53 protein-coding genes, 1 pseudogene and 2 other annotated features (1 of these 56 cut by a window edge) are annotated in these 57,671 nt (G+C 33.5%); of the genes and pseudogenes, 13 read left to right on the plus strand and 41 right to left on the minus strand.

The features are described from left to right. Window positions 1–917 (plus strand): annotated as a pseudogene (locus tag ACFVRR_RS13185) (hypothetical protein); the annotation flags it as partial. 278 nt (window positions 918–1,195) lie between these two features. Here ACFVRR_RS13185 and pheT read toward each other — a convergent pair. The 3 genes from pheT to ACFVRR_RS13200 all read right to left on the minus strand — a co-directional run bounded on the left by pheT (window position 1,196) and on the right by ACFVRR_RS13200 (window position 5,846). Then, window positions 1,196–3,610 (minus strand): phenylalanine--tRNA ligase subunit beta, encoded by a 2,415-nt coding sequence (gene pheT / locus ACFVRR_RS13190; protein ID WP_387329073.1) that lies wholly within the window; start codon window positions 3,608–3,610, stop codon window positions 1,196–1,198. Window positions 3,611–3,629: 19 nt separating this feature from the next. After that, window positions 3,630–4,664 (minus strand): phenylalanine--tRNA ligase subunit alpha, encoded by a 1,035-nt coding sequence (pheS, locus tag ACFVRR_RS13195; RefSeq protein ID WP_097979068.1) that lies wholly within the window; start codon window positions 4,662–4,664, stop codon window positions 3,630–3,632. Window positions 4,665–4,720: 56 nt separating this feature from the next. Continuing rightward, window positions 4,721–4,967 (minus strand) — a binding site (T-box leader). A 129-nt stretch (window positions 4,968–5,096) separates the two neighbouring features. After that, complete coding sequence (locus ACFVRR_RS13200) at window positions 5,097–5,846, minus strand: TrmH family RNA methyltransferase (protein ID WP_097979069.1); 750 nt, start codon at window positions 5,844–5,846, stop codon at window positions 5,097–5,099. A gap of 103 nt (window positions 5,847–5,949) precedes the next feature. Here ACFVRR_RS13200 and sspI point away from each other — a divergent pair, with 103 nt between their 5' ends. Further along, complete coding sequence (gene sspI, locus ACFVRR_RS13205) at window positions 5,950–6,159, plus strand: small acid-soluble spore protein SspI (RefSeq protein ID WP_097979070.1); 210 nt, start codon at window positions 5,950–5,952, stop codon at window positions 6,157–6,159. 57 nt (window positions 6,160–6,216) lie between these two features. Here the strand turns inward: sspI and ACFVRR_RS13210 are convergent, their stop codons facing one another. The 3 genes from ACFVRR_RS13210 to ACFVRR_RS13220 all read right to left on the minus strand — a co-directional run bounded on the left by ACFVRR_RS13210 (window position 6,217) and on the right by ACFVRR_RS13220 (window position 10,883). After that, window positions 6,217–7,956: a glycine betaine ABC transporter substrate-binding protein gene (locus ACFVRR_RS13210; protein WP_387329077.1), complete on the minus strand. Its 1,740-nt coding sequence runs from the start codon at window positions 7,954–7,956 to the stop codon at window positions 6,217–6,219. 4 nt (window positions 7,957–7,960) lie between these two features. Continuing rightward, window positions 7,961–9,163 (minus strand): quaternary amine ABC transporter ATP-binding protein, encoded by a 1,203-nt coding sequence (locus ACFVRR_RS13215; protein WP_387329080.1) that lies wholly within the window; start codon window positions 9,161–9,163, stop codon window positions 7,961–7,963. A 628-nt stretch (window positions 9,164–9,791) separates the two neighbouring features. After that, window positions 9,792–10,883, minus strand: a complete 1,092-nt coding sequence (locus tag ACFVRR_RS13220) for a M42 family metallopeptidase (RefSeq protein WP_387329082.1) — start codon at window positions 10,881–10,883, stop codon at window positions 9,792–9,794. A 202-nt stretch (window positions 10,884–11,085) separates the two neighbouring features. On the opposite strand from ACFVRR_RS13220, the gene ACFVRR_RS13225 reads away from it, so the two are divergent. Further along, window positions 11,086–12,156, plus strand: a complete 1,071-nt coding sequence (locus ACFVRR_RS13225; RefSeq protein ID WP_387329084.1) for a nitric oxide synthase oxygenase — start codon at window positions 11,086–11,088, stop codon at window positions 12,154–12,156. 128 nt (window positions 12,157–12,284) lie between these two features. Further along, a complete protein-coding gene (locus ACFVRR_RS13230; protein ID WP_387329087.1) occupies window positions 12,285–13,106 on the plus strand; it encodes an MBL fold metallo-hydrolase in 822 nt (273 codons plus the stop codon). Between the two features lie 182 nt (window positions 13,107–13,288). On the opposite strand, the gene rplT is transcribed toward ACFVRR_RS13230, so the two are convergent. From rplT to ACFVRR_RS13315, 17 genes are all read right to left on the minus strand, one after another. Further along, window positions 13,289–13,645, minus strand: a complete 357-nt coding sequence (gene rplT, locus ACFVRR_RS13235) for a 50S ribosomal protein L20 (protein WP_025568430.1) — start codon at window positions 13,643–13,645, stop codon at window positions 13,289–13,291. A 42-nt stretch (window positions 13,646–13,687) separates the two neighbouring features. Next, complete coding sequence (gene rpmI / locus ACFVRR_RS13240; protein ID WP_025568429.1) at window positions 13,688–13,888, minus strand: 50S ribosomal protein L35; 201 nt, start codon at window positions 13,886–13,888, stop codon at window positions 13,688–13,690. 23 nt (window positions 13,889–13,911) lie between these two features. Continuing rightward, window positions 13,912–14,415 carry a translation initiation factor IF-3 gene (gene infC / locus ACFVRR_RS13245; protein WP_069034593.1) on the minus strand — a complete coding sequence of 168 codons (504 nt, stop codon included), beginning with the start codon at window positions 14,413–14,415 and terminating at the stop codon, window positions 13,912–13,914. A gap of 74 nt (window positions 14,416–14,489) precedes the next feature. After that, window positions 14,490–14,617 (minus strand) — a sequence feature (ribosomal protein L20 leader region). Between the two features lie 132 nt (window positions 14,618–14,749). Beyond that, window positions 14,750–15,583: a sporulation protein YtxC gene (gene ytxC, locus ACFVRR_RS13250; protein WP_097979076.1), complete on the minus strand. Its 834-nt coding sequence runs from the start codon at window positions 15,581–15,583 to the stop codon at window positions 14,750–14,752. A gap of 111 nt (window positions 15,584–15,694) precedes the next feature. Further along, a complete protein-coding gene (gene dnaI, locus ACFVRR_RS13255; RefSeq protein ID WP_387329093.1) occupies window positions 15,695–16,630 on the minus strand; it encodes a primosomal protein DnaI in 936 nt (311 codons plus the stop codon). A gap of 14 nt (window positions 16,631–16,644) precedes the next feature. Then, window positions 16,645–18,075: a replication initiation and membrane attachment family protein gene (locus tag ACFVRR_RS13260; protein WP_387329096.1), complete on the minus strand. Its 1,431-nt coding sequence runs from the start codon at window positions 18,073–18,075 to the stop codon at window positions 16,645–16,647. Window positions 18,076–18,111: 36 nt separating this feature from the next. Next, window positions 18,112–18,582 (minus strand): transcriptional regulator NrdR, encoded by a 471-nt coding sequence (gene nrdR / locus ACFVRR_RS13265; RefSeq protein ID WP_025568424.1) that lies wholly within the window; start codon window positions 18,580–18,582, stop codon window positions 18,112–18,114. Between the two features lie 326 nt (window positions 18,583–18,908). Further along, window positions 18,909–19,295 (minus strand): adenosylmethionine decarboxylase, encoded by a 387-nt coding sequence (gene speD / locus ACFVRR_RS13270; RefSeq protein WP_088013420.1) that lies wholly within the window; start codon window positions 19,293–19,295, stop codon window positions 18,909–18,911. Window positions 19,296–19,781: 486 nt separating this feature from the next. After that, on the minus strand, window positions 19,782–20,801 hold the full coding sequence (locus tag ACFVRR_RS13275) for a glyceraldehyde-3-phosphate dehydrogenase (protein WP_029715263.1): 1,020 nt from the start codon (window positions 20,799–20,801) through the stop codon (window positions 19,782–19,784). A gap of 92 nt (window positions 20,802–20,893) precedes the next feature. Continuing rightward, window positions 20,894–21,490 (minus strand): dephospho-CoA kinase, encoded by a 597-nt coding sequence (coaE, locus tag ACFVRR_RS13280; protein ID WP_387329101.1) that lies wholly within the window; start codon window positions 21,488–21,490, stop codon window positions 20,894–20,896. A 76-nt stretch (window positions 21,491–21,566) separates the two neighbouring features. After that, window positions 21,567–22,211, minus strand: coding sequence for a sporulation membrane protein YtaF (ytaF, locus tag ACFVRR_RS13285; protein WP_097979080.1), 645 nt, complete (start codon window positions 22,209–22,211; stop codon window positions 21,567–21,569). A 58-nt stretch (window positions 22,212–22,269) separates the two neighbouring features. Continuing rightward, window positions 22,270–23,103 carry a DNA-formamidopyrimidine glycosylase gene (mutM, locus tag ACFVRR_RS13290; RefSeq protein ID WP_387329105.1) on the minus strand — a complete coding sequence of 278 codons (834 nt, stop codon included), beginning with the start codon at window positions 23,101–23,103 and terminating at the stop codon, window positions 22,270–22,272. 19 nt (window positions 23,104–23,122) lie between these two features. Then, on the minus strand, window positions 23,123–25,747 hold the full coding sequence (gene polA, locus ACFVRR_RS13295) for a DNA polymerase I (protein WP_387329108.1): 2,625 nt from the start codon (window positions 25,745–25,747) through the stop codon (window positions 23,123–23,125). 236 nt (window positions 25,748–25,983) lie between these two features. Then, window positions 25,984–26,160 (minus strand): DUF4177 domain-containing protein, encoded by a 177-nt coding sequence (locus ACFVRR_RS13300; protein ID WP_167555369.1) that lies wholly within the window; start codon window positions 26,158–26,160, stop codon window positions 25,984–25,986. A gap of 367 nt (window positions 26,161–26,527) precedes the next feature. Beyond that, a complete protein-coding gene (gene pnpS, locus ACFVRR_RS13305) occupies window positions 26,528–28,294 on the minus strand; it encodes a two-component system histidine kinase PnpS (protein WP_387329112.1) in 1,767 nt (588 codons plus the stop codon). Then, complete coding sequence (locus ACFVRR_RS13310; RefSeq protein WP_387329115.1) at window positions 28,287–29,003, minus strand: winged helix-turn-helix domain-containing protein; 717 nt, start codon at window positions 29,001–29,003, stop codon at window positions 28,287–28,289. Before ACFVRR_RS13310 ends, pnpS begins: the two co-directional genes overlap by 8 nt. 178 nt (window positions 29,004–29,181) lie before the next feature. Next, window positions 29,182–29,652 carry a MaoC/PaaZ C-terminal domain-containing protein gene (locus tag ACFVRR_RS13315; protein ID WP_097979085.1) on the minus strand — a complete coding sequence of 157 codons (471 nt, stop codon included), beginning with the start codon at window positions 29,650–29,652 and terminating at the stop codon, window positions 29,182–29,184. A 336-nt stretch (window positions 29,653–29,988) separates the two neighbouring features. On the opposite strand from ACFVRR_RS13315, the gene ACFVRR_RS13320 reads away from it, so the two are divergent. Then, complete coding sequence (locus ACFVRR_RS13320) at window positions 29,989–30,453, plus strand: phage tail protein (protein ID WP_387329119.1); 465 nt, start codon at window positions 29,989–29,991, stop codon at window positions 30,451–30,453. Window positions 30,454–30,512: 59 nt separating this feature from the next. Here ACFVRR_RS13320 and mdh read toward each other — a convergent pair whose 3' ends face one another. The 4 genes from mdh to ACFVRR_RS13340 form a co-directional block, all read right to left on the minus strand. After that, window positions 30,513–31,451 carry a malate dehydrogenase gene (gene mdh / locus ACFVRR_RS13325; RefSeq protein ID WP_387329122.1) on the minus strand — a complete coding sequence of 313 codons (939 nt, stop codon included), beginning with the start codon at window positions 31,449–31,451 and terminating at the stop codon, window positions 30,513–30,515. Window positions 31,452–31,487: 36 nt separating this feature from the next. Further along, window positions 31,488–32,768 carry an NADP-dependent isocitrate dehydrogenase gene (icd, locus tag ACFVRR_RS13330; RefSeq protein WP_129691823.1) on the minus strand — a complete coding sequence of 427 codons (1,281 nt, stop codon included), beginning with the start codon at window positions 32,766–32,768 and terminating at the stop codon, window positions 31,488–31,490. A 134-nt stretch (window positions 32,769–32,902) separates the two neighbouring features. Then, window positions 32,903–34,021, minus strand: a complete 1,119-nt coding sequence (gene citZ, locus ACFVRR_RS13335; RefSeq protein WP_387329125.1) for a citrate synthase — start codon at window positions 34,019–34,021, stop codon at window positions 32,903–32,905. Between the two features lie 175 nt (window positions 34,022–34,196). Next, a complete protein-coding gene (locus ACFVRR_RS13340) occupies window positions 34,197–34,655 on the minus strand; it encodes a DUF441 domain-containing protein (protein WP_069034597.1) in 459 nt (152 codons plus the stop codon). 123 nt (window positions 34,656–34,778) lie between these two features. Here ACFVRR_RS13340 and ytvI point away from each other — a divergent pair, with 123 nt between their 5' ends. Next, on the plus strand, window positions 34,779–35,891 hold the full coding sequence (gene ytvI, locus ACFVRR_RS13345) for a sporulation integral membrane protein YtvI (RefSeq protein ID WP_387329129.1): 1,113 nt from the start codon (window positions 34,779–34,781) through the stop codon (window positions 35,889–35,891). A gap of 96 nt (window positions 35,892–35,987) precedes the next feature. On the opposite strand, the gene ACFVRR_RS13350 is transcribed toward ytvI, so the two are convergent. The 7 genes from ACFVRR_RS13350 to dnaE form a co-directional block, all read right to left on the minus strand. Then, window positions 35,988–36,383: an FxsA family protein gene (locus ACFVRR_RS13350; RefSeq protein ID WP_387329132.1), complete on the minus strand. Its 396-nt coding sequence runs from the start codon at window positions 36,381–36,383 to the stop codon at window positions 35,988–35,990. Window positions 36,384–36,484: 101 nt separating this feature from the next. Beyond that, the gene (pyk, locus tag ACFVRR_RS13355) at window positions 36,485–38,239 is read right to left on the minus strand and encodes a pyruvate kinase (RefSeq protein WP_387329134.1); all 1,755 of its coding nucleotides are present in this window, start codon (window positions 38,237–38,239) and stop codon (window positions 36,485–36,487) included. 79 nt (window positions 38,240–38,318) lie between these two features. Beyond that, window positions 38,319–39,278, minus strand: a complete 960-nt coding sequence (gene pfkA, locus ACFVRR_RS13360; RefSeq protein WP_098232213.1) for a 6-phosphofructokinase — start codon at window positions 39,276–39,278, stop codon at window positions 38,319–38,321. Between the two features lie 239 nt (window positions 39,279–39,517). Then, complete coding sequence (gene accA, locus ACFVRR_RS13365; protein WP_387329139.1) at window positions 39,518–40,480, minus strand: acetyl-CoA carboxylase carboxyl transferase subunit alpha; 963 nt, start codon at window positions 40,478–40,480, stop codon at window positions 39,518–39,520. Next, the gene (gene accD, locus ACFVRR_RS13370) at window positions 40,480–41,280 is read right to left on the minus strand and encodes an acetyl-CoA carboxylase, carboxyltransferase subunit beta (protein WP_097979232.1); all 801 of its coding nucleotides are present in this window, start codon (window positions 41,278–41,280) and stop codon (window positions 40,480–40,482) included. The genes accA and accD overlap by 1 nt, the downstream gene beginning before the upstream one ends. 370 nt (window positions 41,281–41,650) lie before the next feature. Further along, a complete protein-coding gene (ystJ, locus tag ACFVRR_RS13375) occupies window positions 41,651–42,883 on the minus strand; it encodes an NADP-dependent malic enzyme (protein ID WP_387329141.1) in 1,233 nt (410 codons plus the stop codon). A gap of 138 nt (window positions 42,884–43,021) precedes the next feature. Next, window positions 43,022–46,366: a DNA polymerase III subunit alpha gene (gene dnaE / locus ACFVRR_RS13380; RefSeq protein ID WP_387329144.1), complete on the minus strand. Its 3,345-nt coding sequence runs from the start codon at window positions 46,364–46,366 to the stop codon at window positions 43,022–43,024. 173 nt (window positions 46,367–46,539) lie between these two features. On the opposite strand from dnaE, the gene ytrH reads away from it, so the two are divergent. Both ytrH and ytrI read left to right on the plus strand, forming a co-directional pair. Then, window positions 46,540–46,875 (plus strand): sporulation membrane protein YtrH, encoded by a 336-nt coding sequence (gene ytrH / locus ACFVRR_RS13385; RefSeq protein ID WP_286163724.1) that lies wholly within the window; start codon window positions 46,540–46,542, stop codon window positions 46,873–46,875. After that, window positions 46,875–47,378 (plus strand): sporulation membrane protein YtrI, encoded by a 504-nt coding sequence (ytrI, locus tag ACFVRR_RS13390; protein ID WP_098426567.1) that lies wholly within the window; start codon window positions 46,875–46,877, stop codon window positions 47,376–47,378. The genes ytrH and ytrI overlap by 1 nt, the downstream gene beginning before the upstream one ends. A gap of 47 nt (window positions 47,379–47,425) precedes the next feature. Here the strand turns inward: ytrI and ACFVRR_RS13395 are convergent, their stop codons facing one another. Beyond that, a complete protein-coding gene (locus ACFVRR_RS13395; protein WP_387329149.1) occupies window positions 47,426–48,364 on the minus strand; it encodes a DHH family phosphoesterase in 939 nt (312 codons plus the stop codon). Window positions 48,365–48,457: 93 nt separating this feature from the next. On the opposite strand from ACFVRR_RS13395, the gene ACFVRR_RS13400 reads away from it, so the two are divergent. Together ACFVRR_RS13400 and ACFVRR_RS13405 are read left to right on the plus strand one after the other, a co-directional pair. Further along, the gene (locus ACFVRR_RS13400; protein ID WP_097979098.1) at window positions 48,458–48,748 is read left to right on the plus strand and encodes a YtpI family protein; all 291 of its coding nucleotides are present in this window, start codon (window positions 48,458–48,460) and stop codon (window positions 48,746–48,748) included. Window positions 48,749–48,781: 33 nt separating this feature from the next. Beyond that, on the plus strand, window positions 48,782–49,795 hold the full coding sequence (locus tag ACFVRR_RS13405; RefSeq protein ID WP_097979099.1) for a hypothetical protein: 1,014 nt from the start codon (window positions 48,782–48,784) through the stop codon (window positions 49,793–49,795). Between the two features lie 160 nt (window positions 49,796–49,955). Here the strand turns inward: ACFVRR_RS13405 and ACFVRR_RS13410 are convergent, their stop codons facing one another. Both ACFVRR_RS13410 and ACFVRR_RS13415 read right to left on the minus strand, forming a co-directional pair. Further along, the gene (locus ACFVRR_RS13410) at window positions 49,956–51,272 is read right to left on the minus strand and encodes a DRTGG domain-containing protein (protein ID WP_387329153.1); all 1,317 of its coding nucleotides are present in this window, start codon (window positions 51,270–51,272) and stop codon (window positions 49,956–49,958) included. A gap of 130 nt (window positions 51,273–51,402) precedes the next feature. Beyond that, window positions 51,403–52,089 carry a metal-dependent hydrolase gene (locus ACFVRR_RS13415; protein WP_387329156.1) on the minus strand — a complete coding sequence of 229 codons (687 nt, stop codon included), beginning with the start codon at window positions 52,087–52,089 and terminating at the stop codon, window positions 51,403–51,405. A gap of 190 nt (window positions 52,090–52,279) precedes the next feature. Between ACFVRR_RS13415 and ACFVRR_RS13420 the strand changes: the two genes are divergently transcribed. After that, window positions 52,280–53,374, plus strand: a complete 1,095-nt coding sequence (locus ACFVRR_RS13420) for a M24 family metallopeptidase (protein ID WP_387329159.1) — start codon at window positions 52,280–52,282, stop codon at window positions 53,372–53,374. 1 nt (window position 53,375) lies between these two features. Further along, the gene (locus ACFVRR_RS13425) at window positions 53,376–53,909 is read left to right on the plus strand and encodes a GNAT family N-acetyltransferase (RefSeq protein ID WP_387329162.1); all 534 of its coding nucleotides are present in this window, start codon (window positions 53,376–53,378) and stop codon (window positions 53,907–53,909) included. Between the two features lie 50 nt (window positions 53,910–53,959). Here ACFVRR_RS13425 and ACFVRR_RS13430 read toward each other — a convergent pair whose 3' ends face one another. From ACFVRR_RS13430 to ACFVRR_RS13440, 3 genes are all read right to left on the minus strand, one after another. Next, window positions 53,960–54,244: a hypothetical protein gene (locus tag ACFVRR_RS13430; protein ID WP_387329165.1), complete on the minus strand. Its 285-nt coding sequence runs from the start codon at window positions 54,242–54,244 to the stop codon at window positions 53,960–53,962. Between the two features lie 131 nt (window positions 54,245–54,375). Further along, window positions 54,376–55,509 carry an alanine dehydrogenase gene (gene ald, locus ACFVRR_RS13435; RefSeq protein ID WP_069034611.1) on the minus strand — a complete coding sequence of 378 codons (1,134 nt, stop codon included), beginning with the start codon at window positions 55,507–55,509 and terminating at the stop codon, window positions 54,376–54,378. A gap of 195 nt (window positions 55,510–55,704) precedes the next feature. Then, window positions 55,705–56,478 carry an SDR family oxidoreductase gene (locus tag ACFVRR_RS13440; protein ID WP_097979106.1) on the minus strand — a complete coding sequence of 258 codons (774 nt, stop codon included), beginning with the start codon at window positions 56,476–56,478 and terminating at the stop codon, window positions 55,705–55,707. Between the two features lie 756 nt (window positions 56,479–57,234). On the opposite strand from ACFVRR_RS13440, the gene ACFVRR_RS13445 reads away from it, so the two are divergent. After that, on the plus strand, window positions 57,235–57,558 hold the full coding sequence (locus tag ACFVRR_RS13445) for a hypothetical protein (protein ID WP_387329170.1): 324 nt from the start codon (window positions 57,235–57,237) through the stop codon (window positions 57,556–57,558). Between the two features lie 51 nt (window positions 57,559–57,609). On the opposite strand, the gene ACFVRR_RS13450 is transcribed toward ACFVRR_RS13445, so the two are convergent. Beyond that, a protein-coding gene (locus tag ACFVRR_RS13450) for a hypothetical protein (RefSeq protein WP_097979108.1) crosses the window boundary here: on the minus strand, window positions 57,610–57,671 show its 3' portion. The gene runs 127 nt beyond the window's last position; only the last 62 of its 189 coding nucleotides appear in the window; the start codon falls outside the window, past its right edge; its stop codon occupies window positions 57,610–57,612.

The raw sequence follows: 57,671 nt of genomic DNA on the forward strand, positions 1-57,671 counted from the left end.
ATACTGGTACTACTGGTGAAAGAGGTGCTACTGGTGCTACCGGACCTACTGGACCGACTGGTACTACTGGTACTACTGGTGAAAGAGGTGCTACTGGTGCTACTGGACCTACTGGACCAACTGGTACTACTGGTACTACTGGTGAAAGAGGTGCTACTGGTGCTACTGGACCTACTGGACCGACTGGTAATACTGGTACTACTGGTGAAAGAGGTGCTACCGGACCTACTGGACCGACTGGTACTACTGGTACTACTGGTACTACTGGTACTACTGGTACTACTGGTGAAAGAGGTGCTACTGGTGCTACCGGACCTACTGGACCGACTGGTACTACTGGTACTACTGGTGAAAGAGGTGCTACTGGCGCTACTGGACCTACTGGACCGACTGGTAATACTGGTACTACTGGTGTAACCGGTGCTACTGGCCCAACAGGCCAATGTGGTTGTAATCCTATGTATGCAAGTTTTTACAATACTAATTCTCAAGGTAATATACCAACAAATACACCAGTAGCCTTTAATAATGTGGGACTTAATTCTGGAGATTTCGCCCTGATTGGAGGAACTACAATTACAGTAATGAGCACTGGAGACTATTTAATTAACTACAGTGTTATTTTTAGAAATATGGGTGGTACAGGCTCACAACCAGTTGAAGGGGCTTATGCAATATTCAGTGGTTTAACTCCGATCTTTACAATTGTTCAAGGTAGTGAATTTGGAGCAGGTGTAGATCTCCCTAATAGTCCAATGACAAATTTACAAATTAATGGCGAGGTAATGGTACATTTCACAGCTGGTGAACAATTCCAGCTTAGAAATATTGGTGCTACTCCTGACCATTTAGCAAACAGCGTTGATGGCGCAATGGTAAACAGTGCTGCATTAAACATCGTTAGACTAGATATTTAGTGATTCAATAAGAGTGTGATTAATGATATTAACTTAATTATCTGATTAATAACCCTTCGATAGTAGACAGTAAAAGCTAGACCAGTCTACAATGAAGGGTTTTTTATTTTATATTATAAAAAGGTAATCTTACTGCTTCACCTGCATCTAGGTTTTGGACAGTTGTATAAAAACATAGGCAATTCCAGGTATAGCGCACCAGTAGCTACACAAACAAAAAAAACCAAATTCTTTAAAAAAAGAACTTGGTTTTTTTCAATGCGATTATTTAAATTTATTTACCCACGTAATTGAGCATTATGTGTTTCTTCTACAGCTTTTAATACTTTTGAATGAGCTTTAGTTACTTCTTCATCCGTTAAAGTACGTTCTGGATCGAAATATGTTAATGAGAAGGCTACTGATTTTTTACCAGCTTCCATCTTATCACCTTCGTATAAATCAAAGATTGTAGCATCCTTTAGAAGTCTTCCACCCGTTGAACGAATTGTAGATAGAATATCACCAGCAAATACTTTCGAATCAACTACTAATGCCATATCTCGGTTCATTGATGGGAAACGAGGAATTGCATTGTATAAAATATCATCAAATTCAGTATTTAATAGCTTTTCAAGAGATAATTGGAATACATATGTTTCTTTAAGATCCCACTCTTTTTGAGTAACAGGATGAACTTGACCGATAAAACCAATTTCTTCTCCATTTAATAAAATACTTGCTGTACGTCCTGGGTGTAATTCTTCTTTCTTAGCAGCAAGATAAGTTATTTTATTTGATAAACCTAATTCATTAAATAAACCGTCTAAAATACCTTTTACAACATAGAAATCCACAGCCTTTTTCTCGCCTTGCCATGCATGTTGCAACCATAAACCTGTTAACGCTCCTGCTAAATATTCTTCTTCATGAGGAAGCTCGTTCTTTTCCTTTGTTAAGAATACAGAGCCCGTTTCAAATAGTTGAACATTTTCTTCTTTACGTGCAACATTGTATGCAATAGCATCTAATAAATGTGGTACTAAACTGAAACGTAGCTCACTGCGTTCTTCACTCATAGGTAATGCTAAACGAACAGGTTCTGCATCTACTGTTTCTAATGCAAAGCGTTTAACTTTATTATTGCTTGTTAGAGAGTAAGTTACAGCTTCGTAAAGACCTGCATGCTGTAAATACTGACGAATTTTTCTACGTTTTGCTTGATAAGGTGTTAATTGTCCACGACTAGCAACACCTGTTGGTAATGTAGCAGGAATATGATCATAGCCATATAGTCTTCCTACTTCTTCAACTAAATCTTCTTCTATTGAAAGATCACCACGACGACTTGGAACAGTAATTGTAAATACTTCACCATTCCCGGTAGCTTCTAATCTTAAGCGACGGAAAATATCTTTTACTGTCTCAGCATCAATTGATGTACCAAGTACACCATTAATTTTACTTACAGAAACTGATACTTTTTTAGCATCTTCAACTAAATTGTCAGCAATTACAGAACCTTCTATAATTGTTCCACCAGCTAGTTCAGCCATTAACTGAGCAGCACGTTCAGAAGCAGGGAATGTACGAGAAGCATCAATACCTTTTTCAAAACGAGCACTTGAATCACTACGTAAGCCTAGGTCTTTTGAAGTTTGGCGAACACTTTGGCCTCTGAAAACAGCTGATTCAATTAAAACGTCTACAGTTTCAACATCAACTTCAGTACTTTGACCACCCATTACACCTGCAACTGCTACCGCTTCTTTTTCTGTTGCGATGACTAAATTATGTGGCTGTAATGTGCGTTCTTCACCATCAAGTGTAACAATCTTTTCGTTTTCTTTCGCATGACGAACGATAATTTGATTACTATTTAATTTATTAAAATCAAACGCGTGTAATGGTTGACCATATTCAATTAAAATATAGTTCGTAATATCAACCACATTATTAATCGGACGAATACCAGCGCTCATTAAACGAGCTTGCATCCATAATGGTGAAGGACCAATTTTTACACCTTTCACTAATTTAGCACTATAATATGGTGCATCTTCTTTTGATTCAATTGAAACTGAAACATAATCAGCAGTTGTAGCTGATTGAGCGCTTATCGCTGGAAGTTTCACATCACGATCTAAAATTGCAGCTACCTCATAGGCAACACCAATCATATTTAAGCAATCAGCACGGTTTGGTGTTAATCCAAGTTCTAATACTGCATCATCACGATAAAGTACGTCTAATGCATCTGCTCCTACTTCAGCATCACTTGGTAAAACAAAAATGCCATTTGAGAATTCTTTTGCAACTACTTTGCCTTCAATTCCTAATTCTTGAAGAGAGCAAATCATTCCTTCAGAAACTTCTCCACGTAATTTAGCTTTTTTAATTTTGAAATTCCCCGGTAAAACAGCGCCTACCTTTGCCACGATCACTTTTTGACCTTTAGCAACATTCGGTGCGCCACAAATAATTTGTACTGGTTGTTCTTCTCCAACATCAACAGTACATTTTGATAATTTATCTGCCTCTGGATGTTGTTCACGTTCCATTACATAACCAACAACAACATTTTTAATTCCTTCTGAAAGATGATCAACACCTTCAACTTCAATACCTGCTTTTGTTATTAATTTTGCAAGTTCGTCTGGTGTAACACCACTTAAATCAACGTATTCTTGTAACCATTTTGTTGATACAAACATGTTTTAGTCCCCTCCTACCTTACATTTGTTGGAATTGCTTTAAGAATCTTATATCGTTCGTATAGAAATGACGAATATCATCAATACCATATTTTAATAATGCAATACGTTCTGGACCCATACCGAAAGCAAATCCTTGAACTTCTTTTGGATTATACCCAGCCATCTCAAGTACGTTAGGATGAACCATTCCCGCACCTAAAATTTCAATCCATCCAGTGTGTTTACACATGTTACAGCCTTTTCCTCCACATTTCATACAAGAAATATCCATTTCTACTGAAGGCTCAGTGAATGGGAAGAAGCTTGGGCGTAAGCGAATTTCACGATCTTCACCAAACATTTTTTTCGCAAAAAGTTGTAAAGTACCTTTTAAGTCACTCATTGAAATGTTTTCACCAATTACAAGACCTTCGATTTGCATAAATTGATGAGAATGTGTAGCATCATCGTCATCACGGCGATAAACCTTACCAGGACAAATTATTTTAATTGGACCTTTTTCCACGTTTGCTTCCATTGTTCTAGCTTGAACAGGTGAAGTATGAGTTCTCATTAATGTTTCTTCAGAAATATAAAATGAATCCTGCATATCACGTGCTGGATGACCTTTTGGTAAATTTAATGCTTCGAAATTATAATAATCTTTTTCTACTTCTGGACCTTCTGCGATTTCATATCCCATTCCAATAAATAAATCTTCAATTTCTTGAATAACCGCTCTTAATGGATGAGCTCCACCTGCATGAACTGGTCTTCCTGGAAGTGTTACGTCAATTGATTCACTTTCTAATTTTTCATTAATTGCATTTTGTTCTAATACAACTTGCTTTGCTTCAAGTTTTTCTTGGATTGCCGCACGTACTTCATTAGCTACAGCTCCCATTTTAGGGCGCTCTTCAGGAGTTAAATCCTTCATTGCTTTCATTGCCTCAGTAATCGGACCTTTTTTCCCTAGATAGGCAATTCTTATTTCATTTAATACTTTTAAATCTGTTGCTTCTTCTATTTGCTTAATCGCTTCTGATTGTAAAGAAACTAAACGCTCTTGCATGAATAATCCTCCTATTCAATTTCATAAATTTAAACATAAAAAAACCTCGCTCCCAAAAAAGGGACGAGGATTGATCGCGGTACCACCCTAATTAACAGTTATTATGTTACAAAAAACTAACTGCTCACTTCATTCATATAACGATCTACTTAGATAGACCGAGTCGCCTTTACATTTAAAAATGGTCCCGGCGCTAGCTCAAGAGGTGAATTCAATTTGGTCTACTATAAAAGTGCTTACAGTCTACGGCACCTTTTCCCTAAATAGAGATTCAAATTTACTATTCTCTGTCATTGCTTTTTATGTATTAAATTTTCTTAATTAATTATATTGATTTTTTTCAATTAATGCAACTGCTCAACATAATTATTTACTAAATGATTGAATCATTTTTACTGACCTAGAATGCTCAAATTAGGCTTCTATTATTTTTTACAGACTATACATTAGAATCCCTGCTGCAATACCAACGTTTAATGATTCAGCTTTACCGTAAATCGGTATATATAGATTTTCATCAGTTAATGAAAGTAATGTTGAATTCACACCTTTACCTTCATTTCCTACAATAATGGCAAAACGATTTGTAACGTTTACTTCATTAAATGGTTTTGCATTTTGAAGAGATGTTCCGTAAACAGTTAATCCTTTATCTTTTAAATTAGAAACTGCTTCAACTAAATCACCACGTAATATTGGTAAATGGAATAATGATCCTTGCGTGGATCGAATTGTTTTAGCATTATATAGGTCACTTGTACCCGAACCTAAAATAACCCCATCAAAACCAGCCGCATCCGCTGTTCGAATCATTGTTCCAACATTCCCTGGATCTTGAACTTCATCAATTAATAATAATTTTGACACTTTCTCAAAATCAATTCTAACAAAAGAAAATTCAATAATTGCAAAAATACCTTGAGATGTTTCTGTTTCGCTTAATTCCTTGCTAACCTCTTTAGATATATACGTAATTTCAAATGACCCTGTCGAAAAATTAGAAGGTAAGTCAATCTCTTCACTAATTAATAAATGAAGAATCGGTGCATCTTGCTTAATTGCCTCCTCGACTAAGTGAAAACCTTCTACGATATATTGTTTAGCTTTATCTCTTCCTTTTTTAGTATGTAGCTTTTTCCAAGCCTTTACAGAATTATTTTGTATGGAATCAATTTGTTTCATAAGTTTCCTTTACCTTTCATCGTATCTCATATGAGTTTATCATACATAAAATCGTTTCCGTTTACAAATACTACATAAAGCTTAATATGAAAGGAGAATCCAAATGAATTTTAATATTCGCGGAGCAGTTCTTCACAATATTTCAGGTAATAAAAGTGATCAATTAGAAGCAACAATTGTAGATGCTATTCAAAGTGGTGAAGAAAAAGTATTACCAGGTTTAGGTGTACTTCTCGAAGTTTTTTGGAATCACGCTTCTGAAAATCAAAAGCATGAACTACTTACAGTTTTAGAAAATGGAGTAAGCCACTAAACTAATCTGTTAAAAACATAGAAAAGGACTAACTTTTCGTTAGTCCTTTTATTTTGATTATTTCGTTTTGCCTTTTAAATCCTCGATCGAATTAATCTTCATATATTCTGGTACGACTAAGCCTAATTTTGTCCCTTTTAAATTCGGTCCAAGATCAACCAATTGTTTTTTATACTCATTCATATAATCTTGATGAGTTGTCGGAAGCCAAGCTGCGACCATTGCATCTGCACTTCCATCTGAGATACCAGCAAACATCGGTCCTGCCTCAACCTGTTTTAATGTTACGTCATAGCCTTGGTTTTCAAGTACTTTTCCAATCACATTTGTACTGGCAACTTCAGATTCCCATGAAACATAAACGAGACTAATTTTTTCGCCATTTCCTTTTGTAGAATCCTTCGTCCAATTATTTACTTGATCTTGATGCTTTTTAATCCATTTCGTCGCTGCATTCTCAGGTTTCGCACCTTCTTGAATATCACTCATCACTTCTTCCATATCAGAAGGTTTCCATGAAAAGTTATCTAAAATCTTGTACGCACCAGGAGAGTCTTCTTTTAATCCTTTTCTAACCACTGTATGAATTTCTTCATCCTTACCAAATGACCCTTTTGGATCTTCTAAATACTTTAATTTATATTTTGAAAACATCCAGTGGGGTGTCCATCCTGTAACGATTATAGGTTCTTTATTTTCATACGCTTTTTTCAATTCAGCAGTCATCGCAGCTGAAGATCCTTCTTTTAAAGTCCAATCCTTTAAATCGTAATCCTTCATCGCTTTTTCAGTTGCTTTCATTAACCCAGCTCCTGGATCAATTCCGGTAATCTCAAAATTAACCCCGGCACCTATTTTATTTGAAGCTGTTTTTTGATCTTTGCCACCTGCAAAGGCAACTGAAATGGCCGAAATACAAAAGATTAATACAGTAAATCCATAAACATATTTTTTTGCAAATTTTTTCCCATAAGCAGGTTGACGAAGATTTTGAGAAATTCGATCCAGAATAATTGCTACGATAACAATTGATATTCCTGCCTCGAATCCTTCCCCTACCTTAATCTGGGTTACAGCTCGATAAACCTCTGCACCTAATCCTGGAGCACCTACTAGTGATGAAATAACTACCATTGATAATGCAAGCATAATACTTTGATTTATACCAGCTAAAATGGTAGGTGCTGCTAAAGGTAGCTGTACTTTAAAGAGTCTTTGCCACGTTGTTGATCCAAAAGCGTTAGATGCCTCTATTAAATCATTTGGAACCTCTCGTATACCTAAATTGGTTAATCGTATTGTTGGTGGAATTGCAAAAATGACAGAAGCTAAAATACCAGGAACTACACCAATTCCGAAAAAGAGTATTGCTGGAATTAAATAGACAAATGCTGGCATTGTTTGCATAAAGTCTAGTATTGGTGTAATCACTTGTTTCACTCGATCGTTTTGAGACGTCCAAATCCCTAAAGGAATTCCAATTACAACCGTTATAACGATTGATGATAAGATCAATGCTAACGAATCAACTGTAGCATCCCAAAGTCCAAGATTATCGATTAATAACAAGCCAAGTAACGTAAACAGTCCAACTGTCCACCTACTTGTATAAAAAGCAAGTAATGAAATTAATATGATTAGAATAATAGATGGGCCAATTCCTAAAACTTTAACAAGGTTATTTAAAAGGGTTTCTGTGATGTTGGTTATTGCGCCAAATAGAGGATGGAAAGTTTTAATGATTAAATCGACAATTTTATCAATCCATTCTGCTAATGGAATTTTTGGAATACCCATATGTTTAACCTCCCTTTATATTTAAATCGTCTGTTTTACCCGCTAAAGCACCGATTACTGCTCCACGGATAATGACACCTTTTAATCGATCATTTTTATCTATAACTGCTAATGGTAGTTCAGAAGTTGCAAGTGCTCCAATTACATCTGTTAATAAAGTATCTTCATAAACAGACACAATTTCCTTCTGCATAGCTTCCTCTACCGATTTATTTTTAATAAGAGCATTTGAAGCATCATCAGCAGTAATTGCTCCAAGTAGCTTTTGTCTACGATCAACCACAAATATACTTGAATATCCTTGGTCTCTCATTACTTGTAAAGCTACACGTGGTCCACGGTCAGGCGTAATTCTTTCAGCACGCTTCTGCACATGAGCCGCCGTTAATACTTTTGATAGATCTACATCTTCTACAAATCGTTCAACATATTCATTGGCTGGATTTACCATAATCTCCTCAGGAGAACCAATTTGCATTATGTTACCATCTTTCATAAGAGCAATCCTGTCTCCAATACGAAGGGCTTCATCAAGGTCATGTGTAATAAATATAATCGTTTTTTTCATCGTCTCTTGCAGTTCTAATAATTCGTCCTGCATATCTTTACGAATTAATGGATCGAGCGCACTAAATGCTTCATCCATTAATAAAATATCCGTGTCACTTGTTAGTGCCCTTGCAAGGCCAACACGTTGTTGCATACCACCACTTAATTGTGATGGGAACTGATGCTCATAACCTTTTAAGCCAACTATTTCTAATGACTTCAAAGCTTTTTCAGTTCTTTCTTCCTGTGAAATATTTTGTACTTCTAAACCATATTCCGTATTTTCAAGAATTGTCTTGTGTGGGAACAAAGCAAAATTTTGAAATACCATACTAATTTTTTTACGACGAACATCTCTTAACTGCTGAGGATTCATTTTTACAATGTCCTCATCATCGATCAAGATTTGCCCAGTAGTTGGTTCAATTAAACGATTAAGCATTCGAATCAAGGTCGATTTACCACTACCTGACAAACCCATTACTACAAAAATTTCTCCTGGGAATATTTCAAAGCTTGCATTATTTACCCCGATTGTTGAGTTTGTCTGCTCTAAAATTTGCTTTTTTGAATATCCCTTTTCTAGTAACTTTATGGCGTTTTTTGGAGACTTACCGAAAACCTTGGTTACGTTATTCACTTTAACTTTTGCTTTCATTAACTCACCTCAAAACTTATATTTATTTTGCTTCTTCATATAGTAAATAAGGATTCTCTCTATAAAAAAAATCAGCCAAGTACTAATTAAGTCTTGGCTCCTTAAGAAACTCCATTTACAAAATTGGAGTCTAAATTTTATTTATTAGCTTTAAAAATTCCCGTAAGAAACCATTTTTCAAACTCTATTTCCGAGTATCCTTATTTGAAAAGCGTGCATTCATGATAACAATAAGATGTGACAAAACTATTTCAAACTAGTTATAGGAATAATACAATTTGTTTCAGTTCGATAACGTTCAAGAAGAAAAAAGTGGGAAAATCAGGTTGGTTAGGTAAGTAGAAGAAGCGAAAAGACCTTAATAAATGAGGTTTTTTCAGAGATATGAAAATTACATACTCAGGTAAGATTCATGAGGATGTAAAAAAGCAAGATGGTGAGATTTAGTTACTCATAAGTGCTTCATGAGGTACTATAACCGCTAAATCTTGGTATTTAGTTACTCATAAGGGTTTCATGAGGTACTATAACCGCTAAATCTTGGTATTTAGTTACTCATATATGTTAGTAAACAAGTTCAATTTAAAACTACAAAAAAATCCCTCAATTAATGAGGGATTGATTTTTCTTAGTTATATGTTAAACGCTCTACTGTATCGCGATCTAATCGTTTGATTACTTCTACGATTAATTTTACGGTATTTTCATAGTCATCACGATGAAGGATACCAGAGTGAGAATGAATATATCTCGTTGGTATTGTGATTGCTAATGCTGGAACACCTTTCATAGTAAGATGCATTGAACCAGCGTCAGTTCCTCCGCCAGGCATGGATTCATATTGATATGGAATTCCAATTTCATCTGCAACATTTACTACAAATTCACGTAAATCTTTATGAGACACCATTGATGCATCATATAAAACGATTTGTGGGCCTTTGCCTAATTTACCTTGTGCTTCTCTTTCAGATACACCTGGCATGTCACCTGCAACACCGACATCTAATGCAAAACCGATATCTGGCTCAATTTTATATGTAGATGTTTTTGCTCCACGAAGTCCTACTTCTTCTTGTACTGTTCCAACTCCAAATACAATATTTGGATGTGTTTGGCCTTGTAATTGTTCTAAAACGTCAATTGCAATCGCACAACCGATACGGTTATCCCATGCTTTTGCTAATAATAATTTTTCATTTTTCATCGTTTGGAATTCAAAATACGGAACAACTTGGTCCCCAGGACGAACCCCAAATTCTAATGCCTCTTCTTTACTTGAAGCACCGATATCAATAAACATATCCTTAATATCTACTACTTTTCTTCTTGCTTCTGCACTCATAATATGAGGTGGTTTCGAACCAATAATACCTGTAATATTACCTTCTTTTGTTGAAATGGTAACACGCTGTGCAAGCATTACTTGTGACCACCAGCCACCAATTGTTTGAAAACGTAAAAATCCTTTGTCATCAATTTGTGTAACCATAAATCCAACTTCATCAAGATGTCCAGCAACTTCAATTCTTGGACCATTTGGGTCTCCGGTTTTAACTGCTATTAAGCTTCCTAAATTATCAGTTACAACCTCATCAGCAAGTGGTGTAATATATTTTCTCATTACTTCACGTGGTTCATGTTCAAATCCAGCTACGCCGTTTGCATCCGTTAATTCTTTTAACATTTGTAACTTTGCATCTAAAGTAGACAAACTCATCCATCCTTTTTTTAATTAAGATTATGTACATATAACATTATACAATTCGGGATTCCTTTTGACAAAATTTTTAGATAGTTCTTCAGCCCTCGTATTAAAACATATAAATTTTATATTAATTTTCTCCAAATTATTTGTGGGGTATAATAATGAAGCTTATAAATTATTACTAGTTTTTTAAATTAACCATTTGGAGATTAATATGATAACAACTTCCGCTTTATATAAAGAAGCATTTTCCTTTATATCACAATGCTATAAAGAACTCGATAAATCCGAACAAATAGAAAAACGATTAAAAAGTATCGAAGCTGAAATTCGAGATACTGGTGTTTACTCTCATACTTATGAGGAACTAGAGCACGGTGCAAAAATGGCGTGGCGCAATAGTAACCGCTGTATCGGTAGACTATTTTGGGATAAGCTTCATGTTTTAGATGCTCGCCATATTAACGATGATAAAAGTATAGAGCACGAAATATTGCATCATATAAGCTATGCTACAAATTCAGGTAAGATTCTACCTACAATTACAATTTTTAAACCAAATCTAGGAACAAATAATACTCTTAAAATCCATAATCACCAGTTGATCCGATATGCTGGCTACGAAACAGAAAATGGAATAATTGGAGACCCAAAATCGATCGAGTTTACAAAGGAATGTGAGAGTCTTGGTTGGAAAGGAAATGGTACTAATTTCGATATTTTGCCCATTGTTTATTCTTTAGACAATCATGAACCAAACTATTTTACGATCCCTAATGAAATCGTACTCGAAGTACCGATCGAGCATCCTGATTATGACTTTTCCCCTCTAAATACTAAATGGTATGCTGTTCCGATGATATCAGATATGACTCTAGAGATTGGTGGTATATCTTATAGTGCTGCCCCATTTAATGGATGGTATATGGGAACTGAAATCGGTGCTCGAAATTTTGCTGATGAATTTCGTTTCAATCTGTTGCCTAAAGTAGCAAAAATTATCGGTCAAGATACGAAAAGAAACAGTACACTTTGGAAAGATCGTGCGCTAGTTGAATTAAATATTGCCGTTTTATATTCATATAAAAAAAATGGTGTTAGTATTGTTGATCACCATTCTGCCGCACAGCAATTTCTTCAATTTGAAAAACAAGAAGAATCATGTGGCCGAGAGTTAACAGGTAATTGGAAGTGGCTAATTCCGCCTATGTCGCCTGCTACAACTCATGTCTTTCATAAACGATACGATGATACAACGCTTAAGCCAAATTTCTTTCCAAGATAGTCATTGTAAATAGTTATAACCTTAATGAACTGACACATTTGTAGTTAATTAATTAAGGTTTTTTCTATTATTTGATACAATATTAAGTATCAACATAATTTTCTAAAAATTATTAAAGGAGTAATTCAATGATTTTATTTCAAAATGACAATATTACAGTATTTCAAAGTGCATTATTTCAAACAAACTCAACCGTTGTAGCAACCGACGATTGTATCATTATTGTGGATCCAACTTGGTTACCTCATGAAATAAATGAGATAAAGGAATTTGTTGAATCAATTAAAAATGAACGACCAATTTATTTATACTTTACACATGGAGATTTTGATCACATTATAGGTTATTATGCTTTTCCTAATGCTAAGACTATTGGAAGCGAAAATTTACATAACCATCCTGAAAAAGATATTAAACTTTCAAAAATCCGTCAATTTTACAATGATAATTATATTAATCATGCCTGGCCAATACAATTTCCAAAAATTGATTTAATGATTAGTGAAGATGGTCAGGAAATAAAAATCGGGCAGACAACATTAAAATTTTATCATTCTCCTGGACATACGAAAGATGGTTTATTTCTTTATATTGAAAATTTAGGAATATGGGTTACAGGTGATTATTTATCTGATTTTGAACTTCCGATTGTATTTGATAGTGTAAAAAGCTATTACAATACTTTAGATAAGGCAGAAGAACTAATTAATAAGTTTGAATTATCATTGTTAGTTCCAGGCCACGGTCAAGTTTCATCAAATAAAGAAGAGATTGCTACTCGAATTGAGCTAGGTAGAAGTTACTTAAAAAGACTTCAAAAAGCTATACAGAATAATAATGAGGCAGAAATAAATTCATTAGAAAAAGAGTTTTCATTTCCTTCTGGTTTCACAAAATATTGTCATGAATCAAACGTTAATAACATGAAAAAAGAATTTAGTTTCGTTTAAGAAATCTATTCAAATAAAGAAAACTTGCCGATTGGCAAGCCTTAAGGCGAAGACAGAGGTTTAGTTGCACTTATACTTTATTCCTAAAATTGGATACCACGTCGAATTAACTTCCTCGTTGCCAATTTATACTTTAAAGTGAAAAAAATCCTTAACAAATGTTAAGGATTTTTTAAACGAATTTATTTTAAGTTAGCTTTTGCAGCGTTTGCTAATTCAGCAAATGCTTTTTCGTCAGCAACAGCTAGGTCAGCTAACATTTTACGGTTAACTTCGATACCTGCTAATTTTAATCCGTGCATTAAACGGCTGTAAGAAAGTCCGTTCATACGAGCAGCCGCGTTGATACGAGTGATCCATAATTTACGGAAATCACGTTTCTTTTGACGACGGTCACGGTAAGCATACATTAATGATTTCATAACTTGTTGGTTTGCAACTTTGAATAATGTATGTTTAGAACCGTAATAACCTTTTGCTAATTTAATAACCTTTTTACGACGAGCGCGTGTAACTGTACCGCCTTTAACTCTTGGCATATTGTTTCCCTCCTAGATATCTATCTAATACGTTTATCGTTCTTATTTCATGTTTGTAAGCATAAAGCGGATACGTTTGAAATCGCCTTTGCTTACTAATGAAGCTTTACGTAATTTACGTTTTGCTTTTGTAGATTTGTTAGCGAATAAGTGGCTTGTGTATGCACGACCACGTTTTAATTTACCTGATCCAGTCTTTTTAAAACGTTTTGCTGAACCACGGTGAGTTTTCATTTTAGGCATATCGTGTTTCCTCCTCAAATAAATTACTTTTCGTTTTTAGGTGCTAAGACTAAGAACATACTACGACCGTCCATTTTTGGATGTGACTCAACAGTTGCAACTTCTGCACAAGCAGTTGAGAAACGATCAAGTACTCGTTGTCCAATTTCCTTATGCGTAATAGCGCGTCCTTTGAATCGAATAGACGCTTTAACTTTATCGCCTTTTTCTAAGAACTTAATTGCATTACGAAGCTTTGTGTTAAAGTCATGTTCATCAATTGTAGGACTTAAACGAACTTCTTTCATGCTAATAATTTTTTGGTTTTTACGGCTCTCTTTGTCTTTCTTTTGTTGCTCGAAACGGAATTTTCCGTAGTCCATAATTCGACATACAGGTGGTTTTGCCGTTGGTGCTACCATCACTAGATCAAGATTAACATTCGAAGCTAACTCAAGAGCCTCTTGTTTTGTCTTGATTCCAAGTTGATCTCCGTTAGGACCAATTAATCGAACTTCACGAGCACGAATTCCATCGTTTACCATCATGTCTTTGCTAATAGTAAAACACCTCCAAGGTATTGTAAGAATGATCTTAATTTGTATCGTTGAAGCAATCATAACCCAACAAAAAAGTGTGGGTATATAAATACACCCACACTGACAGTATCAAAGTAATTAATGATTCTGTTACCTGATAACAGCCTTGTAGCGTCATCCAGGTGAGAAGCGGGTGCTTCTTCTTCAACAAATAAGTATTCTTTTCTTTCGTTACTATAACATAGCGACATGATGTTGTCAATATACGTATGCTTTGTTTGCAACGAAATTTATTATATCAAAGAAACTTATTTATGACAATGCTTTTTTAAATTATAAATTTTCATTTCAATTTTTCCTGTGAAAACTCTTGTAATGTATGTATTAGGACTCGTTCTTGAAAGATATTTTGAAGTGTAATGATTAATGAAATATCGACTGATGAAGTGTATAAATGAATTCTTTTAGGTGCAATTGCCGTTAAGGGCAAAATTAATTCGTTATCAATATACTCTCTATTTTCCACTTGTTTGCCATATTCTTTTAATACATCTTTAGTAAGCGGTAAAAATAGATGATCATATACGCTAAATTTTCCGTCAAACACGATATGCACTTGAGGAATAAGCGCATCCGTTTTAAGTACCTGCTGTCTTAGATTCTCAATAAGATTCTGGTATTCGTTTTCTAATTTGTACTCATCTATTGCAATTTCACAAACATAAGCTAACTGCTTATAATATTCCTTCAAACGAAATGTAATAAAAGAATCAAAGCTAAAATTTACTCCATCTTTTAAGTACTCAGAAAGTGCATATGAAACTAAATTCTTACTTCGTCTAATTTTTTTCTGGTTTGGTATGCTTCTTCTAGTTCCTCTTAATAATGATTGTGCGATCGGTATGATTTGACTTTGCTCGTCTTCCTCATAGAAAAAAGATGTATGTAAAATGGATTGAATCCACTTATCTTCTTTTTGAAGTAAAATAAATTGTACTAGTGTCGGAACTAAAATACTTTTTATTAAATCTTCAGTGTTTTGAGGAAATGTGATTAAAATTGTATTGATTTTGTGTCTTCTTAAAATGTATGGTCTCGATTGCTTTTTTAAGCGTTTTTGTAATCGTTCGTAGACATAAGCTGCGTCAATGGGTTCATTGAAAAAAATTTCAATCACCCTGTTCCCCCCTTTCTAGCACCACCTAGTCCTATATATATTAAAGAAATAATTAAAAAATGACGCAAAATCACTTAGTAATTTGTGATTTTACGCCATTTTTTGATTTTTTTATGAATGTCTTAAATTTGAACCAGAAATTTTAACTGGTTTGGCTAAAAACTTAACACGATCTACAATACGTGCTGCTTTAACCCTTTCTTCTTCTCCACGTTGAGAATATGTTAAGTGATGCTCTAATTGATTTAAATCAGCATTAGATGTAAAGAAGGTAGGCAATTTTTCTAGCATGCGGTATTGCAGAATTGTACCTAATATTTCATCTCTTGCCCAACTAGACATTTGCTCTGCACCAATATCATCTAACATAAGAACTTCCACTTTTTTTACAACTTCAATTTTTTCCTCTAATGTGCCATCACTAATAGAGCTTTTTAGTTCTCGTAAAAATTCAGGTAAATATACGAGCATTGAAGTTATTTCTTCCTCTGCTAGTTCATTTGCTATAGCACCAAGAATAAACGTTTTTCCAACCCCAAACGGACCATGTAAATATAAACCTTGAGCCATTTTTCCTTTTTCATAATTCATAATAAACTGTCTAGCAGCAGAAATTGCTTCAAAACGTCCAGGGTCTTCTAAAGACAAGTTTGACATAGAAGCTTGAAGAACATCCTTTGGTAAGTACATACATTTTATTAATGACTCATGTTTTTTCCGTTTATCATTTTTCACACCATTCGGACAACGATCATATTGAACATCAATTCGTTTTCCTTGAATCATCAAATGAGGATGATAACCATGCACCATATTTTTACATTCATTAAAAGATGGGCAATCTTCACAATTTACACTTTGTCCAATATACTCATATAGCTTAACTAGGCTACTATCAATCATTTGATCCGTAATTTCATTTTTATGCTCAGCTAAAAATGAAATTATTTTTGGGTGACTACGGACTTCTTGTCGCATTTTTTGAAATGTGTCTTGGAATTGTTTATTTTTCATTAATGCACTAAATGCGTTTTGAATAGGTTCCATTAGCGTCCTCCCATTTAACGTTTCTTTTTATTTTTAAACATTTCTAGTTCTTTTTCTAATCGTTTTCGTTCTTCATCTATCGAAGAATCATTTTGGTTATTGATTGTTGCTGGTGCAGTCTGTGAATCATTCGACTCACTCGATTGAAGCCAGTCAGGTACAATCTCAGTTCGAATTGATTTATTTCGTCTATTACTTGAGCGAGTTTTAGCAGCAGTTGCACTCTGTTTAGTTTCTTCAAACTCTTTACGGGCAAGATCCATAGCCTGTTTAACGGTTGTTACTCCTTTTCTCGCCCAATGACTCGCTATCTTAATTACGTAATTTCTAGAAAGCTTTTTATCTAAACGAATCATTACATAGTCAATTAACACATTTGCGACTCCAGGTAGAAGCTTTTGATCAATCATAATCTCTTCGATAATTTTCAAATCAGCTTCACTTGGTTCAGCTCCACCCGATATCTCCTTTAGGTACCTGCGAGGAGAAATTGTTTCGAAGCAATGAATTAATTTTTCTTCTTGAGTTGATGGTTCCTCATTGCCCATTTGTCTATGCTGAATGGGTTGAACCTTTTCCACAATCGTAGGCAGAGCTTCATGATGTTGGAATTGATACCAGTCTCTTGCTTCAAGTCGAAGCGTCTCAATATTGATTTTATTATCTTCATTTAATGAGCGCATAACAATCGTTTTCATTTGAATTGGATTTATTCCATATAAAAATGCAAGTTTTAAAATCGTTTCCTTTACTTCTGTAGTAAATGCTCTTTTTGGAACAAAAGAATCAGAAAGTCCATCCAAAAATAACGCATAGTCAAACTCTTCCATTTTGACAGATATTTTAATTGGCTGATTGTCTTGTAAAATTCTACGATCATTTGACGTAGAAAGATCATTACTTTGCTGAATTTCATTTAATTGCTCAACTGTAATTGCTTGGAATACCGAATCAAATGAACGTGAAATCTCACGAAACCCTTCTTTCGAAAATGCCTGTCTACTAAAAAAGGTTTTAGTTCGTTGATATTGTGTTTTTCCAATTGTTTTAAACAGAAAGATATTTAGGATAGGGTCTTCGAAAAAAGAATGAGGATCTAGCGGAGATTGAAGCTCATATAGAAGCTTTTTTGTACTATTTTCAAATCCTTCATAAACTTTAAGTAAGCCAATTCCTTCAAGGATTAATCTTTGTTCATAAATTGATTTTAAATTACTTTTCATTCCAAGCATTAAAGAATGATGTGTTAACGTATTAGGATTAAGGTCCGTTTGTTCACATTCACTCCAAAGCGTCATATATAAACTTAAAGCTTGACTACCAATTATTGGTTGATACAACATCGTCAATACTTGCCTATGAAAATTATGTAAATACCCAGCTGCCATTACAGTATAAGGATCCGCAGGTAGAACATCCATCCAGTGTTGCTTATCAATAGACATTCAAACATTCCTTTCTTGTATCAAAAGAGCGAAGTATTATTCGTCTTTACCTCGCTCTTTGTTAATTAAATCTTTTAATTCATCAATGAATACATTAATATCTTTAAATTGACGATAAACTGACGCAAATCGTACGTATGCAACTTCATCTACTTTAGATAAATGCTCCATGACCATTTCACCTAGAACTTCACTCGGAACTTCTGATGTGCCACTATTTTTCAGTTCTTTTTCAATGCTATGAATAATATCTTCTAGCTGAGATAAAGAGACAGGGCGTTTTTCACACGCTTTGATCAGTCCCCTTAACATCTTATCTTTACTAAATTCCTCACGAGCTCCCTCTTTTTTTACAACTAAAATAGGATTATCTTCAACTCGCTCAAAAGTTGTAAAACGATGCTGACATTCTTCACATTCACGTCTTCTTCTAATTGAACGACCTTCATCTACTGGTCTACTATCAAGTACTCTTGTCCCATTAAAGTTACACGTTGGACATCTCATCGTTATAGTTCAACTCCAAACACTTAATTGTTTAAACGTACTATTATAACTCTATACTATAACAAATTCAAAATAAACTAAAGTTTATTTCTTAAAAGTCACAAAGCCTATTTTTCATGACCAATGAAATTTCATTATTTTATGTTAATGGAAATATTTTTCACTATGTAAAGCTAGTTCATTCTCCAGAAGGCTATTAAAAGCTAGATTGTTTAGACAATCTAATCCGCTAACCTTGAAGAAGCATTAAGCTAATCTATTTTTCGGGTATGGTAGTTTAGCAAAAACAAAAAAGAGAGATGAAAATTCACCTCTCTCAATTCTTTTTAGTTACCATTTACAACTTTTACATTATCAACTTGAATGGGACCCATTCCTCTTGGTAACTCAACGTTTTCGCGAGTATCAGCTTCTAAAGCTTCAGCGATAAAGTTTGCAGCTACATTCGGATCAATTCTATCACCGCAAGTGTAAACATCGATACTTGCATAACCATGCTCAGGAAAACTGTGAATAGTTAAGTGTGATTCTGAAATGATTACGACACCACTAACGCCATGAGGAGCGAACTTGTGAAAAGCAACTTCACGAACTTCTGCACCAGAGCGTAACGCAGCATCAACAAAAGTTTCCTCAATAAATTTCATATCATTTAATTTTTCTGTATTACAACCCCATAATTCTGAAATGACGTGACGACCCATAGTATCCATATTCATTTCCCCCTTAAAATAATTTGTCATGACTTCTATTGCGAAAGTATGATCAACTACCACGGGGGAAAGTTAGTCCAAAGAGGTCCTAACCCTTTAAGTAATTAGTTATACTTTTAGAAGTTCACGAAAGTTAGTATACTTTTTTTAAATTTGAATTGCAAGATAAATTTTATTTTTTTGTTATTTACTGAATTAATTGTGAAGAAAATAAGTCTAAAAGTGCGATAAATACATGTATAGCAAGGAAACAAGGGTACATATTTTTTTGGGGTTATATGTGGTTAAATATGTATTGTAAAGTGCGACTCTTGTAATGGAAATCAACGTTCTTCATTATTAGATATTAAGTCACGTATTACATTTAAGTATAGTCATAAATTCACATTTCTCATTAATGTGTTATACAACTTCAAAAAGACTAACCAGATAAACTAGTTAGTCTTTTGTATTCGTTTACAATTTTTTATAAGTACAATATTTTAATTAAACAGTTTCAAGCTTTTTTATTTTAGATGCAACGATTGACACTAAGTCAACTACGCGTCTTGAGTAGCCCCACTCATTATCATACCAAGCTAATACTTTAACTTTTGTACCATCGATTACCATTGTAGAAAGAGAATCGATAATTGCAGAGTGTGTATTTGTATTAAAATCAATTGATACTAATGGCTCGTTACAATATTCGATAATTCCGTGCATTGAACCTTTAGAAGCTGTTTCAAATACTTCATTAATTTCTTCAACAGTTACTTCTCTCTTTAAGTCAACAACTAAGTCAACAAGTGATACGTTTGGAGTAGGAACACGTAAAGCCATACCATGTAACTTACCATTTAAATGTGGAAGTACTTTAGATAATGCTTTTGCTGCACCTGTAGTTGTTGGAATAATTGATTGACTGCAAGCACGTGCACGACGTAAATCTTTATGTGGATTATCAATATTTTTTTGATCATTTGTAAATGAGTGAACAGTTGTCATTAATCCATTAACAATTCCAAATTGCTCATCTAATACTTTTACAACTGGCGCTAAACAGTTAGTTGTACAAGATGCGTTTGAAATAATGTGATGATTTTCTAGGTCTAATTTATCATCATTTACGCCAATTACTACTGTGATATCTTCATTTTTACCAGGTGCTGTTAAAATTACTTTTTGAGCTCCAGCAGTAATGTGCATTTTTGCTTTTTCAGCATCATTAAATTTTCCTGTTGCTTCAATAACTATATCAACATTAAGCTCGTTCCATGGAAGTAACTCAGGATTTCTTTCACTAATTAATTCCACACGCTTACCATCAACGATTAAATGATCTGCATTTGCAATTACTTCACCATCAAACTTGCCATGAACTGTATCATATTTAATTAAGTGCGCTAAAGTTTCAGAAGGATAACTTGCATTAATTGCAACGATATTATAATCTCCATTTTTAATTGCTTGACGGAAAACCATGCGTCCAATTCGACCAAATCCATTTATTGCTACATTTACCATAAGTAAACCCCCAATTAAGTTATACTGTTTATTATATCCCTGCAATTAGTATAACACATAAGTTGAATTTTGGTTAAACTATTTACATTATTTTACGAAATAATTTTATTTAATAGGTCTTTAACCTGTCTTTTTGTATCCTCAAAGTCACCATTGTTATCTATTACATAGTCAGCTCGTGCTGCTTTTTCTTTAACTGGTATTTGAGACGCAATACGTAAAAGTGCATCCTCTTTCGATAAACCATTACGATTCATCAAACGCTTTAGTTGATTTTCTTCCGACACTGTCACTACAATTACTTTTTCCACTAATTCAATTGAGTTACCCTCATATAAAAGAGGGATATCTAAAATAACCAGTGGTTCACCTTCTTTTATGTATCGATCAGCTTGTTCTTTCATTTCACGTCTTACTTCTGGATGTACTATTTCATTAAGTTGTAAGCGCTTTTCTTTATTATTAAAAATAATACTTCCGAGAATTGGTCGATTAATTTCACCAGAATTTAAAAGAACCTCACTTCCGAAAGCCTCAACAATTTTTTTATATGCAGGTTGTCCAATTTCAACCACTTCTTTTGCAATTACGTCTGCATCAACAATTGGAACATTTAATTCCTTTAAGTAATTGGAAACTGTACTTTTTCCACTTGCAATGCTACCAGTTAATCCAAAAATTTTACCCATCTTTTATTCTCCTTACACTAGATAAAGAGGACCAAATGGAATAAATCCATTCGGATACACTCTTTCATTATTTTTATTACATCTTCATTAATCCAATTAATATTAAAAAAACACCTGGTAAAAAGGTTAACTTTTGAAGCCACAATGTTTTCGATAACACATTTCCTAATTTCATACCAAATAATAAGAATAAAGCACTTGCAGTAGATGTTACGATTGCCGTCAATAGCGGAGAAAATCCAAGTAATGATGCACCTATACCAGCCCCAAAGGCATCAAGTGAAAGTGCAAACCCAAGTAACATCGCTTCCAATCCATTAATACTACCTGAACGATCTATGTCTGCAGTTGTAGGCTTCTTTAAAATTTTTACGACAACACCTAGAATCTCAAATTCCCAGTCAATCCCTTTATCTTCTATCTCATTCTTTTCTTCTATATTTGATCCTTTATTTGATCGGTAAAATTGAAAAAGTACCCATAATCCTATACATACAAGTACAAATCCTCCGATTCTTTTTGCTATTATCGGTGAAAAAAAGTCTGTAATTGCATGCCCAATCCCCATGGATGTCATTAATATGATCCCTGAACAAGCTGCAATTGTAATGATTGATTTTAAAGGAATTTTTACTTTTCGAAGTCCATAAGTAAACCCAACACTGCAACTATCTAAGCTTAGTGCGCATGCTAGTAGTATTAATGATAGCATATTTACCATAAAAATAGGCCCCTCTCTTTCGTACTCTTGATATAGTATGAAAGAAAGGAACCTTATGTTAATTTTTTTTAGGCTGACAGACCGGGCAAAAAGAAGTACCTCTGCCACCAACTTTTATTTTTTCTATTGGTTGGCCGCAATTATGACACTCTAAACCCTTTCTACCATATACTTTAATGATATCTTGAAAAGTTCCTATTTGACCTTGTGAATTTACATAAGAACGAATTGTGCTTCCACCTAAATCCACAGCCTCTTGTAAAGTTGCTGTAATGGATTCGGCAAGTATTTTTATTTGTTTAGGCTTTAATGATGATGCAGGTGTTTCTGGATGAATCTTAGCCCTAAATAAAACCTCATCAACATAAATATTACCTAAACCGACTACTAATTCCTGATCTAATAAAACGACTTTAATTTTTCGGTTTGTATTTTCAAGCTTTTTTCTTAAATAATCAGCAGTAAATTCAGCAGAAAATGGCTCTGGACCTAATTTAGCAAGTGGTGGTCCTTCATTCTCCTCACCTTTAATAAATAAATGCATTGTGCCAAATTTACGAACATCTTGATACCTAAGTTCTGTTCCATCTTCGAATAGGAATCGAACATGAGTATGAGGTGCTACAGGTTCTTCCGCTGGGAACACGCGAAATTTCCCTTCCATTCTTAAATGTGAAACAAGTGTAAAATCACTTAATTGAAATAGTAGAAACTTACCTCGACGATTTATATTATCTACTGTTTGACCTTTTAGTAAAATCTGAAACTCATCTACTTCATTCGGTTTCTTTATTATTTTTCCCCATGAAACGATTACTGTTGAGATTGTTTTCCCAACGATTAAATCAAGTAAAGTTCGTCTGACCGTTTCAACTTCTGGTAATTCAGGCATACAAAGTCATCCTATCTATTTATTTTGCTTCAAACCAAGATTCTCCAAAATTATAATCAACCTTTAATGGCACTACTAGCTCGACTGCATGTTCCATTACTTCTGTTACGATTTTTTCTAAAATTGCTAATTCTTCTTTTGGAGCTTCTAATATTAATTCATCATGTACTTGTAAAATTAATTTTGCCTGAAGTTTTTCTGCTTTAAGACGCTCATCTAATAAAATCATAGCCTTTTTAATAATATCTGCAGCACTACCTTGAATTGGGGTATTCATCGCTGTTCTTTCAGCAAATCCACGAACATTAAAGTTTGAGCTTGAAATTTCAGGAATATAACGACGTCTATTTAAGATTGTACTTACAAATCCATCTAGTTTAGCCTTTTGAACAATATCTGACATATAATCTTTTACTTTTGGAAAACTAGCAAAGTACTTTTCAATAAATATAGACGCTTCTTTTCTTGTAATACCTAACCCTTGTGATAATCCATAATCACTAATTCCGTATACGATCCCAAAGTTAACAGCTTTTGCTTGTCTTCTCATATTACTTGTAACCTCATCAGAACTAACATGGAAAACATCCATTGCAGTCTTTGTATGAACATCGAAGTCATTTTTAAATGCATCCATTAAATTATCGTCTTGTGCTATATGAGCTAATACCCTTAATTCAATTTGAGAATAATCGGCAGCAAAGATCAGCCAGTCTTTTTTAGATGCGACAAAAGCTTTTCTAATTTTTCTACCTTCTTCTAAACGAATAGGAATGTTTTGCAGGTTAGGATCAATTGAACTTAAACGACCAGTTTGTGCTAATACTTGATTAAATCGTGTATGAACCTTGGAATCTGATTCATTTATCACTTTTAATAAACCTTCTACATATGTAGAATTTAATTTCCCAACTTGGCGATAGTGAAGAATTGATCGAATGATTTCATGTTCGGCCTCTAATTTTTCAAGTACATCAGCAGAAGTCGAATAACCAGTTTTTGTTTTTTTACCAGATGGTAAATTTAACTTTTCAAATAATATAACACCTAATTGCTTTGGTGAATTAATATTGAATTTTTCTCCGGCTAACTCATAAATACTCTCTTCAAGCTCTTTTAAGGTATTAGCTAGTTCTGAACCCATCGTACGAAGAGTCTCTTCTCTAACTGTTACTCCTTCAAATTCCATATCACCTAAAATAAATGTTAAAGGTAATTCTAATTCTGTTAGTAGTTCAAATTGACTATTTTTTCGCAAGTGTTCTTCTAAAGTATCTTTTAATTTGCTAATAGCAATTGTTTTACGAACAATATATTCAGATAAAACTTCATCTGATGGCTTAGATTGCTTTGCACCCTTACCATAAATCGTTTCTGCAGTTTGAATTGAAAAATCTATTTTACCATTTACAATATCAGCAAATTCTTTATTAGACTGGGCAGGGTCATATATATATGAAGCAAGTAACGGGTCGAAATTAACACCATTTAAATTAATTCCTCTCCACTTCAGTGCAACATAAGCGCCTTTTGCATCATATACATTCTTATTAACACGCTCATCCTCGAGCCATTTTTTAAATAAATCCGAATCTAAGCCAACAGCTGTCGGGATAAAGTAATGACCTTTTTCATTAGAAAGACCAAATCCTTGAATTTCTTCTGTATGATAATTTTCTCCGATCATCTCAACGATTAAGCTTGAATGATTCGCTAAATGTTTCTCCTCTATTGCATCTAGTACTTCATAGTTAATCTCTTCTAGATCTTCAATCGATTCTTTGATGTCCAATTTAGCTAATAATGATGTAAATCCAAGAGATTTAAAAAATTCCGCAACTTTATTCGTATCAGCTTCTGGAAGTGTTGTGTCATTTACCGTTAATTCAATTGGTGAGTTTTTATTAATTGTCGCCAATTGTTTACTCATTAAGGCTTGATCTTTATTTTCACTTAAATTTTGAAGAAGCTTTGCTCCACTTACTTCCTCTATATTTTCATAAAGACCTTCTACAGTTTGAAACTGCTTTAAAAGTTTAATTGCAGTCTTTTCCCCAATACCTGGAACTCCAGGAATATTATCAGATTTATCACCCATTAATCCTTTCATATCAATAATTTGATCAGGTGTAATCTCATACTTTTCATGAATTGCTGCAGGAGTATATTCTTCAACTTCAGTAATACCCTTTTTAGTCATACTAACTGTAATACGATCATCAACTAGCTGTAATAAATCACGATCACCTGAGATGACCTTTACTTCATATTCATCTTTAGAAGCTTGACCTGCAAGTGTACCAATAATGTCATCCGCTTCATAATTCTCTAATTCATAACGTGCAATTCCGTATGTATCTAATAGCTGGCGAACAAGTGGAAACTGTTCACTTAACTCTGGTGGAGTCTTTTGTCTTCCACCTTTATATTCTTTAAATGTACTATGTCTAAATGTTGTTTTCCCTGCATCAAATGCAACAAGCATATGAGTCGGTTTTTCATCTTCAAGAATTTTCATTAACATCATTGTAAATCCATAAATTGCATTCGTATGTACACCTTTATCGTTACTCAAAAGAGGCAATGCAAAGAAAGCTCTATAGGCAATACTATTCCCATCAATTAAAACCAATTTCTTCTTCAAAATAGATCCCCTTCCTATTACAAATCTCATTATCTTTTTATGTATTAATTTTATTTGGTTACTTTTTCAAAATTAATCGTTTCCTCATTTCCTTGCTCTTAACATTTTAACACGAACTATTCATAAAAGAAAAAGAGGTCGTCTTTGATTCAGACATATTAAAAGTTTTTATTCACTTGAGATTAAAGTTGAATAATTATGACTTTTAAGAATGAATCGTAAGACTACCTCTGTAATTAATTTAAGTCGATTTCTCGCTCAAAAATTAGTTCAACACATGAACCTTCTATTGCTTGCTGATTGTTAACAACCTGATGAAGGCGCCAGCCACTTTTAGCATAGTTCCCAACTACATCATAATAATGACGATTTGATGATTTCGTGTTAACTTTTACAAATTCGTATTCGTACATCTGTATCCACCCTCCGATGTATGATTCAACACTCATAATTTCCCCAAAAATTATAAAAGTAATATGATCAAATAAAGAAAACTCGTCGACTGACAAGCCTTTTAGGAAGAGGCGAAGTAGCACTTATACTTTATTCCTAAAATTGGTGATTACTCGCTGCCAATTTATACGATCTTAAAGTGCAATAAAAAGGTATCCACTAGTATGGACACCTTAAAGATAAATTAAAACATTTTTGAATATAAAAAATCCCGGAAGTATAACTACTCCCGGTTTAAGACAACTCCTTGGATGAAGGGGTTTTCATCATAACTATACCAATTATTTATTAATTATTAATAAATACAATGTAAAATCAATGTAAATGTCACATCGAAATATTTTTATTTAAGGTTACAATGAATACCGTCCCATGGCCTAGTTTACTTTCAACTTCGATTTTGCCTTTATGAGCTTCGACAAGATGCTTTACAATCGCTAGACCTAGGCCAGTCCCTCCGGAGTTCCTACTTCTTGCTTTATCTACTCTGTAAAAACGTTCGAAAATACGAGATATATCTTCTTTTCCAATTCCAACTCCTGTGTCATTGACCCTTAAAACAATCTGATCATTTGTCTCGGAGGCAGTAATAAACACTTTACCACCAGCTGGAGTGTAGTGAATTGCGTTATCAACTAAATTAATAATTACTTGTTTTAATCTTAATGCATCTGCATATACAACTAACGGACTATTTAAGTATAATTTGAAGTCTATATTTTTCTCTTCTGCTTTTTGATTAAGCATTTGCTGTACATCTTCAATAACTTGTTTTGCGGATACTTCTGCAAGATCTAATTTAAAATTCTGTTGTTCAATTTTTGAAAGGTCTAATAAATCTTGAATAAGTGTCTGCATACGATCACTTTCCGTTAAAATAATCGATAAGAAGTTTTTACATAACTCATCATTTTCCATTGCTCCATCAAGTAGCGTTTCAGTAAAACCTTTAATAGATGTAATTGGCGTTTTAAGCTCGTGAGATACATTTGCAAAAAAATCTTTTCGAACTTGCTCTAATTTCTTTAATTCACTTATGTCATGGAAAACAAGTACAATTCCTTTCCACTCGTGATTTATCCCAATAATTGGTGCACCGTATATTTCAAAATGTTTTCTTTCAATTGATAACGGCAGAATGATTTGCTTTCTAACTTTTATTTCTTTTAGAAAAATTTCTTCCACGATTTCAATAACTTCTTTATGTTTAAATGCGTCATAATAAAGCTCACCCAGTATACTTCTCGAGTCAATTTTGAACGTTTCTCGATATGTTTTATTAATTAGGTTTACATGACCTCTACTATTAATTAAAACAACTCCGCTACCAATATTATGGATCAATGTGTTTAATCGATCTTGCTGCATTTCTTGTTGACTAGTCATTTCTTGCAGATTTTTTGCAAGTACATTCATTGCTTGACTTAACATTGTTGTCGATTCATTACTTTCGGCTAATGTTCTAGCTTTATAATTCCCTTTGGATAATTCAATTGCAACTTGTGTAATATCTTCAATTGGTTTTGAAAATTGATGCGAATACCGTATTAGTAAAATTATGATGGCAAATAAAACAAAACCTAATAATGAAAATAATAACATCGAAATACTTCGGTAAACTTCTTTGATTGACTTAGTTGAATAATCAACAATCAAAAATTGTTTATTACCATGTTTATCTGTTATTTTCTTGCCGTAATATTTAGCAGCAGAATCTTTTTCGATAAATTTAGCTGCAGAATTTACTTTATCAAGTCGTTCTAAATAAGCTTTTAAATTCTTTGATGATATATTCAATTCCACATTCTCATTGCTAGATTTAGCGATCAGATTATAATGATCATCAAATAAAATTATATCGATATTTAAATCCTTAGATATCTTTTTTAACGTTTGATTAGATATATTCTTTGTTAATGGGGTATTCGACTCCATTATTGAAGCAATCAAGTTCGTCTCTTTCTCAATTCTTTGATCATAGTTTGTCAGATAAAAGGATTTAAATATTTGCCCTAGTACGATTCCTAATATAACAAGAATAACGATTATTATTGCAGAGAATCCATAGAGCAATTTTCGATTTAGATTACTCATTTAATCTTGGTTCCTCTAATTTATATCCTAATCCACGAATTGTTTTTATATAAACTGGTTTTTTCGAATCTAGTTCAATTTTTTCTCTTAAATGGCTAATATGAACATCGACAATTCTAGTGTCTCCAGCAAAATCATAATTCCAAACGGCACTTAATAATTGATCTCGAGTTAATACTCTACCTTTATTTTTCGTTAAATATAATAATAACTCAAATTCCTTAGGTGTTAACTCCAGTTTTTCACCTTGGAAATATGCTTCATAATACTCAGGTAGAATCTTTAAATCAGCAATTATTAAAGTATCAGCGTCGTCGTTAGATTGTACTGGTGTCTCAGTAATTTTAGATCTTCTTAAAATCGCTTTAACTCTAGCTACGACTTCTCTTGGGCTAAATGGTTTTGTCATGTAATCATCGGCACCAAGTTCAAGTCCTAACACTTTATCAAATTCATCATCTTTTGCTGTAACCATTAAAATAGGCGTCGTGTTTCTTTGAAGTCTTAATTCTTTACATACTTCCATACCATCTTTTTTAGGTAGCATTAGATCTAGAACAATTAATTCTGGTTTTTCCTCTACAGCCTTTAGTAAACCTTCTTCCCCATCAGTAGCTGTAACAACTTGAAAGCCTGCCTGTTCTAGGTTAAATTTGATTAAAGTTAAGATATGCTCTTCATCGTCAACTACAAGAATTTTATTGTTCATTTCATATTCCTCCAGGTCATTGTTAAACCCTCATCCATTTGTATCCTATTTTATTTATTTATATCTACTTTTTAATCATACTAAAAATTCGACCAGACGTAAAACGTAAAAAGCAGGGATGGAAAATACATTCAAAGGTAAAACAACAAAAAAAGAATGTCAGTTGACATTCTTTAAGTTAAAAGTTTTCATATAGTAGAGCATTCGATTGGTTTACTGTTGGTGGAATTACTGTCAGTTTTCCATTAGCAATTTCAGTTTGCGTTTTATTTAAAACGCTTACATTAATACATACTTCATTTAAACCTGAGTTAATTTCGACTACCTCAAAATGAATTGAAATTGTTTCATTATGATATATATGTTGATCGAATTGAAGTTCTTTTTTAATAATATGACTTCCTGGGCCAGGTAAATGTTTTGTAACTGCTGCAGAGACTAATCCGCTTATAATAAAACTTGGAACAATCGGTTTATTATATTTTGTTTGCGAAGCATAGTTGTATTGAGTATATAATGGGTTTGTATCGCCTGTTAGAGCCAGGTATAAGTAAATATGTTTTTCATCAATATGTTCTGTTACAATTAACTTTTCACCAATTGAAATGTCTTCAAGTTTTCGTCCGATTTTTGCTTTTTTAGTTAACATATTAAACCCCCTGTTTATCTTAATATTTTAAAAATTCGATAAACAACAGCAAATTTCCTTCTTAATCGGCAAAATTTTTATAAAAAACTTATAAAAAATTTTACTATTCGTCTATTCATATTTTCCCCCTTATAGAAGATAAAATTCTATCTTTCTCCTTAATAAGTAATTTAAATACTCCTATACGTACTCCCTTTAAAATCCGTATAAAAATCATGTTGTTTGTTGCATAAAATACTTGTACATACTTATACCGAGAAACGTCATTTCGGAAACATAAGTTTTTGGTATAATTTAGTAGATAAGATGTTTAAATTAAGAAAAGGAGAGATGGACATGTCCTATATAGTTGATTTTAAAAATGTGTCTACGGTTGGTTTAGAGTCCTCCCCAGTAGTCGATGCACTTGCTGGTTTACGCGCTAATGAAGCTCGTTATTTTATGAACAAGTACAAACATGAGTTTACGGTCGTACCTGCTAGTGAAAGTCAGGAGACACTTGATTATGTTAACCGAATTTTGAAAGAAGAACGTGAGATCGTATTCGCAGCTAAGCCTTTAGAAACTTCTCGTTTTCAAGTGGAAAATATTAAATTCACCTACGTCTTTTATGAGGATGGACTTTCGGTCAACGTTATGTATACAGTTGATGATCCTAAAAAGCGGGCTGTTGGTTTTAAACTTTCTGACGGAATGGAAATTCCAGCGGAGTTAGTAGAGAAGTTTAAGTTTGCTAGGCAGAAATCGAAACTAGCTGGAACGATTCGTGGATCTTATTTTGTTATTAAAGGTGAATATTAAAGTAAGCTAAAAATCAAAGACCCACAAGATAATTAGAAATTACCTTGTGGGTCTTCTTTTTAAGCTAAAACGTTCATAACGTTTTTGACAGCTGCAACTGAACGATCTAACGCTGCTTTTTCTTCAGCGGTTAAATCTAATTCGATAATTTGTTCAATACCGTTTCCGCCAATAATTGTAGGAACTCCTAAGTAAATACCGCTGTACCCATATTCGCCTTCTAAATAAGCGATTGTAGGTAACACGCGACGTTGATCCTTAAGTATAGCTTCAACCATTTCTACTAAAGATGCAGCAGGTGCATAATAAGCACTTCCGTTACCTAGTAGATTAACGATTTCTCCGCCACCCTTACGAGTACGTTCAACAATTGCATCTAAACGATCTTTTGGAATTAATTTTTCTAATGGAATACCACCAGCATATGAATAACGCACTAATGGTACCATATCGTCTCCATGACCACCTAAAACAAATCCAGTAATATCTTTAACGGATAAATTTAATTCTTGAGCTACAAACGTTCTAAAACGAGCTGTGTCAAGAACTCCGGATTGTCCTATAACGCGGTGTTTAGGAAAACCAGCTTCTTTGTATACTGTATAAGTCATTGCATCAACCGGATTAGTTAAAACAACGATTGTACAGTTAGGAGAGTATTTTACGATTTCACGAGTAACTGCTTTCATGATGTTTGAGTTAGTTGATACTAAATCATCGCGGCTCATACCCGGTTTACGAGCGATACCTGCTGTGATGACTACTACATCTGAATCTGCTGTGTCAGCATAATCACTAGTACCAATAATGTTAGCATCAAATCCTTGAACTGGACTTGCTTCAAGCATATCTAAGGCTTTGCCCTTAGTAGGGTTCTCTAGTTGTGGAATATCAACTATTACGACATCCCCTAATTCCTTTTGTGCAAGCAAGAAAGCTGTTGTAGCACCAGTAAACCCAGCACCTACCACGGAAATTTTACGTCTACGAATTGACATATAAATACCTCCCTTTTGTTTACAAACACAATTTAATTATACAAGAACTGATTCCATATTTGAAATTAATTCGTTTGCAAATTCAGAACATTTCACTTCAGTAGCTCCATCCATTAGACGAGCAAAGTCATAAGTAACAACTTTTGAAGCGATTGTTTTTTCCATTGATTTAAGAATCATAGAAGCTGCTTCATTCCAACCCATATGCTCAAGCATTAATACTCCAGAAAGAATAACTGAAGATGGGTTTACTTTATCTAGTCCAGCGTATTTAGGTGCTGTACCATGAGTAGCTTCAAAAATAGCATGTCCAGTTTCGTAGTTGATATTTGCTCCAGGAGCGATACCAATTCCACCAACTTGAGCAGCAAGTGCATCAGAAATATAGTCACCATTTAAGTTCATTGTAGCTACTACATCGAACTCACGTGGTCTTGTTAAAATTTGTTGTAAGAAGATATCAGCAATGCTGTCTTTTACTAGGATTTTACCAGCTTTTTCAGCTTCATCCATTGCTTTGTTAGCAGCATCTTTACCGCTTGTTTCTACAATGCGATCGTATTCTGCCCATGTAAATACTTTATCGCCGAATTCTTGCTCAGCAACTTCATAACCCCAGTTCTTAAATGCACCTTCAGTAAATTTCATAATATTACCTTTATGAACTAAAGTTAAAGATTTACGGTTTTCTTGAATAGCATAATTAATTGCTGCGCGTACAAGACGTTTTGTACCTTCTTCAGAAATTGGTTTAATACCGATACCAGATGTTTCTGGGAAACGGATTTTATTAACACCCATCTCTTTTTGTAAGAATTCAATAACTTTTTGAACTGCTTCAGAACCTTTTTCATATTCGATACCAGCATAGATATCTTCAGTGTTTTCACGGAAGATTACCATATCTGTATCTTCTGGACGTTTAACTGGTGAAGGTACACCTTCAAAGTAACGTACAGGACGTAAGCACACAAATAAATCTAATTCCTGACGTAGAGCAACGTTTAAAGAACGAATACCGCCACCAACTGGAGTTGTTAAAGGTCCTTTAATTGCGATCATGTATTCTTCAATTAAATTTAAAGTTTCTTGAGGTAACCATTCACCAGTAGCATTAAATGCTTTTTCACCAGCAAGAACTTCTTTCCATTCAATTTTACGATTGCCATTATATGCTTTTTCAACAGCTGCATCTAAAACACGTGAAGATGCTGCCCAAATGTCTGGGCCTGTACCGTCGCCTTCAATAAAAGGAATAATTGGATTGTTTGGCACGTTTAATTGGCCGTCTACTAATGTAATTTTTTCAGCTTGCATTACATGCTCCCCCTTGTATAAATAAATTAAATTCATTAAAATACATGCTTTTGAGAGGAAGATTCCTCTTCCTCTCTTTACTATACCACTATTATTCGAATATTAAATACTATTTTAAGTATTCAATTACTTCTTTATGCACGCTCTTCAATTGGAATGTAAGAGTTTTTCTCTGGTCCTGTATAATCTGCACGCGGACGAATAATACGATTATTTTCATATTGTTCTAAAATGTGTGCAGTCCAGCCAGACATACGGCTAATAGCAAAGATTGGAGTGAATAAATCATGTTCAATTCCTAAACTGTGATAAACAGATGCAGAGTAGAAATCAACATTTGGTGGAATATTCTTTTGAGTTGTAACAAGTTCTTCAATTTTTTCAGACATTGTGTACCATTTTAACTCTCCAGTAATTGCACCTAATTGACGAGACATTTCTTTTAAATGTTTCGCACGTGGGTCCCCACCACGATATACGCGATGTCCGAATCCCATAATTTTAGCTTTAGCATCCATTTTCTCTTGAATGTAAGACTCAACATTTTCAACCTCACCGATTTCAGCTAACATTTTCATAACGCTTTCATTTGCGCCGCCGTGTAATGGACCTTTTAAAGCTCCAATCGCAGCTGTAATTCCTGAATAAATATCAGATAATGTAGCTACGCAAACGCGTGCAGTAAATGTCGAAGCATTTAATTCATGGTCAGCATGTAGTACTAAAGCCTTATTAATTGCTTCTTCAGCAATTGCATTAGGTTTATCACCAGTTAGCATGTATAAGAAATTAGCCGAAAATGATAAATCTTTATTAGGAGCGACTGGTTCAAGCCCCTGACGAATTCGAGAAAACGCTGCCACAAATGTTGAAATTTTAGCTTGAAGTTGGATTGCTTTAAGATAATTTGAATCTGAGTCCATTGCTTCAGCATTTTTATCATACAATGCAAGCATTGAAATAACTGTACGTAGTACAGTCATAGGATGTACATTTTTTAAATTAGTTGATTTTAAGTAAGTAATAACTTCTTCTGGTAATTCAGCATTATCTGCTAATTGGGAAGCAAGTTCTTTAAGTTGATCCTTATTTGGTAATTTGCGATGCCATAATAAATATACTACTTCTTCAAAACTTGCATATTCTGCTAATTCATCAATACCGATACCTACATACGTTAATGTATCATCAATAATAGAACTTATAGAAGTCGTAGCTGCTACAACACCCTCTAAACCACTTTTAACTGTCATATTCCCCTCTCTCCTTTACACAAAAATTTCCCTAGTATTTAATACATACATATACTGGTATAACTCTTTTAAATTACCGAGTATACATAGAAAGGAACCCTACTATCATTTATTATAAACAATAATCTGACTTTTGTGAATGAAAACAATTTACTAAAATATAATTTTTATGCAATTACTTAATTAATTCTACAATCCAAATGAATAGATATGCGATTCCAGCTCCAATTAAAGGCCCTACTGCAACCCCTTTAAATACCGCGACAGACAGTACAGTACCTAGTACTAATGCTGCTGTTATTTGTGGACTAGTTGCTAATAATTGTACTCCACCTTTTGCCAAAAGAGCCACGGCGATACCAGAGAGTAGTGCGATCCAGGCAACAGGGGTTTTTAACGCATCAATCAAATTTTTAAAACCGATTTCACCGGTCGCTATTGGTACTAATACAGCAATCGTAATGATTGTTACGCCTAAATTAATACCTTTTGATTGCATATAAGGAAATACTCGAACTCCTAGGGGAGTATATTTTAGTACTAACAATACTATAATTGAAATAATTAAAGAGTTATTTTTAGCAATTGCACCAATTAATAATAAAACCAAAAGAAAAATTGTCGATTCACTCATTTGTTAGTATCCCCTTAATGTATAATTTATTAATAAATACTATCAAACTTTACTATTATAAAAAAATAATTCTTGATAAAATAAGACAAGAGGACTCATTTCACTTTGGAAGGAGGGAAAAGTTTGAATAGAACTTTAGTTTTTCAGATCACTCGGTTTTTATTTGTAATCGCATGTACTATTTTAGGTCTTTACGTTGCACTATTCATCTCAAAACTTACATACCCTTTCATCATTGCTTTAATCATTGCATACCTTTTAAATCCACTAGTAAATTTATTAAACGAAAAAGCCAGAATACCAAGAGGAATAGCAGCTTTTTTATCTATTATTTTACTTTTAGCTGTTCTAGCAGGATTATTTACATTACTAATTACGGAAATCATTTCAGGTTCAACCTATTTAATTCAGGTAGTTCCAGAAAGCTTTGAACGATTAATTTATTTCGTTGAAAATATGGTGACTGATAAGGTGATTCCTTTATATGACTTAATTATGAGTAAGTATAGTCAACTCGGTGCTGGTCAACAACAAACGATTCGCACAAATATACAGTCGATTGGTGATTCTGCAATTAATCTAGGAAAAGAAGCATTAAACGGAATTATTGTAGGAATTAAATTAGTAATCGCTTTATTACCAAATACTGCTACCTTAATATTCGTTTCCTTATTAGCAACATTCTTTATTAGTAAAGATTGGTACAAAATAAAAAATTTATTCGCAAAATATACTCCAGATCGAATTCAACATTACAGCAAAACAATTTTTATTGATTTACGAAAAGCTTTATTTGGTTTTATTAAAGCACATATCACTCTTATTTCTATGACGACAGTGCTAGTCTTAATCGGATTATTAATATTAAGAGTTCCTTTTGCTATCACTATAGCTATTCTAATCGGTTTCATCGACTTACTTCCTTACTTAGGAACTGGCTTAATTTTCGTACCATGGATCTTATATACGTTTTTGTCTAACGATTATAAATTGACGATTGGTCTCGCAATTTTATATGGTGTTGTAATTGTCCAACGTCAACTTGCAGAGCCAAAAGTTCTATCTTCAAATATTGGATTACAACCACTTCCTACTTTAATCTCGTTATTTGTTGGTTTTAAATTTTTGGGTTTACTAGGATTAATTGCCGGTCCAGTAACTTTAGTAATTTTATCAACCTTATACCGAGCAAGAGTCTTCCATGAACTTTGGTATTATATTAGAGGTTCGAATTAAACTCAAAATCTAAATTTCTTTGCAAATTAAAAACGAGAAAGCTAACTGCTTTCTCGTTTTTTGTCTCTTATAAAAAATCTTATTCATTTTTAATGTTTATTTTTTTATAAATCCAGTCCAAACAACATTACCTTTTAGTCTTTTCATAACAAAATAAATAAGTTGTTGAACAAATTTGATTCTAATTGGTTTAATTAGCAACACGATTGCCAGTAAGTCGGTAATTGGTCCTGGAATAAAAAACAGGAGGCCAATTAGGAAAAATGATAATCCCTCTATCATGATTAAATCTGGCATTTTGCCTGCCCGAATCTGTTCTCCGGCTTGTTGTTTAACTGTAACCCAAACGGTTCTCATGATATATATACCGATCAAAAGCGTACCGATTAGCCAAAGGAATACTGATAAGGAACCAATTACTTTACCAAGTAATGTTAAACAGATTAAATCAATTAATGGGATTAACAATAGCCAACCAACAAGTTTTTTCATGATAGTTTCACCTCTTGCTTAGAATTAAATGTATCTCTTAATAATCTTATTCATGTCAATAAATAAAGAGAAGGAAACTTTGTCCTTCTCTTTATTATATCTTAAAATATGCTTTTATGTCCTGTACTAACTATTCCTCTAGAAGCATCTACTGTAACAGCTTGACCGTTTACTAAGATGTTTGTTGCATTTTCAACTCCAACAATTACTGGAATTCCTAAGCTAACACCTACTACTGCAGCATGGCTAGTTAATCCACCTTCTTCAGTAATAATAGCTGCTGCTCTTTCAATCGCTGGCATCATGTCTCTATCTGTGCTATTTGTTACAAGAATACTTCCTGGTGTAACTTTCGAAACAGCTTCTTCACCAGTTTTTGCGATGACAACTTTTCCTGCAGCAGTTTTGCGACCAATGCCTTGACCTTGAGCGATCACGTCACCAACTACATGAATTTTCATCATATTTGTCATACCTGTTTCACCAATTGGTAATCCAGCAGTAATGATGACAGTATCACCATTTGAAACAAATTTAGCGTCTTGAGCTGCTTCCATAGCATGTTGTAACATTTCATCAGTTGAGTTTGCTCTTTCTCTATATTCAGTTTGAACTCCCCAAACTAAAGTTAGGCGGCGACAAATACGAATATCAGATGTAATAGCTAAAATCGGAGCTTTTGGACGATATTTTGAAATCATTTTCGCAGTATGTCCACTCTCAGTAGGAGCAATAATTGCAGCTACTTTTAAGTTTAAAGCCGTTGCTGCAACCGATTGACCAATTGCATCTGTAATTGTACCTTTATTTTCTCTTTGACGCTTTTTAAATAATTCTTCGTATTGTAAGCTTTTTTCAATTCGTAGCGCAATTGAGTTCATCATTGAAACAGATTCGATTGGATATGAACCTGCAGCAGTTTCTCCTGATAACATAATTGCATCCGTTCCATCAAGAATCGCATTTGCAACGTCACTTGCCTCTGCTCGTGTAGGTCGAGGATTACGTTGCATAGAATCTAACATTTGTGTAGCAGTAATGACTGGCTTACCTAAGTTATTACATTTTTTAATTAATAGTTTTTGAACGATTGGTACCTCTTCTGGTGGAATTTCTACACCCATATCACCACGTGCAACCATTAAACCATCTGAAACCTCAAGAATTTCATCGATATTATCGATCCCTTCTTGGTTTTCTATTTTCGGTATAATTTGAATATACTCAGCGCCATGTTTACCTAAAAGCTCACGAATTTCTAATACATCAGAAGCTTTACGAACGAAAGATGCAGCAATAAAATCAACATTTTGTTCAATACCAAATTCGATATCGCTTATATCTTTTTCTGTAATACCAGGTAGATTTACGCGTACATTTGGTACGTTTACACCTTTTTTATTTTTAACTAAACCGCTGTTTAACACTTTAGTACGAATATCATTTCCTTCAATACCGATTACTTCTAATCCTATTAAACCATCGTCGATAAGAATTTTAGAACCAACATGTACGTCGTCAATTAATCCTTCATAAGAAACTGCAAATTTTTCTGCTGTACCTACTACTGGTTCCGTAGTAATAATAACTTCATTTCCAGTTATTAATTCTGCTTGGCCACCTTCAAAATCTAAAGTACGAATTTCTGGACCTTTTGTATCTAAAAGAATTGCTACAGTTCTACCAGTTTTTTTTGAAGCCTCGCGGATACTTGTAATTCTTGCAGCATGCTCTTCATGAGAACCGTGCGAGAAGTTTAAACGTGCTACGTTCATTCCTGCATTAATTAACTCTACTAATTTTTCTATCGATTCACTAGCAGGACCGATCGTACAAACTATTTTTGTTTTACGCATTTTTTACCCTCCAAATTTGTATAAAACTCTATTCTATTACGAAATTTATGAAATCGATTGCTCAATTAAATCTATCTAATTAAATTGAAAGTTCTTGAGATAATTGATACATATCTTGATCAAGTTCATGCTTTTTAGATAGTGCTTCGATAATGTCATGGTCAACTAACTTATTATTTTGGATTCCAACACAACGTCCACCTTTGCCCTCCATAAGTAGTTCAACCGCTCTCGCTCCTAGACGACTTGCTAAAACTCGATCAGCCGCACTTGGTGAACCACCACGTTGAACATGTCCTAAAACTGTTACACGCGTGTCAAAGTGAGTTCGTTCTTGTATTACTTTACCAATTTCAATTGCACTTCCGACGCCTTCTGCAACTACAATGATACTATGTTTTTTACCACGCTCACTACCGCGGTTTAATTTACTAATAATATCATCCATATCATAATCACATTCAGGTATTAATATCGTTTCTGCTCCATCAGCTAATCCTGCCCATAATGCAATGTCACCTGCATTACGACCCATAACTTCAATTACATAAGTACGCTCATGTGATGTCGCTGTATCACGAATTTTATCAATCGCATCAATAACAGTATTTAATGCTGTATCGAATCCAATTGTAAAATCTGTACCCGGAATATCATTATCAATTGTACCTGGAACACCAACGCAAGGATAACCATGTTCAGTCAGCTTCTTTGCACCTTGATATGATCCATCTCCACCAATAACAACTAATCCTTCAATTCCAAACTTTTTAAGCTGTTCGATCCCTTTCATTTGTCCTTCTAATGTTTTAAATTCTGGACAACGTGCACTAAGTAGTTTTGTTCCACCACGATGAATAATATCACCAACAGAACCTAACTCTAGCTTCTCAATATTTCCATTAATAAGGCCAGAATAACCTTGGTATACACCATAAACTTCTAGACCGTGGAAAATCGCTTTCCTTACAACTGCACGTACAGCAGCATTCATTCCTGGAGAGTCTCCACCACTAGTTAATACGCCAATTCTTTTCATTATGTAGTCACCTCATTGATTTTACCTTATGCATTTATTCATTTAAATAAAGTACCATGTAATACATTTTTAAACAATAGAAATAATGTGAACTTTTTCATAAACTTTTTTTAATGAATGAAATACTTGTAAAAATTATGACGATAGTCTTTACGCATAATGTTATTTTTTACTAATTTCTAAAAAAAATACAAAAAAGAGCATGCTAACATATTGTTTCACACACTCTAGAAGTTAAACTAAATATTATTGGTAAAAGAAATTTTTCCTAATTTTGCGTGTTTTTCATATCGTTGTTGAACTAGCTCTTCTTTATCCATAGTTAACAATGACTTTAATGTTTCGTATAAGTACTTATCGATATATTTAGCCTGTTGTTCAACATCATTTTGTGCTCCACCTTTTACTTCAGGAATAATTTGGTCAACTACACCTAATTCTAATAAGTCTGGAGCTGTAATTTTCATTGTTTCAGCTGCTCTACGTGCTTGTGAAGAATCTTTCCATAATAATGCTGCTGCACCTTCTGGTGAAATAACAGAGTAAGTTGAGTTTTCTAACATCAGTAACTTATTACCAATTCCTAATGCTAACGCTCCACCACTACCACCTTCGCCAATTACGATACAAATAGTAGGTACTTTTAAGCCTGCCATTTCAAAAATATTTCGAGCAATTGCTTCACTTTGTCCACGCTCTTCAGCTGCCTTACCAGGATATGCACCTTTTGTATCGATAAACGCGATAATTGGTCTGTTAAATTTCTCTGCTTGCTTCATTAAACGAAGTGCTTTTCGGTACCCTTCTGGATGTGGCATACCGAAATTACGTCTAATATTTTCTTTTGTATCTTTACCACGTTGATGTCCAACGACAGTAACAGGTAAACCACGGTAAGATGCGATACCTGAAACGATTGCAGCATCGTCTCCAAATAATCGATCACCATGACACTCAAAGAAATCTGTAAATAATCTATTAACATAATCTAAAGTAGTTGGTCGTTCTGGATGTCTAGCAACTTGTACACGATCCCAAACTCCCATGTTACCGTATATTTCATTTTCTAAGGTTTTTAAACGTTCTTCTAAACGTCTGATTTCTTCAGAAAAATCAACATCATGTTGACTTGTATAAACCTTAAGTTCGTCTATTTTCGTCTTTAGTTCATGAATCGGTTTTTCGAATTCTAACATAACCACTATTGCAAGACACCCCCTTGATGTAAGTTAAGGATTGTAAATAGTTTTGAACGTAATTCTAATCGTGAAATGACTGCATCAAGCTGACCATGATTCATTAAGAATTCAGCAGTTTGGAAGTCTTCAGGTAGTTCTTCACGGATCGTTTGCTCAATAATACGTCTACCAGCAAAACCAATTAAAGCACCAGGCTCAGCAAAGTTAAAATCGCCTAAAGAAGCAAAACTAGCAGAAACTCCACCTGTAGTTGGATTTGTCATAATAGAAATAGCTAAATAACCTAGCTCGCTATGCTTTTTAAGCGCGGCACTAGTTTTTGCCATTTGCATTAAACTTAAAATACCTTCCTGCATACGAGCTCCGCCAGATGCAGTAAAAATAATAAATGGTGAACCGTCAGATGAAGCTCGCTCAACTGCACGAGTTATTTTCTCTCCGACAACAGATCCCATGCTTCCCATTCGGAATCTTGCATCCATAACTGCAATTACAACAGGAATTCCGTCGATTTTTCCTTTTCCTGTAACAATCGCCTCGTTAAGCTCTGTTTTTTTACGGTCACCTTCAAGCTTCTCTATGTAATCAGGGAAGTGTAAAGGATTTGCAGAAACCATATTTTGATCAAACTCTTCAAAAGTATCTTCATCAATTAAGCTTTCGATTCTTTCGAATGCTGTCATTTGATGGTGATATCCACAACTATTACAAACTTTTAGGTTTTTTATTAATTCTTTTGTAATACTAATTTTTTTACATTTAGGACATTTTGTCATAACACCGTCAGGTAAATCTTGTCTCATTACTTCTGAAGGTATAGATGCATATTTTTTCTTTTTGGAAAATAAGTCTTTGATTTGCAACCTAATTCCTCCTAACTTTTTTAGTACTAAATACTAATAGGATACTATAAATGTTATACACTTTTTGTTAACATTTGTCGATAAAATTCAGCTAAATTTCGCCATTTCAACCATTTAACCAACTTGAAATTTGTAGAAAATCTAAAAAAACTAATTTATACATTTTTTATGAAATTCCTTTAATTTCCAACAATCCCTGCTCTTTTTTACCACATCTAAGTATTATATCAGATAAAAAAGGATAGTACTACATTACTTAATTTTAGTATTGTAATACTATCCCCATTAATATTGATATCTGGTAATAAAATTATTTAATTAAAGCTAGTTTTTTTGTTTTTTCTTCGATTTCTTTCGGGTCAACATTCAGTCTCGCAACCCCTGTTTCCATTGCAGCTTTTGCCACACTAGCAGCTACTTTTGGAGCCACTCGAGGATCAAATGGTGCTGGAATAATAAAATCTGGAGATAGATCAGCTTCACTTACTAAACTTGCAATCGCATTTACTGCAGCAATTTTCATCTCTTCATTAATATGTGTAGCACGAACATCTAATGCTCCACGGAAAATTCCTGGGAATGCAAGAACGTTATTTACTTGGTTAGGATAATCACTTCGACCAGTACCAATTACTAAAGCCCCTGCTTCTTTTGCATCTTCAGGCATAATTTCTGGATCAGGATTAGCCATTGCAAAAATAACAGGATTTTCATTCATTGAACGGACCATTTCTTGAGTTACTGCTCCTTTTACAGAAACCCCAATAAATACGTCTGCCCCTTCAAGTACTTCTTTAAGGCTACCTTGAATTTTATCTTTATTTGTGTATTTTGCAACTTCATTTTTAACGGTATTCATACCATTTGGACGCCCTTCGTAAATCGCGCCTTTTGTATCACACATAATAATTTGGCGAACACCAAAACGATATAATAATTTTAAAATAGCAATACCTGCAGCTCCTGCACCATTTAGGACCACTTTAATATCAGCCATATTTTTATTCACTATTTTTAAAGCATTAACTAAACCTGCAAGTGTAACGATAGCCGTTCCATGTTGATCATCATGGAATATTGGAATATTTGTTTCACGCTTTAAGCGCTCTTCTATTATAAAGCAGTTTGGAGCTGCAATATCTTCTAAATTTATTCCACCAAATGTAGGTTCTAACAATTTAACTGTTTGAATAATTAGCTCTACATCTTGCGTATTTAAGCAGATTGGAAATGCATCAACACCAGCAAAGCTTTTAAATAACGCAGCTTTACCTTCCATTACAGGTAATGCAGCTTCTGGTCCAATATTACCTAGTCCAAGAACGGCAGATCCATCCGAAACTACACCAACCATATTACCTTTCATTGTGTATTCATACACTCTGCTTTTTTCTTCGTAAATTTCTTTACACGGCTCGGCAACACCTGGTGAGTACGCTAAACTTAGTTCTTTAGCATTTGTAACTGGCACCTTAGAAACGGTTTCTAATTTACCTTGATGTACTCTATGCATATGTAATGCTTCTTCACTTAATAATGACAAACTATTCACTCTCCCTAATGTTGACGAGTTGACTTTTCAACTGTATATTTCTTAGTGATTTTCTCTTTAAAAGGTAAAATTTTCTTTTTGTATGATATCACATGTATATTACATAATAAATAGTTTAGAGAAGAATGTCTATTTCTTTAATACAACATTTGCATCCCCGACAATATTTCTTAACATCGAAAGACAATTCACAGAAGGATTCACATTATATTGTTCAGATAATTGAACAGCTTTTTTATTTTCTTCATAGTAAAGCACAACTTTCGCATGCCCTTTAAACTTAGAAATCGTTTGCTGTATTGTGTAGGAAATATTTTTATTAGTATGTCCCGTTATTTTAATAAATAAAGTATACTTCTTTTGGTCGTTTATTTCTTCCATTTCTTCGATTGTAAGGACTTCATTTATTATTAATTGTTTTCTTTCATCCCGTTCATCAACTTTTGCTTTAACTACAACTACTTCTTTTTCTTTTAATTTATGGCGGTATTTTTCAAATGTAGTAGGAAATACAACAGCATCAATTGAAGTACTTAAATCTTCAACTTCTAAAAAAGCCATATGCTGTTGTTTTTTTGTTTTTGTAATCCTTAAATCCTTAATATAGACGAACAGTAGATGCTCAGTATCTTTCTTCATCATAATTGATGAAATAGTCCCGGCATCACTTTCATTAAGCAACTTCTCGTATTGACTAATCGGATGTCCTGATAAATAAGTACCTAAAGCCTGTTTTTCAAGTTCAAGCTTAATTGAAATTTTCATTGGCTCCACTTTAATTATTTCTGGTTTAGGCACAAAATCTTCATCAAGAAATAAATCAAATTGATCTTCATTTTCAGGTCTTACTATATCCACGTAATCAAAAATCATATCAATATTTGCTAATAGCGTTGCACGGTCGAGCTCAAACTCATCAAAGCATCCCGAAAAAATTAAATTTTCTATACTTTTTCGGTTTAATGCTTTTGGTGAAATTTTAATGCACACTTCAAAAAAATCTTTATATGGTCGCTTTTGTAGAATTTCTCTTACAGTTGCCATTCCTATATTTTTAATAGCTAATAAACTATATCGAATACCATTTCCTTCAACTACAAATGCATATTGACTTTTATTGATTGAAGGTGGATAGATTGGGATCCCTTTCAATTTCGCTTCACCAATATAATTCGATACTTTCTCTTCACTTCCTATAAAACTCGATAAAAGTGCTGCATAAAATTCTAAAGGAAAATTTGCCTTTAAATAGGCTAGTTGATACGCAATCATACTATACGCAACAGCATGACTTCTATTAAATCCATAGTTAGCAAATTGGACAATTAAATCGTATACTTCATTTGCAACTTGTTCATCATAACCTTTAGCTATTGCACCTTCTACAAAATGAATTCTTTCTTTGTCTAAAACTTCCTTCTTCTTTTTACTTACAGCTCTTCGAAGTAAATCAGCTTCACTTAACGTAAATCCTGAAAGAGTTGAAGCAATTTGCATGATTTGCTCTTGATAGATGATTACGCCATATGTTGGTTTTAATATTTTTTCTAAAACCGGATGTGGATACGTTACTTTCTCCAATCCATGTTTATATTGAATAAATTTAGGGATTTGCTCCATTGGACCCGGACGATATAACGCGTTTACAGCCACTATATCTTCAAACTGATTAGGCTGTAATTGCTGTAGTACTCTTCTCATCCCTGATGATTCTAGCTGAAATACTCCTGAGGTATCTCCTTTACTAAGAATTTTAAATGTTTTTAGATCTTGTAACGGAATTTCTTCCAAATTAATTATTTCGCCTTTTGCTTCATAAATTAATCGACAGACCTCTTCTAATAAACTTAAGTTACGTAGGCCAAGGAAATCCATCTTAACTAATCCAAGCTCTTCAAGAATTTCTGCAGGATATTGTGTCAAAAACACTCCATGATTCCCTTCTTGTAACGGGACAACATTTGTTAACGGAAGTTCAGAAATAATAACACCTGCTGCATGAATGCTTGTATGGCGAGGTAATCCTTCAACTTGGCAAGCTACCTCAAATATCCGTTTATGAATACCAGAATGTTCAACATGACTTTTAAATGCTTTTGATTGCTCATAGACATCTTTTAATGAATTTCCTAGTGATGATGGAATTAGCTTCGAGTACCGATCTATTTCAGTTGATGAAAGTCCCATTACCCTAGCAATATCTCGAATGGCTGCTTTTGCTCCTAATGTTCCGAATGTAATAATTTGTGCAACATGTACATCACCATATTTTGAAGCGACATAATCAATCATTTCATCTCGTCGATGATCTGGAAAGTCAATATCAATATCTGGCATTGTAATTCTTTCTTCATTTAAAAAACGTTCAAATAGTAAATTATAATGTATTGGGTCTACATTCGTAATTTTTAATACGTAAGCCACTAAAGATCCCGCGGCGGAACCACGTCCTGGTCCAACAAATATCCCTTGTTCAAGAGCATATTTAATAAAATCCCAAACAATGAGGAAGTAATCATTAAATCCCATCTTATTGATTGTATTTAACTCAAATTCTAATCTTTGTTTAAGTTCATCATTTATTTCCCCGTACCGCTCAATCATGCCATTTTCACAAACCATTTTTAAGTATTCCACTGTTGAATATTCATCAGGTACTGTATACTTAGGCAATAATGGCTGATGAAAAGGAATCGTTACATTACATAGATCTGAAATATGTATAGTGTTTTGAAATGCTTCTTCTTCATCAGAAAACAACTTCAATAATTCGGCTTTTGATTTATAATAATATTCGTTCGAATGTAATCTTGGTCTTGATTCGTCCGATAACTTAGTACCATTTTTAACTGAAAATAACGCATCTTGAATAAGTGCATCCTCTTTTTCAATATATCGAACATCATTTGTAACAACTAAACTGATGTTTGTTTCTTTTTGTACTTGTTTAATTAATGGATATAGCGAACGATTTTCAGGTAAACCGTGATCTTGGATACTGACAAAAAAGTGATCGAAAATTGATTGATACTCTTTTACATGAACAATAGCTCTTTCGATTTCTCCATTCAATAGTAAGTTTTCAATTTCTCCCTCGATTCCTGGTGTAATAGCAATCACGCCGTTACTATATGCCGATAACCACTTTTTAGGAATTCCTTCTGGTGATTTTGTCCCTATTATACTTGTAAGTTTTAAAAGGTTTTGATAACCAATCAAATCTTTCGCTAGTAATATCAGCGGATAAGACTGATGTTCATCCATTAAAATTGAGATTTTCAGCCCAATTATTGGCTTAATCCCTGCTTTTTTACACGCATGATAAAAAGGAATTACCCCGTACATGACATTTTCATCTGCAATAGCAAGCGCAGGATGTCCTTCTCTAACAGCAGCATTAATTAATTCATCTATTTTACATGCGCTTTGCAATAAACTATAGGAACTTTGAACTTGCAAATGAACAAAACTCATCTACATTCCTCCTTACCATCTTTTCAATATAATCTATTCTATCACAAAATACGAACTTACATTCTATTTCCGTTCGTGAAAATTAAAACAAATCTTTTATTTTAAACTTACTTTAATACTCATCATACACATAACACTTTGTCCATATATATGAATTGAGGGAGTGAGGACAATTGGAGCTTAAGTTGCCATTTATACCAGCATTAATTTCAATGTATTTTATTTCACTAGGAATCATAATAGGTGGATCGATCATTGGTTCAATCGGATACTACGTCATTGGACAGCCGCCACTTAGCAGCATGTATGATTTATCAATGAAGTTACGAATTTGGGCAATTGTTGGGGCGATTGGCGGAACATTTGATACATTCTATAGTTTTGAAAAAGGATTATTTGAAGGAGAAACAATCGAATTCATTAAGCAAATTTTCATGATTATAGCTGCCATGGGAGGAACTCATACAGGTACAATCATTATGCAATGGTTTACAGGAGAACATGTTTAATGAAAGCTCCTCCAGAACAACTCTCCCACGCTTGGGCTAAATTTTTTGTAGGCATTTTTTTCGGGTTTATTATTAGTTGGCTTGTCTTTATTTATTTTTACGGTGTGACAGAAGAAGAGCAAGTAAAACAAATATCTGAATTAAAAATGCTCAATAAAGAATATTTAAGAGATAAAAATATATTTTTTGAAAATATGGAACGAATGAACAAGGAAAAAAAACGAAATTTAACAGTTCAAGAAATCAAAGTGACAATATTAAATTACAAACAATACAATTTAAATGAATTTACTAATCATCAACTTATAGATGATGTAAAGGATGACCTAAGTAATTTACTGACTCAAGATATAAAAAGCGTTTCCCAAAATCGGGAATTATTAAGACGTGCAGTCGAAAATAAAGTTTATATTAAAGATGATCGGCGATTTAAACTTGAAATAGATACAATCTACTTTGATACCGTATTAGAGATCACATTAAAAATAAAAAGCACAAAATAAATGAGAGGCTAGCATTCGATTAGCCTCTCAAATTTATTTTTAGAACTTTATTTTTCTTCCCTACAAACTTTTTTTAATTCTTCCACTACTTTTTCTGCTTCTTCCCATGAGAAGACTTTCGCTCCAGATGCAAGCGGATGTCCACCACCGTTAAACATAGCAGCTACTCCATTTATAACTGGTCCTTTTGAACGTAGACGTACTCGAATTAAATCCTCTTCTTCTAAAAAGATAACCCAAGCTTTTACCCCTTTTATATGTCCAAGTGAACTTACAGCCAATGAAGCTTGTTCCGAGTTTACATTGTATTCATCCATTAGAGCCTTTGTCATGTTTATATGACCGACTCCCTCTTCTGTTAGTCTAAAATTTTGAAGAACATATCCATTTAAATGAGCCATCTCAATTGATGTTTCGTACATATTGTCATATATTTCATTAATAGAAAAATCCTTTTTTATCAAATTACTAGCTGCATGAAAAGTTCTTTCTGTTGTACTTGGAAATAAGAATCTTCCTGTATCTCCAATAATCCCCGCATAAATTAGTCTCGCAGCTATGTCAGTTACGACTAATTGTTCATTACTACTCTCAGCCAGTTCAAAAATTAACTCACTTGTTGAACTTGCAGTAGTATCTACATGCATAATGTCACCGTATGGATCTACATTCGGATGATGGTCAATTTTAATCAGTTTCTTTCCAGTTGAATATCTAGCATCATCTACACGTTCAGTATTTGCAGTGTCACAAACAATGACAAGTGCATCCTTATAGACTTCATCTGAAATTTCATCCATTTTATATAAATACTCTAGAGATTGTGGCAAATGTCCTACTACATATACTTTTTTTGCAGGATAGCTCGCTTTAATCATCTCTGCTAAACCGCACTGTGAACCGATTGCATCTGGATCTGGGCGAACATGACGATGAATTATTATCGTATCAAACGAATGTATATCTTTTAAAATTTGTTCCTTCAACATTAAACTCTCCTTTATATGAAAACTTTTGAAATATAGTTTCTATGACTGTAAAATAGAATTATGTATTAGTCATTGAAAGGTGGAAGCTAAGTGAATAGCATTGCAACAATTGTAATTATATCTTTTCTGTTCTTCTTATTTTACGTTACCAAATTTTTCTTTACAAGCGAACTGTTAACAAAAAAAATTGCAGGATCACGTGCAAGATTAACTTTTGGATTATTCTTATTGCTTTACGGTATAAACCAAATTGTAGCAAAGCTTGAATTAATAACAATTTGTGTCGGTATTGTGTTCATTCTATTTGGCGCGGCAAATCTATATCGTGGATACTTACAGAATAAGCATTATAAAGCAATTGAAAACAAACAAACTGTTTAATCTTATAGTAATCTAGAAAGTGAGAAAACTTACATGATGACTGAAGAACTATTTTCATCAAAATTTGATGAACTAGTAGAATTATCACATTCTAGTAATAAACTTCAAAAACTACTTACTTTTGCAGAAGAATTAGAGAATCAAGAGGAATGGGGATATCTATATTACGTTAATATGGAATTAGCAGAAACTGCTTTTTCTATTGGTGAAATAGACTTATTTATTGATACCTTTTTGTGGTGTGTAGATTTATATGATCAAAACGAAGAACGTATCGAGCAAGAGCAGATCCTATGGCTGTACAAGTGGTTGTTAGAAATAATACCTCAGTCTCTCAGATTCTCGTTAGAAGAAATTCATCATTATTTCGAGGATTTTAAGAATCGTTTAGTGATTGCTAACTATTCTTTAAGACCTTATTTTCAAGCTCTATTTATAATGAACTTATATTTAAATCAAATTGATTACGCAAAACAAAACTATCAACTATACAAAAAATCTCCAAGGGATCATTTAAGTAATTGTGAAAAATGTGAAATGTATGGTGAAATGATTTATTTACTAAAAACTGATCATCTTCAAGAAGCGTTAAATCTACAAAATAAAATAATGAATAGCTCAGTAGATTGTGACGAAGCTATACACAAATCCTATTCAAAATTACTGCTTCCTTTATTAGAAGAAGGCAAAATAGATGAAGCATTAATTATTCAACAAAAAGCTTATTTTGTAACATACAATCGCACAAAATACATTCCTGAACTAAGTGAACAAATGATTTTTTTAACTTTTTGTGATCCTGACAGGGCAATTGAATTATTCTATAAACATGTTGATTTATGTGATAATCTTTCGAATCTATCATATAAATTCGAGTTTTGGCTAGCAGCATTATTTATGGCGAAAAAATTAAAAATAAATGAAGATGAATTTATTTATGACTTAAAGAAATTAGAAAAAATTGTATTTGACCTAGCAAAAGATTTTGATACTAGAAACGAAAATAATGAATTTGTTAATCGAGTTAATAAACTACTTTCGAATTAAAAATACGGGATGATTTTTTCATAAACTTCAAAGGCGGGAATCGTTTCCTGCTTTTTTTACGTAATTACAAATAATGGAAGCCCCAATAGGGCTTCCATTATTTGTAAAACTAAAAAATACATTCTCAGACTGATTGCAAGCGTTTGTCAACAGTCTGAGGTCATCGATCTAATAACTGCATCATCATCAATGCTTTACCTACTAATATTCCTTGCTGAAATACTTCAACATCAACTTTTCCAAATTTACGACCTAATTCTAAAACTTTTGGCTTAATTTCTATTACATCATCAATTTGAACTGGCTGTACGAAGTAAATTGTAATATTTTCTACGATTAAGTCCCCTTTTTTCATGTCACGAACTGCTCGTTTACCTGCCTCGGTTACAATCGTCGTAAATACGCCATGTGAAAGAGTACCAATTACATTCGTCATTTGAGGAGTTACATTACATCTAATCGTTAAGTCTTCATTTTTTTGATCTTTATTATTATGAAATTGACTAGTAACTATATCATCAATTGTTTCTCCCACTTGAGGTTGGCGTTGCAATTGTTGTAATGCTTCAAGTACATCTTGACGACTTATAATACCGATTAAATTATTCGATGTATTTACTACTGGTAGCAACTCTATGCCTTCCCAAACCATCATTCTAGCAGCTGCTGCAACCGACATCTTTTCATTTACACTTATTGGTTGTCTAGTCATGACTTTATCAATTCTTTGAGTACGTTGTTCATGTATAATATCCTTTGAAGTTACAATTCCTATTAGCTTACCTCGATCATCAATTACAGGATATCTTCCATGACCTGTATCTCTGTTATATTCATACCACTTTTCTACTTCATCAAATGGAGATAGTCTAGCTGTTTTTTCAGTTGGAATGAGTATATCCTCAACTAGTACTATATCTTTCTTAATTAACTGATCATAAATTGCTCTATTAATTAACGTCGCGACAGTAAACGTATCATAACTAGAAGAAATAATCGGCATTTTCATTTCATCCGCAAGACGTTTTACACTTTCATCTGTATCAAATCCACCTGTTACTAAAACCGCTGAACCTTCTTTTAATGCTAATTCATGTGCTTTCACTCGGTTTCCGACGATTAATAAATTATTTGCACTAATATATCTCATCATCGCATCAAGCTGCATTGCACCGATAACAAACTTATTAAGTGTTTTATGTAATCCTTCTTTACCACCTAAAACTTGTCCATCAACAATATTAACAACTTCGGCAAAAGTTAATTTTTCAATATTTTCTTTTCTTTTCGTTTCAATACGAATCGTACCTACACGTTCAATAGTACTAACAAATCCTTTGTTTTCCGCATCTTTAATTGCTCTATATGCTGTACCTTCACTTACACTTAAATCTTTTGCAATTTGTCTTACTGATATTTTATGACCGACCGGTAGTTGTTCAATATGTTCTAGTATTTGATCGTGCTTTGTAGTCAATTACCTCACCAAGCTTTCAATGGTTGTATTAATATTTTTATTAACTATTATATAACAATTCATACCATGAAAAAAAGCACGTTTCAACGCGCTTCTAATACTGTACTAATATTTTCTTCGATGATCAATACTACAATAGTGAAATTGTTGTATTTGGCTCATGAATGAAACCATTATTCATTGGTAATTTTGCAATGAACTCATTTGGGTCTACTTGGATTGGTGGAAATGTATTATAATGCATCGGAATTACTTTCTGTGCATTAATCCATTCAGAAGCAATTACTGCATCGTCGATTCCCATTGTAAAATGATTACCAATAGGTAAATATGCTAGATCGATCTTTTCAAACTCACCTAATGTTTTCATACCTCTGTATAATGCAGTATCACCAGCATGGTAAATTGTTTTCCCAGCTATTTTTAATAAAACGCCTGACGGTGGTCCTACATTAATTATTTGTTTATTTTCTTCATCAACAATACTTGAACCATGGATTGCTTCTACTAATTTTAATTTACCAAATGAAAACTCTTTTTCTCCCCCGATATGCATAGGGACTACTTTGACACCTTGCCACGAGATCCACGTTGCTAATTCCACAGGAGCAATAACAGTTGCATCATTTCGTTTTGCTAGTTCTACTGTGTCACCTAAATGATCCCCATGCCCATGTGTTACATAAATATAATTCACTTTAATATTTTCTACCTTCACATTAGTATGTGGATTACCGTTAATAAACGGGTCAATAATAATTGAATCTTGACCTTGTTCTACTAAAATAACACTGTGCCCAAAATATGTAATTTTCAATTGAAGTTGCTCCTTTGTTATAAAATTAGTCTCTACCACATTTTAACAGATTATTTTCTATTACAAAAATAAGAAATAAGTTAACTATTTTACGTAATTCGATAAAAAATGATAAAATAAGAGTGTTGTAAACTGTAAAGACTTTTTTTGTTTGTTGCAGTAATTTGTTTTTTAAGAAAGGATGTTACAAATGGAACACCGTATACAAAATCTATCAACTTGGTTAAAAGAGCAAGATATTCAACTAGGATTTATTACATCTACTGAGAACGTATTTTACTTAACTAATTTCCATTGTAATCCACATGAACGTCTTTTAGCTTGTCTTGTATTTCCAAATGATGAGCCAATTCTTGTATGTCCACAAATGGAAGTTGGACATGTACAAAACGCAGGCTGGAAATATGACGTAATTGGCTTTAATGATAGTCAAGATCCTTGGGCAATGATACAAGAATCATTAGCAAAACGTAATATTACAGTAAATCGTATGGCGATCGAAAAAGAACATCTTCTTGTTGGCCGCTATGAAAGATTAGTACAACTTTTCCCTGGCGTACAATTCCTTGCAGCTGAGGAAAAATTACATGACTTACGTTTAATTAAAGATAGCGAAGAAATTCGTCGTATGCAGGTTGCTGCTGAAGCTGCTGATATGGCTTGCCAAATTATTGTTGATCGTATTGCTGAAGGCAAAACAGAAATGGATTTAATTGCTGAAATGGAATACGAAATGAAGAAAAAAGGTATTTCTAAAACTTCATTTAGCACTTTAATTTTAACTGGTGCAAACTCAGCGTTACCACATGGAAATCCAGGTACAAACCCAATTAAAAAAGGTGATTTCGTACTTATGGACTTAGGTTTTATCGTTGATGGATATTGCTCAGATATTACTCGTACAGTAATGTTTGGTCAACCAAATGAGCAACAACGAGAAATTTATGAAACCGTTTTAAAAGGTCAACTTGCTGCAATCGAAGTAAGTAAACCAGGCGAAGTATTAGGAAATGTTGACCGCGCTGCTCGTCAAATCATCACAGATGCTGGATATGGCGAATACTTCGTTCACCGTATTGGTCACGGTTTAGGTATTGGTATCCACGATTACCCATCAGTAAATGATTCAAATACTGATATTATTAAAACTGGTATGTCGTATACAATTGAACCAGGAATCTATGTACCAAATGTTGGTGGAGTTCGTATTGAAGATGATATCGTTATTACAGAAACAGGTGCAATGACATTAACGAAGTTCTCTAAAGAATTAATCATCCTATAATATGAATCAAGACGGATTAATAAATATTCGACAAGTACTTCCCTCAGACATCCCTATTATGCATAAATGGGAATGTGATGATGAGATTGGTAAGCTTGTAGGAATAGATAAACCACGTTCTTTAGATGCAATGGTACAAGGTTATGAAAAATATTTTGACGGACTTAAACCTAATCTCCACTTGTTTACAATCGAATACAATGGAATTTGTGTAGGAAGAATTGAATTAGGAAATTTTGATCAAGAGAATACTCATGCCGCTTTTGGAATCCTAATTGGAGATCAATCAATGCAAAATAAAGGAATTGGTTCATTTGCATTAAACTATCTACTAAATTATGCTTTTAATGAATTAAAACTTATAAAAATATATGGTGAAGTATACGAATATAATATCGCTTCACAAAAATTCCTTACAAAATTAGGCTTTCATTTAGATGGTATATTGCGCAAGCATGAGTTTTTCAAAGGCGCTCATCGTGATATGTATCAATATAGCATGTTGAAAGAAGAATTTAATTCGAGTAAGGTTTAAATACCAAATAAAGCCCCCTTTCTCCGTAAGATGGAGAAGGGGGTTTTTATTTATATCTTTTGAAGGATCGTATGTTGTAATGGAACACCACCCATTGATACATTTCGCTCAATTAGATGATATTGTTTACCATTTATGATAAAAAGTCTATTTCCTCTGTAATCAACTGTTTTACCTTGGCTTTCTAATTCAGCCTTCACAGCCTTCGCATAATCATTTAGATTTAAATAGCGCTCATCTAAATCTAATGTAATATTTTGATTACGATAACCCATTAGCCAGTTAAACCCGAAAATACCTGCAATTAGAAAAATAAGGATAAAAATAAATTCCAATACTCTCGCTCCTTTTTACATAAAATGGAAATTACAATATAATTTTACTATAAAAATAAAGTGATTGTTATTAGACTTGAGAATAAAATAAAATCCCTTTACCGATTTCGATAAAGGGATTTTACTTTTAATTAGTTTGTAGAAACAGATGTACCTTGTAATAAAGTAGTTGCTTCTTTGTATTCTAAGCCGTGAGCTTCCGCTACTGCTTCGTATGTTACATATCCATCAAGTGTATTAATACCTTTGAATAATGCAGAGTTATCTAAGCAAGCTTTTTGATAACCTTTGTTAGCAATTTGAACTGCATAAGGTACTGTAACATTTGTTAATGCCATTGTAGAAGTACGAGGTACTGCACCAGGCATGTTTGCTACAGCGTAGTGTACTACTCCATGCTTCTCATATGTTGGGAAATCATGAGTTGTAATACGATCTGTTGTTTCGAAAATACCACCTTGGTCAATTGCAATATCAACTACAACTGAACCTGGTTCCATTGATTCGATCATTTCTTTTGTTACAAGTTTTGGCGCTTTTGCACCTGGAATTAATACTGCACCGATTACTAGATCAGATTCTTTAACCGCTTCAGCAATATTGTAAGGGTTTGACATTAAAGTCGTAATTTGATGACCAAAAATATCATCTAATTGACGTAAACGATCTGGATTTAGGTCAATCATCGTTACATGAGCACCAAGACCAACAGCTACTTTAGCAGCATTTGTTCCTGCTACACCTCCACCAATGATTGTAACATTTCCACGACGTACTCCTGGTACTCCACCTAATAAAATACCTTTTCCGCCTTTATTTTTCTCAAGGAATTGAGCACCGATTTGAGCTGACATACGTCCTGCTACTTCACTCATAGGAGTTAATAACGGTAATGTATTACCAACTTGTACAGTTTCGTAAGCAATTCCTACTACTTTATTATCAATTAAAGCCTTAGTTAATTCAGGCTCTGGAGCTAAATGTAAGTATGTGAATAAAATTAATCCTTCACGGAAGTATCCATATTCGCTTGGAATTGGTTCTTTAACTTTCATAACCATTTCATTATTCCAAGCCTCTTCAGCTGTTTCAACAATTGTTGCGCCAGCATTTACGTATTCTTCATTAGTAAATCCTGAACCAATTCCAGCATTTGTTTCAATATAAACTGAATGACCATGTCCAACTAAGTTCATTACTCCAGCTGGTGTCATTGCTACACGATTTTCATTGTTTTTTATTTCTTTTGGTACCCCAATACGCATGTTATTTCCCCCTGAAATATATTTAATTCGTGCCTCTTAGGATGAGCTCTATTTATTAAAAAATAATACATTTTTATATTAACACAAAACATATAGTGCAGAAAATGAAAACGCTTCATTTCGTTTAATAAATATTAATTCAGAATCTTTTTTACTATAAATTATGCTTTAAAAATGGAATTGTCCCACGAATTGTCATGATAATGGAATATGTCTGTATTTATTAATGACATCCAAGCCACCTGTGACTTCAAATATATCACCTGTAATAAAATCAGACTCTTCCTTACACAAAAATTGCACCATTCTTGCTATATCCTCCCCAGTACCAGATCTTCCAACTGGTGCAAGACCTTTTCCATCCTTACTTGCTTCAGTTTGATTTGCTTCTTTCATATCACCAAAAATATCCCCAGGACAAATCATATTTGATGTTATACCATTCTCTGCTTCTTCATAGGCTATTGTTTTAGTCAATGAAACTAGACCTACTTTAGCTGCGCTGAATGCAGAACGATAAATCCATCCAGAAGCGGAATTGGCACCTTGAAATCCATAATTTATGATACGTCCATATTTTTGCTTTCTCATAATTGGAATAATTTGCTTTAAAAGAAAAAACACGCTATGCAAATTTCCATACATCAAGTATTCCCACTCTTCATCCGTGTAGTCAGCCAGTTTTTTACGGTTAAATAAATACGGGCCAGCATTATTGATAAGACAATCTACCCTACCGAATTTCTCCATCGTTTTTGAGACAATCTCATTAATAAATTGTTTATCGCATATATCACCTTTTACAAAAAGAACCCGGTCCAAATAATCCTTCCATTCTTCTTTTCGCTCTTTGATAGCTTGTTCATCAGAAAAGTATGTAACAGTTACTGAATAACCATCCTTCAAAAATGCTTCAGTGACTTTCTTCCCTAACCCCTTTGATCCTGCCGTAATGACAGCATGCCTCATAAAACTCTTCCTTTCGAGTCTAAATAATTTTATATATTTGTGAAAATCATCTAGATAAATCAATCAATTGTATGTATTTGTAAAATCTATTCTCATTAACCTTTTTAATTGGTGATTAAAGCATAAAGCTAATTCTTTAAAAATTATGTCATTATCGTTATACCTATATCTTTAATTTAGTAAGATTATTTTATTAAAAGATAACTATGTTTTCTATTATTATGAATTATTTTCCTTTTATTTTAATAATTTTTATTTTTAGATATTAAGCTAGCTTTACATATTCAATAAGAGAGCCTTGATTATAAAAAATATTAGAACAAATTTGTTCAACTTATTTCCAATGTGTCAAAGGTAAATAGCAGTTAAATAAATTTTAAAAATTGTGTGAAAACTACTGGATTTTTATAACAAAAGGAAGTAATATATATTAATTCCTTTTTACGATACGACAATTCATGATATAATTATCACATCTACTGTGAATCTAGGCTGTTGAGAAAGTGACTTCGGCATTGGGTAGAACCATGATAGTTTGTAGACTTACTATTGGACGAAAACCAAGTCACTCAATAAAAAGTTGAGAATAATCACGTAAACGATAACTCAACTATGTAGGATTCGTTGTATCCGAATTTACGCCCTCGGAGTGTTAGAACCAAACGAGAGTAGTTTCGGCAAAATCGAACACGTAGAACAGGGAAGCAAACATCAATTTATTGATACTTATGAATTAATGGCAACGGGGGTAAATAAATGTTACAAGATTATTTTTCATACGATGAACGATTAGGTATTTTACTACCAAGCCTAAAAATAGATTGGGAAGATTACTCCCACGATCAACAATTAATGATTCTTACTGAATGGGAATATATCCGTGGTGGAATACCTGATCAAATTAAACGTTTAGAGTTTTCGATAAATCATAAACAAGAACAATTAAATCACGAATCTGATTTTGTTTTGAGCTGTAAATTAAATTCTGAAATTGCAGAATTAGCATCGATTATTAACGATCTTTGGATTTGGTTTAGAAGTAACCAACAAATGTCCAATGATACAAAAATACATGGTTAAAAAGCTAACAATAAATTTGTTAGCTTTTTTCTATACCTCTATTATTTAGGTTTATTCGTTTTCGCGCTTTTGAATTTGTAAAAGCGTGTCTCCGATTGTTTTTAGTTCCTCTT

The sequence above is a fragment of the Gottfriedia sp. NPDC057948 genome (genome assembly GCF_042887255.1).
In the GTDB taxonomy this organism is placed as follows: domain Bacteria; phylum Bacillota; class Bacilli; order Bacillales; family Bacillaceae_G; genus Gottfriedia.

Excerpts from the sequence above, each read along its gene's own strand:
- pheT (WP_387329073.1), bottom strand. The coding sequence starts at position 3,610 with ATGTTTGTATCAACAAAATGGTTACAAGAATACGTTGATTTAAGTGGT.
- pheS (WP_097979068.1), bottom strand. The coding sequence starts at position 4,664 with ATGCAAGAGCGTTTAGTTTCTTTACAATCAGAAGCGATTAAGCAAATA.
- ACFVRR_RS13200 (WP_097979069.1), bottom strand. The coding sequence starts at position 5,846 with ATGAAACAAATTGATTCCATACAAAATAATTCTGTAAAGGCTTGGAAA.
- sspI (WP_097979070.1), top strand. The coding sequence starts at position 5,950 with ATGAATTTTAATATTCGCGGAGCAGTTCTTCACAATATTTCAGGTAAT.
- ACFVRR_RS13210 (WP_387329077.1), bottom strand. The coding sequence starts at position 7,956 with ATGGGTATTCCAAAAATTCCATTAGCAGAATGGATTGATAAAATTGTC.
- ACFVRR_RS13215 (WP_387329080.1), bottom strand. The coding sequence starts at position 9,163 with ATGAAAGCAAAAGTTAAAGTGAATAACGTAACCAAGGTTTTCGGTAAG.
- ACFVRR_RS13220 (WP_387329082.1), bottom strand. The coding sequence starts at position 10,883 with ATGAGTTTGTCTACTTTAGATGCAAAGTTACAAATGTTAAAAGAATTA.
- ACFVRR_RS13225 (WP_387329084.1), top strand. The coding sequence starts at position 11,086 with ATGATAACAACTTCCGCTTTATATAAAGAAGCATTTTCCTTTATATCA.
- ACFVRR_RS13230 (WP_387329087.1), top strand. The coding sequence starts at position 12,285 with ATGATTTTATTTCAAAATGACAATATTACAGTATTTCAAAGTGCATTA.
- rplT (WP_025568430.1), bottom strand. The coding sequence starts at position 13,645 with ATGCCAAGAGTTAAAGGCGGTACAGTTACACGCGCTCGTCGTAAAAAG.
- rpmI (WP_025568429.1), bottom strand. The coding sequence starts at position 13,888 with ATGCCTAAAATGAAAACTCACCGTGGTTCAGCAAAACGTTTTAAAAAG.
- infC (WP_069034593.1), bottom strand. The coding sequence starts at position 14,415 with ATGATGGTAAACGATGGAATTCGTGCTCGTGAAGTTCGATTAATTGGT.
- dnaI (WP_387329093.1), bottom strand. The coding sequence starts at position 16,630 with ATGGAACCTATTCAAAACGCATTTAGTGCATTAATGAAAAATAAACAA.
- ACFVRR_RS13260 (WP_387329096.1), bottom strand. The coding sequence starts at position 18,075 with ATGTCTATTGATAAGCAACACTGGATGGATGTTCTACCTGCGGATCCT.
- nrdR (WP_025568424.1), bottom strand. The coding sequence starts at position 18,582 with ATGAGATGTCCAACGTGTAACTTTAATGGGACAAGAGTACTTGATAGT.
- speD (WP_088013420.1), bottom strand. The coding sequence starts at position 19,295 with ATGGATACTATGGGTCGTCACGTCATTTCAGAATTATGGGGTTGTAAT.
- ACFVRR_RS13275 (WP_029715263.1), bottom strand. The coding sequence starts at position 20,801 with ATGGTAAATGTAGCAATAAATGGATTTGGTCGAATTGGACGCATGGTT.
- coaE (WP_387329101.1), bottom strand. The coding sequence starts at position 21,490 with ATGGGTAAAATTTTTGGATTAACTGGTAGCATTGCAAGTGGAAAAAGT.
- ytaF (WP_097979080.1), bottom strand. The coding sequence starts at position 22,211 with ATGGTAAATATGCTATCATTAATACTACTAGCATGCGCACTAAGCTTA.
- mutM (WP_387329105.1), bottom strand. The coding sequence starts at position 23,103 with ATGCCTGAATTACCAGAAGTTGAAACGGTCAGACGAACTTTACTTGAT.
- ACFVRR_RS13300 (WP_167555369.1), bottom strand. The coding sequence starts at position 26,160 with ATGTACGAATACGAATTTGTAAAAGTTAACACGAAATCATCAAATCGT.
- pnpS (WP_387329112.1), bottom strand. The coding sequence starts at position 28,294 with ATGAGTAATCTAAATCGAAAATTGCTCTATGGATTCTCTGCAATAATA.
- ACFVRR_RS13310 (WP_387329115.1), bottom strand. The coding sequence starts at position 29,003 with ATGAACAATAAAATTCTTGTAGTTGACGATGAAGAGCATATCTTAACT.
- ACFVRR_RS13315 (WP_097979085.1), bottom strand. The coding sequence starts at position 29,652 with ATGTTAACTAAAAAAGCAAAAATCGGACGAAAACTTGAAGACATTTCA.
- ACFVRR_RS13320 (WP_387329119.1), top strand. The coding sequence starts at position 29,989 with ATGTCCTATATAGTTGATTTTAAAAATGTGTCTACGGTTGGTTTAGAG.
- mdh (WP_387329122.1), bottom strand. The coding sequence starts at position 31,451 with ATGTCAATTCGTAGACGTAAAATTTCCGTGGTAGGTGCTGGGTTTACT.
- icd (WP_129691823.1), bottom strand. The coding sequence starts at position 32,768 with ATGCAAGCTGAAAAAATTACATTAGTAGACGGCCAATTAAACGTGCCA.
- citZ (WP_387329125.1), bottom strand. The coding sequence starts at position 34,021 with ATGACAGTTAAAAGTGGTTTAGAGGGTGTTGTAGCAGCTACGACTTCT.
- ACFVRR_RS13340 (WP_069034597.1), bottom strand. The coding sequence starts at position 34,655 with ATGAGTGAATCGACAATTTTTCTTTTGGTTTTATTATTAATTGGTGCA.
- ACFVRR_RS13350 (WP_387329132.1), bottom strand. The coding sequence starts at position 36,383 with ATGAAAAAACTTGTTGGTTGGCTATTGTTAATCCCATTAATTGATTTA.
- pyk (WP_387329134.1), bottom strand. The coding sequence starts at position 38,239 with ATGCGTAAAACAAAAATAGTTTGTACGATCGGTCCTGCTAGTGAATCG.
- pfkA (WP_098232213.1), bottom strand. The coding sequence starts at position 39,278 with ATGAAAAGAATTGGCGTATTAACTAGTGGTGGAGACTCTCCAGGAATG.
- accD (WP_097979232.1), bottom strand. The coding sequence starts at position 41,280 with ATGAGACAAGATTTACCTGACGGTGTTATGACAAAATGTCCTAAATGT.
- dnaE (WP_387329144.1), bottom strand. The coding sequence starts at position 46,366 with ATGAGTTTTGTTCATTTGCAAGTTCAAAGTTCCTATAGTTTATTGCAA.
- ytrI (WP_098426567.1), top strand. The coding sequence starts at position 46,875 with ATGAAAGCTCCTCCAGAACAACTCTCCCACGCTTGGGCTAAATTTTTT.
- ACFVRR_RS13405 (WP_097979099.1), top strand. The coding sequence starts at position 48,782 with ATGATGACTGAAGAACTATTTTCATCAAAATTTGATGAACTAGTAGAA.
- ACFVRR_RS13420 (WP_387329159.1), top strand. The coding sequence starts at position 52,280 with ATGGAACACCGTATACAAAATCTATCAACTTGGTTAAAAGAGCAAGAT.
- ACFVRR_RS13425 (WP_387329162.1), top strand. The coding sequence starts at position 53,376 with ATGAATCAAGACGGATTAATAAATATTCGACAAGTACTTCCCTCAGAC.
- ald (WP_069034611.1), bottom strand. The coding sequence starts at position 55,509 with ATGCGTATTGGGGTACCAAAAGAAATAAAAAACAATGAAAATCGTGTA.
- ACFVRR_RS13440 (WP_097979106.1), bottom strand. The coding sequence starts at position 56,478 with ATGAGGCATGCTGTCATTACGGCAGGATCAAAGGGGTTAGGGAAGAAA.
- ACFVRR_RS13445 (WP_387329170.1), top strand. The coding sequence starts at position 57,235 with ATGTTACAAGATTATTTTTCATACGATGAACGATTAGGTATTTTACTA.